Annotated in this window: 51 protein-coding genes and 2 pseudogenes (2 of these 53 only partly in view); 15 read left to right on the top strand and 38 right to left on the bottom strand. The window is 35.8% G+C overall.

All coding sequences use genetic code 11. The features are described from left to right. Nucleotides 1-1,004, bottom strand: partial view of a (R,R)-butanediol dehydrogenase gene (gene bdhA, locus ACQKNI_RS22290; protein ID WP_088232556.1) — the 5' portion only. Its footprint begins 49 nt before the window's first position; only the first 1,004 of its 1,053 coding nucleotides appear in the window; it begins with the start codon at nt 1,002-1,004; its stop codon lies beyond the left edge, outside the window. 225 nt (nt 1,005-1,229) lie between these two features. On the opposite strand from bdhA, the gene ACQKNI_RS22285 reads away from it, so the two are divergent. Then, on the top strand, nt 1,230-2,384 hold the full coding sequence (locus tag ACQKNI_RS22285; protein WP_088232555.1) for an MFS transporter: 1,155 nt from the start codon (nt 1,230-1,232) through the stop codon (nt 2,382-2,384). A gap of 276 nt (nt 2,385-2,660) precedes the next feature. Here the strand turns inward: ACQKNI_RS22285 and inhA2 are convergent, their stop codons facing one another. From inhA2 to ACQKNI_RS22235, 10 genes are all read right to left on the bottom strand, one after another. Then, nucleotides 2,661-5,060, bottom strand: coding sequence for a M6 family metalloprotease immune inhibitor InhA2 (gene inhA2 / locus ACQKNI_RS22280; protein ID WP_088232554.1), 2,400 nt, complete (start codon nt 5,058-5,060; stop codon nt 2,661-2,663). Between the two features lie 316 nt (nt 5,061-5,376). Beyond that, entirely contained in the window at nt 5,377-6,024 is a 648-nt protein-coding gene (gene fsa, locus ACQKNI_RS22275; RefSeq protein WP_088232553.1) for a fructose-6-phosphate aldolase, read from the bottom strand. A gap of 34 nt (nt 6,025-6,058) precedes the next feature. Continuing rightward, complete coding sequence (gene rbsB, locus ACQKNI_RS22270; RefSeq protein ID WP_088232552.1) at nt 6,059-6,985, bottom strand: ribose ABC transporter substrate-binding protein RbsB; 927 nt, start codon at nt 6,983-6,985, stop codon at nt 6,059-6,061. 14 nt (nt 6,986-6,999) lie between these two features. Continuing rightward, nucleotides 7,000-7,935 carry an ABC transporter permease subunit gene (locus ACQKNI_RS22265; protein ID WP_071717581.1) on the bottom strand — a complete coding sequence of 312 codons (936 nt, stop codon included), beginning with the start codon at nt 7,933-7,935 and terminating at the stop codon, nt 7,000-7,002. Between the two features lie 2 nt (nt 7,936-7,937). Next, nucleotides 7,938-9,422 (bottom strand): ribose ABC transporter ATP-binding protein RbsA, encoded by a 1,485-nt coding sequence (rbsA, locus tag ACQKNI_RS22260; RefSeq protein ID WP_098253307.1) that lies wholly within the window; start codon nt 9,420-9,422, stop codon nt 7,938-7,940. 18 nt (nt 9,423-9,440) lie between these two features. Then, nucleotides 9,441-9,836 carry a D-ribose pyranase gene (rbsD, locus tag ACQKNI_RS22255; RefSeq protein ID WP_088232550.1) on the bottom strand — a complete coding sequence of 132 codons (396 nt, stop codon included), beginning with the start codon at nt 9,834-9,836 and terminating at the stop codon, nt 9,441-9,443. Beyond that, nucleotides 9,833-10,729 (bottom strand): ribokinase, encoded by an 897-nt coding sequence (gene rbsK / locus ACQKNI_RS22250; RefSeq protein WP_088232549.1) that lies wholly within the window; start codon nt 10,727-10,729, stop codon nt 9,833-9,835. Before rbsK ends, rbsD begins: the two co-directional genes overlap by 4 nt. Before the next feature lie 13 nt (nt 10,730-10,742). Further along, nucleotides 10,743-11,714 (bottom strand): ribose operon transcriptional repressor RbsR, encoded by a 972-nt coding sequence (gene rbsR, locus ACQKNI_RS22245; protein ID WP_088232548.1) that lies wholly within the window; start codon nt 11,712-11,714, stop codon nt 10,743-10,745. A gap of 137 nt (nt 11,715-11,851) precedes the next feature. Then, complete coding sequence (locus tag ACQKNI_RS22240; protein WP_088232547.1) at nt 11,852-13,465, bottom strand: MDR family MFS transporter; 1,614 nt, start codon at nt 13,463-13,465, stop codon at nt 11,852-11,854. Nucleotides 13,466-13,484: 19 nt separating this feature from the next. Beyond that, nucleotides 13,485-13,943 (bottom strand): MarR family winged helix-turn-helix transcriptional regulator, encoded by a 459-nt coding sequence (locus tag ACQKNI_RS22235; RefSeq protein ID WP_088232546.1) that lies wholly within the window; start codon nt 13,941-13,943, stop codon nt 13,485-13,487. Nucleotides 13,944-14,215: 272 nt separating this feature from the next. Between ACQKNI_RS22235 and glpT the strand changes: the two are divergent. After that, a pseudogene (gene glpT / locus ACQKNI_RS22230) lies at nt 14,216-14,386 on the top strand (glycerol-3-phosphate transporter); the annotation flags it as partial. Nucleotides 14,387-14,552: 166 nt separating this feature from the next. Here glpT and ACQKNI_RS22225 read toward each other — a convergent pair. The 4 genes from ACQKNI_RS22225 to ACQKNI_RS22210 all read right to left on the bottom strand — a co-directional run bounded on the left by ACQKNI_RS22225 (nt 14,553) and on the right by ACQKNI_RS22210 (nt 18,281). Next, nucleotides 14,553-14,669: a DUF4027 family protein gene (locus tag ACQKNI_RS22225; protein WP_088232594.1), complete on the bottom strand. Its 117-nt coding sequence runs from the start codon at nt 14,667-14,669 to the stop codon at nt 14,553-14,555. Between the two features lie 217 nt (nt 14,670-14,886). Then, nucleotides 14,887-15,309 (bottom strand): universal stress protein, encoded by a 423-nt coding sequence (locus tag ACQKNI_RS22220; RefSeq protein ID WP_088232544.1) that lies wholly within the window; start codon nt 15,307-15,309, stop codon nt 14,887-14,889. Nucleotides 15,310-15,422: 113 nt separating this feature from the next. Further along, nucleotides 15,423-16,874: a SulP family inorganic anion transporter gene (locus ACQKNI_RS22215; protein ID WP_098357167.1), complete on the bottom strand. Its 1,452-nt coding sequence runs from the start codon at nt 16,872-16,874 to the stop codon at nt 15,423-15,425. Nucleotides 16,875-17,030: 156 nt separating this feature from the next. After that, nucleotides 17,031-18,281, bottom strand: coding sequence for an ArsR family transcriptional regulator (locus tag ACQKNI_RS22210; RefSeq protein ID WP_088232542.1), 1,251 nt, complete (start codon nt 18,279-18,281; stop codon nt 17,031-17,033). Nucleotides 18,282-18,451: 170 nt separating this feature from the next. Between ACQKNI_RS22210 and ACQKNI_RS22205 the strand changes: the two genes are divergently transcribed. Beyond that, entirely contained in the window at nt 18,452-19,144 is a 693-nt protein-coding gene (locus ACQKNI_RS22205) for a response regulator transcription factor (RefSeq protein WP_088232541.1), read from the top strand. Then, nucleotides 19,141-20,511: an ATP-binding protein gene (locus ACQKNI_RS22200; protein WP_427282694.1), complete on the top strand. Its 1,371-nt coding sequence runs from the start codon at nt 19,141-19,143 to the stop codon at nt 20,509-20,511. Before ACQKNI_RS22205 ends, ACQKNI_RS22200 begins: the two co-directional genes overlap by 4 nt. A 32-nt stretch (nt 20,512-20,543) precedes the next feature. On the opposite strand, the gene ACQKNI_RS22195 is transcribed toward ACQKNI_RS22200, so the two are convergent. After that, nucleotides 20,544-21,065, bottom strand: coding sequence for a dihydrofolate reductase family protein (locus tag ACQKNI_RS22195; RefSeq protein WP_088232539.1), 522 nt, complete (start codon nt 21,063-21,065; stop codon nt 20,544-20,546). A 109-nt stretch (nt 21,066-21,174) separates the two neighbouring features. On the opposite strand from ACQKNI_RS22195, the gene ACQKNI_RS22190 reads away from it, so the two are divergent. Continuing rightward, nucleotides 21,175-22,128 carry a helix-turn-helix transcriptional regulator gene (locus tag ACQKNI_RS22190; protein ID WP_427282693.1) on the top strand — a complete coding sequence of 318 codons (954 nt, stop codon included), beginning with the start codon at nt 21,175-21,177 and terminating at the stop codon, nt 22,126-22,128. Nucleotides 22,129-22,169: 41 nt separating this feature from the next. On the opposite strand, the gene ACQKNI_RS22185 is transcribed toward ACQKNI_RS22190, so the two are convergent. From ACQKNI_RS22185 to ACQKNI_RS22135, 11 genes and pseudogenes are all read right to left on the bottom strand, one after another. Next, entirely contained in the window at nt 22,170-23,594 is a 1,425-nt protein-coding gene (locus tag ACQKNI_RS22185; RefSeq protein ID WP_088232537.1) for an anti-sigma factor, read from the bottom strand. Then, nucleotides 23,560-24,117, bottom strand: coding sequence for an RNA polymerase sigma factor (locus ACQKNI_RS22180; RefSeq protein WP_088232536.1), 558 nt, complete (start codon nt 24,115-24,117; stop codon nt 23,560-23,562). Before ACQKNI_RS22180 ends, ACQKNI_RS22185 begins: the two co-directional genes overlap by 35 nt. A 179-nt stretch (nt 24,118-24,296) precedes the next feature. Next, a complete protein-coding gene (locus tag ACQKNI_RS22175) occupies nt 24,297-24,731 on the bottom strand; it encodes an HIT family protein (RefSeq protein ID WP_088232535.1) in 435 nt (144 codons plus the stop codon). Nucleotides 24,732-24,793: 62 nt separating this feature from the next. Then, complete coding sequence (locus ACQKNI_RS22170) at nt 24,794-25,171, bottom strand: OsmC family protein (protein ID WP_088232534.1); 378 nt, start codon at nt 25,169-25,171, stop codon at nt 24,794-24,796. Beyond that, nucleotides 25,146-26,573: an amino acid permease gene (locus ACQKNI_RS22165; RefSeq protein ID WP_088232533.1), complete on the bottom strand. Its 1,428-nt coding sequence runs from the start codon at nt 26,571-26,573 to the stop codon at nt 25,146-25,148. Before ACQKNI_RS22165 ends, ACQKNI_RS22170 begins: the two co-directional genes overlap by 26 nt. Nucleotides 26,574-26,776: 203 nt before the next feature. Next, the gene (locus tag ACQKNI_RS22160) at nt 26,777-27,421 is read right to left on the bottom strand and encodes an amino acid ABC transporter permease (protein ID WP_098253300.1); all 645 of its coding nucleotides are present in this window, start codon (nt 27,419-27,421) and stop codon (nt 26,777-26,779) included. After that, the gene (locus ACQKNI_RS22155) at nt 27,422-28,078 is read right to left on the bottom strand and encodes an amino acid ABC transporter permease (RefSeq protein ID WP_098253299.1); all 657 of its coding nucleotides are present in this window, start codon (nt 28,076-28,078) and stop codon (nt 27,422-27,424) included. 83 nt (nt 28,079-28,161) lie between these two features. Then, nucleotides 28,162-28,992: a glutamine ABC transporter substrate-binding protein GlnH gene (gene glnH / locus ACQKNI_RS22150; RefSeq protein ID WP_427282692.1), complete on the bottom strand. Its 831-nt coding sequence runs from the start codon at nt 28,990-28,992 to the stop codon at nt 28,162-28,164. A 12-nt stretch (nt 28,993-29,004) separates the two neighbouring features. Further along, nucleotides 29,005-29,824: pseudogene (locus ACQKNI_RS22145) on the bottom strand (amino acid ABC transporter ATP-binding protein). Between the two features lie 41 nt (nt 29,825-29,865). Further along, a complete protein-coding gene (locus tag ACQKNI_RS22140; protein WP_088232527.1) occupies nt 29,866-31,326 on the bottom strand; it encodes an alanine/glycine:cation symporter family protein in 1,461 nt (486 codons plus the stop codon). 159 nt (nt 31,327-31,485) lie between these two features. Further along, complete coding sequence (locus tag ACQKNI_RS22135) at nt 31,486-32,457, bottom strand: phosphotransferase enzyme family protein (protein ID WP_427282691.1); 972 nt, start codon at nt 32,455-32,457, stop codon at nt 31,486-31,488. A 140-nt stretch (nt 32,458-32,597) separates the two neighbouring features. Here ACQKNI_RS22135 and gerKA point away from each other — a divergent pair, with 140 nt between their 5' ends. From gerKA to ACQKNI_RS22120, 3 genes are read left to right on the top strand one after another with little or no spacing between them, the layout of a single operon-like run. Then, nucleotides 32,598-34,100, top strand: coding sequence for a spore germination protein GerKA (gene gerKA, locus ACQKNI_RS22130; protein ID WP_427282690.1), 1,503 nt, complete (start codon nt 32,598-32,600; stop codon nt 34,098-34,100). After that, complete coding sequence (locus ACQKNI_RS22125) at nt 34,081-35,187, top strand: GerAB/ArcD/ProY family transporter (protein WP_088232524.1); 1,107 nt, start codon at nt 34,081-34,083, stop codon at nt 35,185-35,187. The genes gerKA and ACQKNI_RS22125 overlap by 20 nt, the downstream gene beginning before the upstream one ends. Further along, the gene (locus tag ACQKNI_RS22120; protein WP_088232523.1) at nt 35,168-36,292 is read left to right on the top strand and encodes a Ger(x)C family spore germination protein; all 1,125 of its coding nucleotides are present in this window, start codon (nt 35,168-35,170) and stop codon (nt 36,290-36,292) included. The genes ACQKNI_RS22125 and ACQKNI_RS22120 overlap by 20 nt, the downstream gene beginning before the upstream one ends. A gap of 31 nt (nt 36,293-36,323) precedes the next feature. On the opposite strand, the gene treC is transcribed toward ACQKNI_RS22120, so the two are convergent. From treC to treR, 3 genes are all read right to left on the bottom strand, one after another. Beyond that, nucleotides 36,324-37,985, bottom strand: coding sequence for an alpha,alpha-phosphotrehalase (gene treC, locus ACQKNI_RS22115; protein ID WP_088232522.1), 1,662 nt, complete (start codon nt 37,983-37,985; stop codon nt 36,324-36,326). 13 nt (nt 37,986-37,998) lie between these two features. Then, on the bottom strand, nt 37,999-39,426 hold the full coding sequence (gene treP / locus ACQKNI_RS22110; RefSeq protein WP_088232521.1) for a PTS system trehalose-specific EIIBC component: 1,428 nt from the start codon (nt 39,424-39,426) through the stop codon (nt 37,999-38,001). Nucleotides 39,427-39,669: 243 nt separating this feature from the next. Further along, on the bottom strand, nt 39,670-40,380 hold the full coding sequence (gene treR, locus ACQKNI_RS22105; protein WP_088232520.1) for a trehalose operon repressor: 711 nt from the start codon (nt 40,378-40,380) through the stop codon (nt 39,670-39,672). Nucleotides 40,381-40,831: 451 nt separating this feature from the next. On the opposite strand from treR, the gene ACQKNI_RS22100 reads away from it, so the two are divergent. After that, nucleotides 40,832-42,229 carry an amino acid permease gene (locus ACQKNI_RS22100; RefSeq protein WP_088232519.1) on the top strand — a complete coding sequence of 466 codons (1,398 nt, stop codon included), beginning with the start codon at nt 40,832-40,834 and terminating at the stop codon, nt 42,227-42,229. A 31-nt stretch (nt 42,230-42,260) separates the two neighbouring features. On the opposite strand, the gene ACQKNI_RS22095 is transcribed toward ACQKNI_RS22100, so the two are convergent. After that, nucleotides 42,261-43,964, bottom strand: coding sequence for a putative bifunctional diguanylate cyclase/phosphodiesterase (locus ACQKNI_RS22095; protein ID WP_088232518.1), 1,704 nt, complete (start codon nt 43,962-43,964; stop codon nt 42,261-42,263). Nucleotides 43,965-44,445: 481 nt separating this feature from the next. Then, entirely contained in the window at nt 44,446-44,769 is a 324-nt protein-coding gene (locus ACQKNI_RS22090) for a cobalt transporter (protein ID WP_088232517.1), read from the bottom strand. Nucleotides 44,770-45,102: 333 nt separating this feature from the next. Here ACQKNI_RS22090 and ACQKNI_RS22085 point away from each other — a divergent pair, with 333 nt between their 5' ends. From ACQKNI_RS22085 to ACQKNI_RS22075, 3 genes are all read left to right on the top strand, one after another. Then, nucleotides 45,103-46,632 (top strand): cardiolipin synthase, encoded by a 1,530-nt coding sequence (locus tag ACQKNI_RS22085; RefSeq protein ID WP_088232516.1) that lies wholly within the window; start codon nt 45,103-45,105, stop codon nt 46,630-46,632. Between the two features lie 126 nt (nt 46,633-46,758). After that, nucleotides 46,759-47,652: an ATP-binding protein gene (locus tag ACQKNI_RS22080; RefSeq protein ID WP_088232515.1), complete on the top strand. Its 894-nt coding sequence runs from the start codon at nt 46,759-46,761 to the stop codon at nt 47,650-47,652. Between the two features lie 3 nt (nt 47,653-47,655). Beyond that, nucleotides 47,656-49,539 (top strand): vWA domain-containing protein, encoded by a 1,884-nt coding sequence (locus ACQKNI_RS22075; protein ID WP_088232514.1) that lies wholly within the window; start codon nt 47,656-47,658, stop codon nt 49,537-49,539. Between the two features lie 39 nt (nt 49,540-49,578). Here ACQKNI_RS22075 and ACQKNI_RS22070 read toward each other — a convergent pair whose 3' ends face one another. Genes ACQKNI_RS22070 through ACQKNI_RS22060 form a run of 3 tightly spaced genes read right to left on the bottom strand, consistent with a single transcriptional unit; the run spans nt 49,579 to nt 52,262 of the window. Next, on the bottom strand, nt 49,579-50,001 hold the full coding sequence (locus tag ACQKNI_RS22070; RefSeq protein WP_088232513.1) for an NUDIX hydrolase: 423 nt from the start codon (nt 49,999-50,001) through the stop codon (nt 49,579-49,581). A 60-nt stretch (nt 50,002-50,061) separates the two neighbouring features. Beyond that, nucleotides 50,062-51,027, bottom strand: coding sequence for an L-threonine 3-dehydrogenase (locus ACQKNI_RS22065; protein WP_088232512.1), 966 nt, complete (start codon nt 51,025-51,027; stop codon nt 50,062-50,064). 44 nt (nt 51,028-51,071) lie between these two features. Next, a complete protein-coding gene (locus ACQKNI_RS22060; RefSeq protein ID WP_088232511.1) occupies nt 51,072-52,262 on the bottom strand; it encodes a glycine C-acetyltransferase in 1,191 nt (396 codons plus the stop codon). 212 nt (nt 52,263-52,474) lie between these two features. Between ACQKNI_RS22060 and ACQKNI_RS22055 the strand changes: the two genes are divergently transcribed. Beyond that, nucleotides 52,475-53,206 carry a class I SAM-dependent DNA methyltransferase gene (locus ACQKNI_RS22055; RefSeq protein ID WP_088232510.1) on the top strand — a complete coding sequence of 244 codons (732 nt, stop codon included), beginning with the start codon at nt 52,475-52,477 and terminating at the stop codon, nt 53,204-53,206. Nucleotides 53,207-53,233: 27 nt separating this feature from the next. Here ACQKNI_RS22055 and ACQKNI_RS22050 read toward each other — a convergent pair whose 3' ends face one another. From ACQKNI_RS22050 to ACQKNI_RS22040, 3 genes are read right to left on the bottom strand one after another with little or no spacing between them, the layout of a single operon-like run. Beyond that, the gene (locus ACQKNI_RS22050; RefSeq protein WP_088232509.1) at nt 53,234-54,055 is read right to left on the bottom strand and encodes an ABC transporter ATP-binding protein; all 822 of its coding nucleotides are present in this window, start codon (nt 54,053-54,055) and stop codon (nt 53,234-53,236) included. A 12-nt stretch (nt 54,056-54,067) separates the two neighbouring features. Further along, on the bottom strand, nt 54,068-55,126 hold the full coding sequence (locus tag ACQKNI_RS22045) for a FecCD family ABC transporter permease (protein WP_088232508.1): 1,059 nt from the start codon (nt 55,124-55,126) through the stop codon (nt 54,068-54,070). Beyond that, nucleotides 55,123-56,127, bottom strand: coding sequence for a FecCD family ABC transporter permease (locus ACQKNI_RS22040; protein WP_088232507.1), 1,005 nt, complete (start codon nt 56,125-56,127; stop codon nt 55,123-55,125). Before ACQKNI_RS22040 ends, ACQKNI_RS22045 begins: the two co-directional genes overlap by 4 nt. A 161-nt stretch (nt 56,128-56,288) precedes the next feature. Here ACQKNI_RS22040 and ACQKNI_RS22035 point away from each other — a divergent pair, with 161 nt between their 5' ends. Then, nucleotides 56,289-57,254 (top strand): ABC transporter substrate-binding protein, encoded by a 966-nt coding sequence (locus tag ACQKNI_RS22035; RefSeq protein WP_088232506.1) that lies wholly within the window; start codon nt 56,289-56,291, stop codon nt 57,252-57,254. Between the two features lie 380 nt (nt 57,255-57,634). Beyond that, a protein-coding gene (locus ACQKNI_RS22030; protein WP_088232505.1) for a peptide MFS transporter crosses the window boundary here: on the top strand, nt 57,635-57,671 show its 5' portion. It continues 1,313 nt past the right edge of the window; the window shows 37 of its 1,350 coding nt (coding positions 1-37); it begins with the start codon at nt 57,635-57,637; its stop codon lies off the right edge, out of view.

Here is a 57,671-nt window from a genome sequence, read left to right as displayed (position 1 = left end):
GCTTCAAATCCTTCTTCAACAACTTGATCCACTGTAATTTTTTTCGTAATTAATTTCTCTGCTTGAATTTGACCAGAGCTAATTAATTTAATAACAGCTGGGAAGATGTGACGGTATCCAAGAATACCGATAACCTCTTTTTCTTTTAATACAAGGTTATTCGGAGTAATTGTTGCATCTTTTTCCCATACACTAACAATTACAGTTTGTCCTTCAAAGCTTGTGCTTTCAATTGCTTGACGTAGCACAACTTCAACACCTGTTACTTCAAAGCTAACATTTACACCTAAACCATTTGTTAAGTTACGAATTTCTGCTAATACATCTTGAGTAGCTGGATTTAATACGTAATCCGCACCTGCTAATTTCGCTAATTCTTGACGTTCTTTAGAAAGTTCAACTGCAATAACAGGAGTTGCGCCCGCTGCTTTAGCTGCTTGAATGACAAGAAGTCCAATTGGGCCACAACCAAATACTGCTACTGCTTCCCCTTCTTTTAATTTACTTTGACGTACTGCATGGACTGCTACTGCTGCTGGTTCTACAAGAGCGCCTTGTTCATACGTCATTTCATCTGGAATATGATGAACCATATTTTCTGGTACTACTGTATATTCAGAGAAACCACCGCCATCTCCACCAAGACCATGGAAAACAAGTTGTTCACATACATTGTAATGTCCATGTTTACAAGCTTCACATTTACCACAAGAATAAATTGGTTCTACAACGACGCGGTCTCCCACTTTATGAGATGTAACGCCTTCACCGATTTCAACTACCTCACCACTAAACTCATGACCTAAAATAACTGGTGCTTTTACATGTGTTAATGGATGCTCTTCTGTCGGAATAAAAATTGGTCCTGCTAAATATTCATGCAAGTCTGTTCCGCAAATACCACACCATTTAACTTTAATCTTAACTGCTCCTGGTCTTACAGTTGGTTCTGGTACTTCTTCTACTCGTACATCACGTTGATTATGCCAAAGTAATGCTTTCATTTTAAACATCCCTCTCTATGTATATACTTAACCTGGTGAAGTTTACAATTCTATTATAATACCTCCATCCATATATTTCAAAAAAACAATCTCAATTCTGCTAATATTTAACAAATAATGTTCAATATTTTGTCACTTTGTACTTTTTTCCACATCTGTTAATTCAATTTCATTGCAGTTGAAATTGGCATTATGCCATAATAGCATAGGAGAGGTGAGTATCACTTGAAATATTTTATTTACTTTATTGTTATCGTAGCGTTTTTAGATACATTTTCACAATTACCTATTATGAGTACGTTCGCCCAAAGTCTTGGAGGAACCCCTCTTATTATTGGTCTAGTTGTCGGTATGTACTCATTTGCTAATATGATTGGTAATATTATTGCTGGCGCTGCCGTCGATAAATTTGGTGCAAAAAAAATACTTTATATAAGCATGGGATTTACGAGTTTCATAGTCTTGTTATACACCGTTGTTCAAAGTGGTGAACAACTATTAGTTGTGCGCTTTATGCACGGTTTTAGTGACGGATTTTTAATTCCAGCTGCCTTTACGTTTTTATCAAAACAAACACATTCAGCAAGGCAAGGTAAAGCAATGGCTCTATCTGGTGCTGCTGTTGGAACAGCGGCAATTGTAGGACCGGCTTTCAGTGGTATTATGAAAGCAACCGCTGGCATAGAGTGGGTTTTCATTACCATCTCTATATTAATGGTTCTTGGTACAATCGTATCTCTATTCTTCTTACCAAATAACGTATCAAGAAAAGATACATCAAGAACGCAAATGATGAACAAAGAAGATATGATTGAACTGTTAAAGTCAGAACCGTTATTACAAGCATACATCGGCGCTTTCACATTAATGTTTTCACAAGGAATTGTCACATATATGTTACCAGTAAAAGTTGAAGCGTTGGCACTGAAAGCATCTACAACTGGTATGATGTTAAGTGTATTCGGCATTACCGCTATCCTCTTCTTCTTGCTACCAACAAATCGTATTTACGATCGATTTAATCGTTCAAAACTAATGTTGGTTGGCATTGCAGTTATGGCATTAGCGTTATCTTTACTCGGATTATTTACAACAAAAGGCATGCTCTTTATCGTTATGATGATTTATGGAATTGGATTCGCTATCCTCTTCCCGTCAATCAATGCTTTACTTGTTGAAAATACGACAGACAGTAACCGCGGGAAAGCATTCGGATTGTTTTATGCATTCTTCTCGTTAGGAGTTGTGGCTGGATCCTTTACAGTCGGAGCAATCGGAGCATCGCCTAGCATCAGCTTCGTTATCGGAACTGCCTTCTTAGTAACATTTGCTGGGATGATTTATGTAAGAAGCAAAGTAAAAAAGACAATGATGGGATAATTCCATCATTGTCTTTTTTCACTAATTTTCCGTATATAACCAAGTAATACCTGTAAATAAGCTTATGTATAAAAGCAATACTACCTTCTTCCTTTAAAAAAGCAACTGAATAAATACCGATGATACTTCGACAATTTCCTCGGAAATATTTCCTTTCCCCACATAATTTGATACATTACACATGAACTAATAGTTGTAGTACATGTGCTAAAATCATAACTTACTGTACAAATTTAAAAAGCACATTCTTCATATGAAGAATGTGCTTTTATATTATTAACGCTTAATCCAAACAGCTCCAGCTGACTTATCCTCTGCTTGTCCAACAACTTGGAATTTAAGTCCAAGGTTTGGAACTTTTCGTCCTGCATCCGCAATTTGTTTATTGCTGTATACTTTTGAATCATCAAAAGTTGTCACACCTTGTAATCCAGAATAATTAAACTGCCCGCGTGTTAACGAATTTACACTCCATGCTGGCGTTTGATCAAATGAAAATGCAGCATCCGCAATTTGCATGCCTGTATTACCGTACGTTGGTTTTCCGTTCAAATTACCAACAAACGCTTCTGGATGAGAGTCCACAACACCAAGGAACCCTTCACCTGGATGCACTCCAACCCAGTTATCTTTGAAACTATCATCTGCATACCAAACAACAAGACCTGTATTATATACTGGACCTTTTCCTGCTTTTAATCCATTATCCGACCCAGCATAGTTTCTCCATTCTAAATAATAATAATGAGGTTTCTTCTCTGTCCCATCAGAAACAACGAATCCATTTACCTTCATTTTAGCTTGCCCTTCTACATCATCAGAAAATACTACTTGTCCATCAACCGTTACATTTACATTATCCATTGCGAAACCTTTATATGTTAAAGCTGGATCTGTAATATAATCGAATTGCAATTTCACTTTCTTCCCTTTAAATTGACTTAAATCATATGACTTATCAATCCATTTTCCATCTGTTGTATCTTTATCATCTTGTACTATCTGTTCTCCTAATCTATCAATCAATGTTTTCGTTCCATCTTCTGTTATAGCATGTACCTCGATGAAATCGCACTCTGCTTCCAATTCATAATTTGCTTTATAATCAAATTTTGCATTTGTTCCTTTTGTTAAATCAAAGTACGGTGTCTCTAATGTTGTATGCATATCATCGCCTCTTGTACTATAATATGCATGCTTTCCAAATTCCGGTTTAATCGTTTCAACACTCTTACTTGGTAAGTTAACACGTACAACACCTGGACGATTTGATTTCGTAACACTTTGATCAATATATGTAGGAACTCCTACACCACGCTTAATTTTATCGTAATCTACTTCTAAAATCTTTGCCCAGTTGCCACCCATATTCTTTTGTAAGAAGTCTTTATTTTGTGGTGAAAAGCTAGTCGGCTCTGTTCCTGCAATTTTTCCGGTCCAACTACCTCCACTCATTAACGACCAAGCTTCAACAGGTGATCCAGCTCCAGTATATTTCGTGTCATATTCATCCGGTAAACCAAGATCATGTCCAAATTCATGTGCAAACACACCTACAGCTCCATCTTCTGGTTCAATTGTATAGTCATGTGCTGCTACTTTTCCACCAAAGTAATCTACCTTTGATTTTGTCCCTTCAATCGCTACTGGATCTATTGCTAATTTTGAACGATGTGACCAAATTGCATCATCACCTAATTTACCGCCACCAGCTTCTTGACCAACACCAGCATGGATTACCATTAAATGATCAACTACACCGTCAGGTTCATTTTGATTTCCATCTCCGTTTGTGTCATATCTATCGAATTGATCAAATTGAGATAAATCTAACCCTTTCTCAGCAGCTGCATGTAAAGCTTCTTTCACTAAATCACGTGCACCTTTTGGACCTTTATTATCATGACCACTGCTACCATCAGCTCCATAATCAGATGCTTTTCCCGGAACAGTTAGCCACTCCGTTACATATCCGTCTGTTGTATAACTACCGCCAGACTGCTCTTCGTAATATTGTTTAAACGTTTTTACTTTCGAACCATCAAATAATGTGTATGGTTCATTACCAAATAACATCTTTTGATAATGCTCTCTACTAAAGTCTTTCGAATACATATAACCTGGTGTTTGATCAATATTATTATGTTTATAATCACTAAATTCAACGAGTAACACTAGTACTTTATCAGTTCGAACAGATCCCTTATATGGAGCTTGCTTTGCCCTAGAAGTTGGAACTTGCCCATTCAATTTTTTTGTATTTGGCTCCGGCCTTTGCTCGGGGCTAATATTTTTTTCAGTTTTCTTTACTTTCTCCTTTTCTTCCATTTTTTTCTCTTTTACTTTTTTCACGAAATCAGATGCTTCTTTAGCAGTATCCGCTGGAAGAATTTCTTTATTTGCCTGATCCCCTTGTTTCCTTTCAATATATTTTTCTACAGCTTTTTTCGTCTCTTCTTTAGAAGATGCTGGATTAATTGTTCCTCTTTCTTTCAACGCTTCCGCTAAACGATCTTCTTGAATTAAATTGTAATCAATTGGTGTTGTGGATACATTGTCTTTCTCTTTCGCCGGCGTTTCCGCATATACGAACGGAGCACTCATTACAGATGTACATCCGATAATTGCCGTAATTGCTAACGTTGATAATACTTTAAATGGAGCTTTTCTTTTCATCCTCTGTCTCTCCTTTTATAAAACTTAAAATTCAGATAAATAAGTGCATTTTAGTCGAAATCTCTATTTACTATCCTCCCTATATAAAAAGGCATAATTCTATAAACGTTAAGCTTTCTGTTCTAGAATCATGCCCTCCAGTTTTCTGGTCAGACTCCTACCTTTTTATGTCGAAATATGAAAAATAAAAAGTGATTTGATATATATTAAATAGCTTATATAACAAATTTAAAAGACAATATGCAAAATTGCATGAAAATTCTTTTAAATAAAAAAAAGAACCCTAGTCAATTAAACTAGGATTCTCGATTTCATATTATTTCTCTTGTGTTTTTTCCCAATCAGCTAAGAACTTCTCAATTCCTTGATCTGTTAATGGGTGCTTCACTAATGAAGCAATTACGTTTGCCGGGATTGTTGCAATATGTGCACCGTTTAATGCTGCGTCAGTTACGTGAACGCTGTGACGTACAGATGCTGCAATGATTTCTGTTTCAATGCCGTGAATTGCAAAGATTTCTGCGATTTGGCGAATTAAGTCCATACCGTTATGACCGATATCATCTAGGCGACCTAAGAATGGTGAAACATATGTCGCACCAGCGCGAGCTGCAAGTAATGCTTGAACCGCTGAGAATACTAGTGTAACGTTTGTACGAATTCCTAAATCAGAGAATGCTTTTACTGCTTTTAAACCTTCTGTTGTCATTGGAACTTTTACAACAACGTTTGGAGCGATTTTCGCTAGTTCTTTTCCTTCTTCGATCATTTTATCAGCTTCTAAGCTAATTACTTCTGCACTTACAGGGCCTTCTACAACGCTGCAAATTTCACGAATACGCGCATGGAAATCTACGCCTTCTTTTGCTACAAGTGATGGATTTGTCGTTACTCCAGCTAATACACCTAATGCATTTGCCTCTTTAATTTCGTTAATGTTTGCTGTATCAATAAAGAATTTCATTTGTTATTCGTCCTTCCTAATTTCCATTTTATATTTATTTATTTTTCTTAATAAGCTCTAATTCAATCGGAATAGATTTGTCCACTTTTTTACCTTGCGTTATCTCTTTTGCTGTTTGCATCGCCTTCTCTCCGATTAATTCCGGTTTTTGAGCAACTGTTGCAGCCATACGCCCATCTTTAACCGCTTTTACAGCATCTTCTGTTGCATCAAATCCAACAACGACTACATCTGTTTTTCCAGCAGACTTCAATGCTTCAAGCGCGCCTAGTGCCATCTCATCGTTATGCGCAAACACGGCTTTAATATCACCATTTGCTTGCAAAATGTTTTCCATAACAGATAATCCTTTTGCTCTATCAAAATCAGCTGCTTGTTTGGCAACTACTTTTAAAGACTTATCAGCTACGTTATGGAATCCTTTCCCACGCTCACGAGCAGCAGAAGAGCCAGGGATTCCTTCTAACTCAGCAACGTTTGCTCCCTCGCCGACTAATTCACGAATGTAATCACTAGCCATTTGACCACCTTCGATATTATTAGATGCAATGTGAGAAACAACTTTACCTGCATTTGCAACGCGGTCTACTGTAATAACAGGAACATTCGCTGCATTTGCCGCACTAACTGCTGAAGCAACAGCATCTGAATCGGTCGGATTAATAACAACTACATCGACACCTTTTTGAATTAAATCTTCAACATCATTTGTTTGCTTTGCTGCATCATTTTGCGCATCAACAGCAATCAATTCGATGCCGCTTTCTTTCGCTTTCTTTTCTGCACCCTTTTTCAAAGTTACGAAGAAGGGATTATTTAAAGTTGAAACAGAGAATCCAACTTTAATAGTTTTATTTCGACCTTTATCGCTAGAATCCTTTGCCCATTCTGGTGGTTCCATTGAACAACCAGCAGTAATGACCATAATACATGCAACGAGTATAAGTAACCATTTCTTCATGAACTGTCCCTCCATTACGCTTCTTTTCGACGATCAATTAATACAGCTAGTAAGATTACAAGCCCTTTTACAACTTGCTGGAAGAAAGAAGATACACCTAATAAATTTAAACCGTTATTTAGTACACCGATAATAAGTACACCGATGAATGTACCAACAATCCATCCTCTTCCTCCTGAAAGGCTTGTTCCACCTAATACAACTGCTGCAATTGCATCTAATTCGTAAGAAGTACCTGCAGTCGGCTGTGCAGAATCTAGTCGTGATGTTAAGACAATACCTGCAAGCGCTGCCAAAATTCCGGAAAGACCGTAAATCATTACTTTAATTCTCGTAACATTAATACCTGATAATGCTGCTGCTTCTTCATTTCCACCAATTGCAAATGTACGACGACCAAATGTCGTTTTCTTCAAAATGAAGTACAGTACTGCGAAAGCGATCATCATAGTAACAGCTGGTACCGGAATACCAAGAAAATAACCGCGGCCAAACATTTGGAACATTAAATGATCACCAAGACCAGTGATCGGACGTCCGTCCATATAAACAAGCGTCAACCCACGAAAAATAGTCATTGTTGCTAAAGTTGCAATAAATGGAGCTACTTTTCCCTTTGCTATGATGATACCGTTTATAATTCCCATTACAAGACCTGCTAACAATCCAACTGCCATTGCAAGGAACGGATCCATGCCACTTGCCATCATTCCAGCAACAAGTGCACTTGATAATGCTAAAATAGAACCTACTGATAAGTCAATACCCCCTGTTAAAATTACGAAGGTCATTCCGAATGCAATAAGCGCATTAATCGATACTTGACGCAGTATATTAAATAAATTTGGAATTTCAATAAATGCTGGATTTAAAGCTGTAATTACTACAATAATTAGTACTAGTCCAATTAAAGAACCAAGTTGTTGTAATACATTCCCCTTCTTAGCCATCCTTACTCTCCCCCTGTAGCTAGTGCCATAATAGACTCTTGTGATGCCTCATCTTTCTCTAAAATACCGCCGATTTTCCCTTCATGAATAACGAGAACGCGATCACTCATTCCTAAAACTTCTGGAAGCTCAGATGATACCATAATAACGGCATCTCCTTGCTCGGTAAGCTTATTCATAATAGAGTAAATTTCTTTTTTCGCTCCAACATCGACACCTCTCGTTGGCTCATCTAAAATGAGTAGTTGCGGATGAATACCTAGCCATTTTGCAATTACAACCTTTTGCTGGTTTCCACCAGAAAGAGATTTCACTGCTTGCTCTCCACTAGATGCTTTCACATTAAGCAGTTTCATCATGTCCCCTGTAAATTGTTGTTCTAGTTCGTTACTAAGGACACTTCCCTTTGAAAGACTTTCTAAATTTGGTAAAGCTAAATTTTCACGAATTGAGAAATCTAACACTAACCCTTCAGATTTTCTATCTTCTGTAATGAAAGCAATTCTTTGCCTAATTGCATCTATCGGACTATCAATCCTTACTTCTTGCCCATTTATAAATATTTGTCCAGAATCTAACGGTTCATATCCAAATATCGCTTTCATAATATCTGTACGACCAGCTCCCATCAAACCAGCTACACCAAGGATTTCACCTTTTCTCACTTGAAACGAAACATTTTCAAATTTCCCCTTTTTCGTTCCATTACGCATTTCAAAAATCACTTCGCCAATTTGACTATTACGCTCTGGGTAACGTTCACCAATGCTGCGCCCCACCATCATACTCACTACTTCATCAAATGACGTTTCTGGAATTAACCTCTTTCCTACGTATTCTCCATCACGTAAAATCGTAATGGCATCACATATTGAAAAAATCTCTTCCATACGGTGTGAAATATAAACGAATGAAACACCTTCTTTACGCAACTTATTTATAACTGTAAAGAGCGTTTCGATTTCACGATCTGTCAGTGCCGCAGTAGGTTCATCCATAATAATAACGCTCGCGTTTGTCATTAAGGCTTTCGCAATTTCGATAATTTGCTGTTGTCCAACCGATAACTCTCCCGCTAACATAGCGCCTCTTACATTCAATCCTAGCTCTGCCAATTGTTGCTGGGCCATTGCATTCATTTGGCGTGTGCGTAAAATACCTGTTTTACCGTACATTAACTCTTTACCAAGAAACATATTTTCAGCTACTGTTAAATTCGGCAATATGTTCAGTTCTTGATGTATAAATGCAATACCATAGGCTTCTGCTTCTTTCGCATTTTTAAAAGTACGTTCTTGTCCATCAATTGTGACTGTTCCACCATCTTTTGTATATACACCTGTCAAAATCTTCATAAGCGTTGATTTACCCGCTCCATTTTCCCCCATCAATGCATGGACTTCTCCTGTTTCAATCATAAACTGTGCATTCTTTAAAACAGGATTGCCATTGAACGCCTTTGAAATGTTTTTCATTTCAATACGCATTCTCATCACTTCCCTTTATTAAAAAATCACGCCTGCATGTAAAATTACATTGGCATAAGGTGTAGCCTCACCTGTACGAATAATTGCCTTCGCATTCTTCGTATACTCTTTAAATTGTTCATGAGATACATATTCAAATGCTGGATCCATTAATTTCATTTCGATTCCTTTATTTACTTCCGCATTATTTATAATAATTTCTTCAGCTAACGTCACTTTTTCAATTGCCATATCATCAGCTACAACTTGTAATACGTCTAAAAAACTTGGTTTTCCGATTTCAACCGCTAAATCAATTCGTTTTACTCCATCAGGAATAGGTAACCCGCAGTCTGCAATTACAAGCGTATCTGTATGCCCGAGTGAAGCAAGGACTGCTGCAATCTCACTGTTTAATACACCGTGCTTCTTCATCCAACAATCACCTGCACTTCACGTACCCTGTCTCTCGTTGGCATACCGCCTTGTGCCCCAAGCTTTGTTACAGAAAGACCTCCAGCAATGTTCGCAAAACGAATTGCTTTTTGAAGTGCTTCTCCTTCAGAAAGTGCAACTGCTAGCGCACCATTAAATGTATCACCAGCTCCAGTCGTATCTACTACATCGACAGCAATGCTAGGAACATGTACAATCTCCGTTCCATTATGGAAACGAACACCGTTAGAACCTTCTGTCATCAATAGTTTATTTGGATATTTCGCCAGTAAATCTTCAATTGGTGATGTGAAATCATCTAATACGATGCGGCACTCATGTTCATTTGGCGTAATATAAGTTGCCTTTTCTAAAATATCTTCTGATAACACTTGTGCTGGCGCTGGATTTAACATAACTGGAATATTATGCTCCTCACAAATAGCCAATACATATTTTACTGTTTCCAGCGGGATCTCTAGTTGGAGAACAACCATATCTGCTTTTACAAGAAGATCTTTTGAACGATCTACAACCGACTCATTTACAAGAGCATTTGCCCCTTGTACGACAACAATACTATTATCCTCTTCTGCTAAAACGATATGAGCGATTCCTGTCGTTCCATCTGTAACCGGTACCACATAGTCGATAAAAACGCGTTCGTTTTCTAAATTTCTTCTAACAACTGTTCCGTAATCATCATTTCCTACCGCACCAACCATCGCTACATTGGCTCCTAATCTTGCTGCTGCAACTGCTTGATTCGCTCCTTTTCCCCCTGGAATTGTATGAAACGCTTCACCAATTACTGTTTCTCCTGCTTTCGGCCGTTTTTTTGAAACAGCCACTAAATCCATTGAAATGCTGCCTACTACTGCAATATTTGGCATCTGTTTCATCTCCCTACTTCGTTGTATTTCGTTCTATAATTTCAATCGGTAAACGATAGTGTTTCTCTTCTAGCGGACTACCTTCCATCTGCTTTAACAGTAATTCTGTCGCAATTTTCCCCATCTCATAAATGGGTTGTGCAACCGTTGTAATAGATGGATACATCATTTCTGTTAAAGAAATTCCATCAAATCCGATAATTTGTAAATCATCTGGGATAGAAATTCTTTTTTGCATTGCTGCTTTGACGATACCAATTGCAATTAAGTCGTTCCCAGCAACAATTCCATCAATATGCGGGTATTCTTCTAATAATTCCATCGCTACACGCTCACTATTAGCTGGATCAAATGTACTTTCTGCGATCATATATGAAAGATTATTTTGCGTAATAACATCTACAAAACCTTCAAAACGTTCATTCGCTGTACTTACATCACGAGGTCCACGAATATGTGCAATATGTTTGCACCCCTTATCTAACAATAACTTTGTAGCGGCCTGACTTCCCGCATAGTTATCTGCATACACAGTAGGTATACGTTCATTAAACATACGGTCAATTGCAACAACTGGAACTGGCAAATTCATGTAATTAATACTGTTTTGTGGATTCGTTGCTACAATAAATCCATCCACATTATTTTGCCTAAGTACATCAATATATTGCTTTTCTTTTTCTAAACTCTCATCAGAGTTACAAAGTACAACTGTGTATCCTTGCTTATGTGCTACATCTTCTACGGCACGTGCAACTTCTGGAAAGAATGGATTCACGATATTCGGAACAACTAAACCTATTAAACGAGATTTTTTATTATACAGTGAACGCGCTACTGTACTGGGCTTATAATCTAACATCTCAATTGCACGCTCTACTTTTTTTAACGTATCTTCGTGAACATATCCATTTTTATTTAACACCCTGGAAACGGTCGCAACAGATACTCCCGCTAATTTTGCAACGTCTTTAATCGTACTCATTTTCTTCCCTCTCCATTTCATGTAACCGTTTACAGAAAATAATATAACGTATTTCTAAAAATACGTCAATCATTTCTCACTAAAAAGCTTTTAAGGTTATACTCAAAAAAGCATCGCCATATGGCGATGCTTTTTCATTATGAAGATGATGCAGTTCGTTCTTTCTCTTCTATAACAGGCTCTTCAACACCTTTTTTACGATCAGACAGTTTAATCTTTTGTAAGAAAATCGTAAAGATGGCACCTACTATGATAAATACTAATCCTGTTAAGAATACAGTATGAAGTGAGTCTACTAAAGAATTTTTTAAAATTGGCACGATGCTATTAGAGAATGCTTCTGGCATTTGCTTTAATGCCTCCGGATTAAATAGCATCGAATATAAACCTTGTGGATCTGTATGAATCATATCTTTCAATTTTGTTACCATTTCTCCCGCTTCTTTCGGGAACGTATCTAATACAGGCACTAATTTATTTGTTAATGTTGTACCTGAAGTGTTATTCATAATTGATCCTAAAATTGTAATACCAAATGTTCCACCGATTTGACGGAAAAATTGACTTGATGATGTTACGACACCAAGATCTTTTTTCGGGAAGCTTTCTTGTAGCGCTAATGTTAATGTCGGCATTACAAGACCCATTCCTAAACCGATAACCATCATGTAAGAAGTAGCAGTTAGCTTCGTTGTGTGCATATCCATCGTTGTTAATAACCAGAATCCACCAGCCATAATAAGCATACCTGTAATAATTTGTGGTTTCACACCAACTTTTAATACAAGTTGACCACCAAGAATACTCATCACAATCATTGTAATCATCATCGGCGTCATAATCGTCCCTGATTCAGCAGCACTTACTCCTACAATACCTTGCATGAAGAATGGTACGAACATAATCGCACCGAACATTCCGATACTCATAAAGAATCCAATCGCATTTAATAATGTAAATGTGCGATTTTTAAAGAAATGCATCGGTAAGATTGGCTCTTCCGCTTTCTTTTCCACAATAATAAAGCTAACGATACCAATTACAGATAGTGCAAATAACCCGATAATTTGCCAAGAATCCCACGCGTAATCTTTTCCGCCAAACGTTAACGCAAGTAATAAACTTACAACACCGAGAATCATCGTAAAGATTCCAGCGATGTCAATTTTAATTGGTCCCGTTTGTTTATGTGATTTTAATCCCATTGCGATAAAGATCGTCGCTAAAATACCAACTGGTAAGTTAATGTAGAATACCCATCTCCAATTCACTGCATCTACAATCCAACCACCAACTTGTGGTCCAATTACAGAAGCAAGACCGTATAACGCACCAAAAATACCTTGCCATTTCGCACGTTCTTTTCCTGTAAACATATCCCCGATAATAATCATAGCCATTGGCATCATAATACCGCCACCAAGACCTTGAATACCACGGAAAATAATTAATTCTGTCATACCATTTGCCATACCACATAACGCTGAGCCAACCATAAAGATAATTAGCCCTGTTATATATACGTTACGACGACCAAGTAAATCCGCTAATTTACCTGCGATTGGTACGACTGTCGTTGATGTTAACATATAAGCAGTTGTTAACCATGTCATTAAGCTTAATCCACCTAGTTCACCAACGATACGTGGCATTGCTGTACCTACGATTGTTCCATCTAACGCAGCAAATAGCATCGCGATTACTAAACCGATTAACAACAACTTTCTATTTATATTGTCTTGTTGCTCCATGTAATCTCCTCAATTCCTCTTAGTTATTCTCTTTTTTCTCTTGTGTCCCGCAAATAATTGTTTCTAACTTCTCAAAGAGACGTAACAAATCTTCTCTTTCTTGTAATTCTAAGTGTGAGAAGTATTTTGCAATATGCTCATTACGAGCAGTCATTGCCTCTTCCACCCTAGCTTTCCCCTTTTTCGTCAACTCAATGACGACAACGCGACGATCATCTTTATCATGATAGCGCTCTACAAGTTCTTGATCGATTAGACGATCAATCATCACCGTAATTGCGCTAGGCTTCACATACATCTTCTTTGCTAATGTTGTCGCTCTTGAAGCCCCATAATGATCTAAAATCTTTAAAATATAAAACTGCGGTGGTGTAAGTCCTGTTGCTTGCATTTGTTCTAATAACTCTGTCTGCATCTTCTTTCCAATTGAAAAGGCGAGAGCTTGAATTTTATCGATATGCGTCATATCATTTGGCATGTTATCCACCTCTTATTTAAGCAATAAAATATTTAATGTATTTAAATATTAATACCACGAACAAAATCCGTCAACACTTTTTATTCATAAAAACGTTTACATTCTTGACACAAAGTTGTATAATTTTCGTCGAAGTTAATATTGACAGTCACGGAGAATCGGAGTATACGGCTATGAATCATAAAAAAGGGAACTTTTTTATATTTCATGGCCTTTTTGTATTCTCTCTGACGTACGACACTTCGAATTAATTAGGGGAGGATTTTCATTTTATGTTTTTCACACAATTCTTTAAACCTGCGCCCCACGCGGAACGCTTACCAGCTGATCGCGTTGATAGTGAATACCGTAAATTACGTTTACAAGTATTCTTAGGTATCTTCATCGGCTATGCAGGTTATTACTTTGTTCGAAAAAACTTTTCACTTGCAATGTTCTTCCTTGCTCTTACTTTAAACACAGGATCGACAAAAGCGAAACAAGCTTAAACAAAATATAATATGTAAATAAAGAATAGCTCTTAGCGTTTATATACATGCTAAGAGCTATTCTTTATTTACAGCACTTTTCTTACTATTTATAACAACCAAATCCTTCCCTACTATAAAATTAAAACATTTGCTGAAACGTCTTTATTAAAACTGCTAACGTAACAGATGCAGCAAATCCCCCTAAACAAATTAAGCTTACCCCTTGACTATATGATAAATTTTGAAATGATTTCATTTCTTCCATCCTCCCTATCTCCCCTTTAATACTCTTATTTTACCAACGGGGAAAATTTCATAACATCGATTTCTCTGACAACTAACTTACAAATTTGTAAGTTAACATTTTTTAAAACTTATATATTTAGTATGCCCATACACTCTCCCTTTATACGTCAAAAAAGACCTCGAATTATATCCAGGTCTTGCTTTCGCTAATACATATTTCACTCAATTTATTTTACAATCATCACCGGGCATTTCACACGCTTTGCTATTTTATGACTAACACTACCAAGTACCATTTCTTGCAATGTATTTAATCCTCTACTTCCAGCAACAACAAGATCTATATCCCCTGTATTTACATACTGAACGATCGTATCTCCAGGATCACCGTGTAGAATCGTAATTTTGTAGGAAATGTTCTCTTTCTTTAATAAACCCTCAATCTCTTTTAATTTATCTTTTCGACTAGCTGATATTGTTTCTAAATCTGTTTGTCCTTGTATAATATCTGATTTTGCCGTTCTATTATCTACTACGTACACAACTTCAATATTTGTTTCTTCGTTAAATTTCGCAATATATGTTGCATGCTCTGCTGCTCGAACTGCATGTTCAGAACCATCGCATGCTAATATAATTTGTTTGTACATATGCTGAATCCCCTTTTCGTTATCCTACTCGTATTATAATACAAAAGCCCCCTTTTTTGTCTTTCAAAAAAGAGGGCTTACACATGAATATAAAATTTAAAAATTGTAGTTCTTTAACCAGCAATTCTTTTATTATAAGTAGCTAAATTTGTAACGAGTTTCGAGCTACGTTCATTTAATCCCGTTATACTTACTTTCACATCACTTTGTTCATACTTCATAATAACTTTATCAATTGCGGCTACCGCTGAATCATCCCATACATGGGCGTGAGTAAAGTTCAACTCAATTTCTTTCACATTTTCATCGTAAGAAACGTTTTTTATAAAATCGGCCGTAGACGCAAAGAAAAGTTGACCATGAATTTCATATATTTTCTTATTTTCAATATATAAATGTTTCACGTGGATCTTTGCCATATTGAATGCAAATAAAACCGCACTAATTACTGTTCCGATAATTACACCTAACGCTAAATTATGTGTGATTAGAACAACGACAACCGTTACGATCATAACAAAAGCATTCCCTTTCGGCACCTTATGAATCGTTGCTACAGAGTTCCAATCAAATGTTCCGATTGAAACCATAATCATAACGGCAACTAAAGCTGCCATCGGAATATGAACAACATAATCTCCTAAAACGAATAGTAATACGATTAAAAAACCACCCGCTACAAATGTTGATAAACGACCTCGTCCACCTGATTTAATGTTAATAACAGATTGCCCAATCATTGCACATCCCGCCATTCCTCCGAAGAAACCAGCCACAATGTTTGCAATCCCTTGTCCACGTGCCTCTTTGTGCTTATTACTTTCTGTATGTGTCATATCATCTAAAACCGAAGCCGTTAATAATGACTCTAATAATCCAATAATTGCAAGCATAACTGCGTACGGTAAAATAATCCCTAATGTCTCAAGTGTAAAAGGCACGTCAGGAATACTAAAAAACGGTAATTCTTTCGGTAAGTTTCCCATATTCCCTACTGTTTTTAACTGTAATCCGCTCATAAGTGCAATGCTTGTCACTATAATAATTGAAATAAGTGTAGACGGGACAGCCGTCGTAATACGTGGAAATACATATATAATTGCAAGTCCTAATGCGACAAGTGCATACATTTGCCAAGTTGCATTTTTAAAATGTGGCAATTGCGCTGTAAAAACTAAAATGCCAAGTGAATTTAAAAAACCACTCATAACTGATTTCGGAATAAACCTCATAAATGAGCTCAGTTTGAACAAACCAAAAATAATTTGGACAATACCGGTTAATATAGTCGCGGCAAATAAATATTGCAAACCGTGATCTTTAACGAGCGTTACCATTAATAATGCCATTGCACCTGTTGCAGCTGAAATCATCCCAGTCCTTCCGCCAACAAATGAAATAGTAACCGCAATACAAAAAGCTGCGTATAATCCAACGGTCGGATCCACGCCCGCAATAACGGAGAACGCGATTGCTTCAGGAATTAATGCTAAAGCAACAACAATCCCTGATAGTACGTCCCCTTTCACGTTGGAGAACCAATCATTTTTTATCGTTTGAAACAAACTACCACTCCTCTACTCTTTTATCATTTGATTTTCTCCATAAGAAAATCTAGCCGACTGCACGAAGGCTATTATATAACGAGTAAAGGATTTTGCGCTATGTAAAAGTTTCCTAAAGAAAAAGACACCACTTTAGCAGCGTCTTTTCTCATTTCATTAATGTCCACCGTGTCCTTGACCACTTTCTTGCACAATCTCTAACCTCTCATCTAGTATACCTTGTGTTTCAAATGAAATATCACTCGTACTTCCTAATAAGAAGCCGTGATTATACGGTCCAAGTGTTGGATCATCTTTAAACTTCGGTTGGATAGTAGCAAGGAAGTCATACACTGGTTGCGAAGCTTTTCCTTCCTCCAGTAAGACAACAGGTGCATGTTTACCCATATGTGAAAACGGAGCTCCTGCAACCGCTAAATCTGGTGTTGTACTCGAAACAAACGACAAACCATGACCTGGTTTTGTAAATCCCCAGCCGAATTTCGTTTTTTCATCTTTAAATTTTGCAAACGCAATTGAATTTTCTGTCGGTGTTTCGCCACTAATACGCGTTACTTTTCCATATTTGCTTAACTCTTTTTCTACTTCTTTTGAAACAATTTTTTCTGGGCCTAATACATATATATTGGCTTTCTCTTTTCTCATCTTTAATGCCTCTATCGTAGAATCTGGTACTTTATTTTTCTCTACATACAGCAGCGGCTCTGGCATATGAGAAATCCAGTTTACAGCTGGTGTTGTGTATAAACGTCCTTCTTCTTCGGATGAACCGATAATAACGCTATTCGGATAACTTCCTGTTATATCGGCATACTCTTTATCAACACCTTTTGCAAATGTAGCGGGGTCCGTTTCTTTTATTTGTTTTACTTTATAGGCTTTTAATTGTTCAAGAGCAGCTGTCCCTACATCTCCCATCACCATAATTTGCGTTCCCTCCTTCGTTCCAAGAGGATTTAATCGTTTTATTTCTTTTAACGTCATTTCAGGTACCTTTTCTTTTTCTATAAATAAAATCGGTCCGTTGTTTGGATGATGAATAAGATCTGCACTTGCAATCCCTAATTGCCACTCGTTTACTGGTACTAAAATAACCGCGCCTGGCTGATTCTCTTTATGAGTTGCTGGCCATATCGTTTGTGAAGTTAATACTGCCATTTGCAATGGGTCAGTTGTATTTAATCTCGTCACATTTTTTAAACTTGTCGTTAATAAATCATTCGATGCACCTATATTCATTTCTTTCGGCGCAGTTACCTCCTGATTCATTTTCATTTCCGTTTTCTCTGTTTCCTTCTCTTTTGTAGATTCATGGTTTGTATGATCCATATTATTCGTTTGGCCACATGCAGCAAGACCAAATGCTGTAATTATCGTTACGCCCAAAATGCAGGTTGTTTTTTTCATTATATCGCCTCCGTATTCGTTATTATTGAGCCAATATCCTTACCTAAAGTAGAAGTTCAACTAAACAATAACAAGCAATTCTGAAGAAATTATGCAGATGCATTATAATCTGCACCATTTCTTCATGATTTTGACTTACAATTTAAGTAATACAAATGCGGAGGTACTCTATGATTGACATACTACTCGTAGACGATGAACCGAGAATGCTTGAATTATTAACGCTTTATCTCACTCCAATCGGATATAACTGCATATGTGCAGTATCTGGGGAAGAAGCTATTTCACATATAGAGAATCGAAATTTCAAATTTGTTTTACTCGATATTATGATGCCAAAGATGGACGGATGGGAAACATGTAAAAGAATTCGTTCCTTTAGTAACGTTCCTATCATTATGGTCACTGCTCGTGATCAAACAGTAGATGTCGTCCAAGGATTAAAACTCGGGGCAGATGATTACATAACAAAACCTTTCCATGAAGAAGAGCTTTTCGCGAGAATTGAAGCTGTTTTAAGGCGGACGAATGAACATAAACAAATACAATATCATAGTATTTTATGGGATGAAGCAAAGCATTCCGCCTCTGTCCATAATGAAGAACTTCTCCTCACGCCAATCGAATTCTCTTTACTCGGGTTATTTTTACGCCATGTGAACTACGTATTAAGCCGTGATCAGCTCATTGAACGAGTTTGGGGATTCAATACAAATACAGAAGATCGTACAGTCGATTCACATATTCGTAATTTGCGTGATAAATTACGAAAAGTAAACTTCCCTATCGATCATCATTTGAAAACTGTATACGGAGTTGGTTATCGATGGATTGATACCGAAGATCAAGGAGCGAAACGATGAAACGAATCTCTATTCAATTCGGATTTTATTTTTTAATTGTTACACTTTTAATCGAAAGTGTTCTATTTGTTTTGCTTTATTATAGCCTTGTAAACAATAGAGTAAATGAAGAAATGACTGCTTTATTAAAGCGTGGAAATAGTCACCGAGATGTTCTTGAAAAATATTATGACAAGCAAACAATCTCCCATGTCGCTTTAATGGAATCCGAAGCTGAAACAACTGTCGTTATTACAGATGCGAATAAAGACGTATTAGCAAAATCTAATGAAATAAACACGACTATAAAAAATCATATTAGTGGAATGCAAACTCGAACCGACCATAACGGAGCTATTATAGAAAATCATTGGAAAACGTCTAATTATATTTGTACAGTTAGCCCCATTGTAGTAGGTGGAAAACATGAAGGCTATGTGTACATGTTTCTTGAAACAAAATCCATTGAAGAGATGGTTAATAGGCTAACAAAACAATTCCTTATTGCCGGTATCATCACATTTCTACTAACAGTCATCACCATTTTTCTATTATCCCGTTTATTAACAAAACCATTGTTACACATGAAACAAGCGACCGAAAAAATGAGTAAGGGCGATTTATCAGTTTCGTTAACGACTACTCGAAATGACGAAATTGGGGAATTAGCCTCATCTATCCAAACGCTCGCAAATGATTTACATTATATGAAAACAGAAAGAAGTGAATTTCTAGCAAGTGTTGCTCACGAATTACGAACACCGTTAACATACGTAAGGGGTTATGCGGACATTGCTTTAAAAGAAACCACATCTCCTGAGCAACGTTTGCGATATTTATCTATTATAAAAGATGAGTCTGATTACATTACAAACTTAGTTCAAGATTTATTTTCACTCGCTCAAATGGAACAACATAATTTTTCTATTCAAGTAAAGGAAGTACATTTACATACCTTCTTCACTCGCATAACCGAAAAAGTAAACGCCATATATAAAGAACGATACATTAAAGTTTTTTTCACTTGTCCTCCTACACTGTTAGTAAACTTAGATGAACAGCGATTCGAACAAGTGATAGTGAACATTTTAAATAACGCCTATAGACATTCAAAAGAATATTCTCATATCAATATTTCTGTGACAGAAGAACATAAACGTATTTCCATTACAATTGAAGATGAAGGCGAAGGTATTCCGCCTGAAGAACTCCCTCACATTTTTGACCGTTTTTATCGTGTTGATAAAGCAAGAACACGTGCTACAGGCGGAACCGGTTTAGGACTATCTATCGTGAAGGAAATTGTAGAGCTACACGGCGGGAATATTTCTGTCACAAGTGAAATTGATCATGGGTCTTGCTTTACTATTTCATTGCCATTTATATAAAAACACGACTATCATCAATAGTCGTGTTTTTATTATTTTACTTTATAATATAGATTCACAAACTGTCCAAAACGTTTCGTATCCGTTAAAGTTAAATGAATTTCTGGATTCTTGTCTTGAAATAACGGAACGCCAGAACCTAATATGTGAGGGGTAATCGTGACAACATATTCATCAATTAGATTATTCTTAAAGAACTCTCTCAGTAGGCTTCCTCCACCGACCATCCATATTTTAGATCCTTCCTGCTCTTTTAACTTTTTTACAAACTCCACTATATCTTCATTTACAAACTCTACATGTTCGTTTGAACCTTTTTCTGAATTAGAAAAAACATAACATTTTTCATTAACGTACGGAAAGGTTTCCGTATGCTCTACTACATAATCGTACGTTTTCTTTCCCATAATTATTGTATCAATTGTTTCATACATTTCTGTATAACCGTTATCTCCTTCACCTTCCGTTTCCATTAACCACTCTAAATCATCATTTTCTTTCGCAATATATCCGTCTAAGCTCGCCGCTATAAACAAAACAATCTCACGTGACATATCTATTCCTCCTTGCATCTCATCTTGATAACATTATGATATAAACAATATACTAACAATAAAACACGACAATTTATGTCATGTTTAAAAAAGAAAAAAGGTGATACATTTGTCAAAAGCTAAACGCTTATTAGATATTCTTATATTTGCTTCTGCGAAAAAAACATTTACAGCTCAAGAAATAGCTGATGAATTTAATATTTCCGTCCGTACGGTTCATAGATACATTTTAGATTTAAGTGATATGGGGTTACCTATTTATGCTGAACAAGGTCGTAACGGAGGATATAAAGTATTAACGAATAGAGTAATTCCCCCTATTTTATTTACGGAAGAAGAAGCGGTCTCTATCTTTTTTGCATTTCAATCTTTAAGCTACTACCGAGACTTGCCTTTTAATGCAGAGATTAATTCTGTTACGCATAAACTGTATAGCTCTCTACAACATGATGCGAAAGCGAAAGTTGATAAAATACGTTCTTATATTGCCTTTTGGAATCCGAAAAGAACTATTGATACACCACTTTTAAAAGAAGTATTAACTGCCGCCATTGAAAATAAAAATTTACACTTTCAATACGAATCTAAATCAGGAATAAAAACAAAACATGTTCATCCTATCGGTGTATATGCTCATGACGGGCTATGGTACTTACCATCCTATGACTTTAGTAGAAAAAAAGTATTATTGTATCGCGTCGATCGTATTCTCTCTATATTATCCACAGAAGAAAATGAAGATACATTCATGAATTTAGAAGAGTGGTTTACCTCTAACTATAACGTAGTACACAGTCCTACTCAGTTACATGTTTTACTAACAACAGAAGGTGTACGCCAATGTAAAAGCGTTCCTTACCTTGAAGAGTTTGTTGTAGTAAACGAAGATGGAACAGGATATATACATTCAACAATTGATAAAGGTGAAGTCAATTTTATTACCCCTTTATTTTATAGACTTGGAAAAGATGTAAAAGTGTTAGAACCGAAAGAATTGATAGATGGTTTACGTATACGCGCGAAAGAAATTTTACATATGTATGAAGACGAAAAAAGCTGCTAAATATAAGCAGCTTTTTGGTTCAGTTGTTCCTATTGTTTTTACTATTGACGAATATCAAACCACCAACGATGTTTCGCATTCATATTTTCAGTTTCGCCAGTTCCTCTGTAATTGAAAGCATCCAAAAAGATTGAATCTAGTTTATCCTCATCTACAAAATAACCTAAGTTAACTTTTACCGTTTCTCCCGGTCGGATACTGCCAATATTGTAAAAGCTTTTCCCGTCTCCGTGAGGTTCTAAATAATCCACTTCACCCGTCATAATATTTCTTTCTGCAATTCCATCTTTCCCAGCATAATTCCATACATTACCCTTACTTTTGAGTACTTGCATGGATGGATGCATATAGATTTCTTTTGTCGCCTGTTTACCTATATTTTTCACTGTTGTTGTCAGGTAGACAAATTTAGGATGAATTAATTTCGACTCTACTAATTGATCAATTGAATCTTTACCATTTCCAAGTTTATATTCATCTCGTCTATATGGTATCAATTGTCCTACTTGATCCAAAGCTTGATTCTCGCTTAGTCTCCCTAATCCCGTTTCATTAAAGTTTTCATGCTTAAAATCTTTGATTGAATCAAAAACTTCAACTTTTTCTATCACATATTCAATTTTGCTGTTATCCATAGATATCGTTACTGGAACCTTTTGCCCTATATGAAATAGTTGTTTGCTATCTTTTTTCAAAGGAATCACCTTAGTTGTTTTAGGCTTACTTTCTTCGCTAAAATACTTTTTATCATAATCTGTTATATGTGATGCCTTTTCTTTTGACGTAGGCTCAAGTGAAATGTTTCCTAACACATCCAGCATTTGTTCTTCGTTTATATCGTTTCCAATATAACTTTGTAACATAATTCCCTCTTCCTCAAAATAGAGAAAAATCACCCTATTAAACATTAAATCTTTATTTCCAGTGTCTTTATGAACAATCACTGCTTTTTTACCATTTATCTCCTTTTCCTCATAACTTTTCGAATACATAGTTTGAAAATCCGAGTTTTTTCCTATCCTCCAAAGAGCGAATGAAAATCCCCCCTTTGCGTAGTTATCTTTAAATGAATATTTCATAGCACTGTCATCAATCGCTTCCATATTTTCTGGTAATTTACCAACCTTCAACTTATACCACTGATCACTCTTTTTCGAATCCTTATTTGTTACTGAAACATTTACTTCGTAATTTTGTTTTTGAACAATCATATTATAAACTTTCACTGCACCAAAAACGGTTGTCGGCATACCAATCAATAAACAGGCAGCAGCGATTAACATACGATGTCTTTTACGCTTTTTCTGTGGTCGCTCGCCCTTCAGCTTCATTTCTTCCATAAACAATTTCTTTTTGCGCGTATATGTATGTGAAAATTCATGTTGTTCTTCGAGTTTATCAAAATCATCTAAAGCAATTTTTTCAGCAAGGTCATACATTTCTTTGGAGTTCTTTGAATTCGTCATGTTGTATACCTCCTATCATATTTTGAACTCGTTTTCGAGCACGCTCAAACTGCTTACGGACATTAACCTCCGTTATCCCCATGACACTTGAAATTTCTTGATACGTTAAGTTATAGAAGACTTTGTACTTAAATACCTGTCTATTAGATTCATTTAACTCTTTTAGCAATGTATCAATTTGAACCTCAGACATTGTACGTTTTTCCCACTCTTCAATATTTTCATCTACTGCTTCTGTTGATTCTCTTTCATATTCTTCTAAAAATGTTTCATGTCGTTTATTTTTCCGGTAACTATCAATTGCCTTGTTTTTTGCGACCCTCAAAATGTAGCGTTTAAGCTCTTCAGTATTCAAACTATGAAGTTTTTCCAAGTTCTTATAAAGAGTAATAAATGTCTCTTGAACCGCATCTTCAGCCTGTTGAATATTATTTAAAATAGAATACGCTACATAATAAACTTTTTGTTCATACAACTCATATAGCTCTTCCATCTTTTCATAATCGTTGTTTGTAACTTTCATATAATTCCTCCTCTCACTCTATATAACGAATGGACGATATAATTTGTGACACTACAGCATTCTTTAATATATAAAATCGAATAATAGAATAAACAAAAGCCCAATTTCTCTATTTTAACTGAGAAATTGGGCTTTTGTTTATTAGAATTTTCCTGATTGTATCTCTAAGAAAAATCCTCTTACACCTTTTCAATATGCAGTATTTGCTCTATCGCTTCTTTTAACAAATTCTTTGTCTCTTCTAAGTTATGATTTTTCTTGTCTCCCGGTTGTACTGCATAAAACTCGGCAAATGAGCGCTCTTTATACCTTGGTACGACATGCATATGATAGTGCGTTAGTTCGTTAAAGATTCCACCATTTTGACAAATTGTAATTCCATCTAGTTTATATAGTACCTTAATTGCTTTTGCAATAATCTTAGACGCATCCATAATCGATTTTGCTACAATATCATCTAATTCATCTACCTCTAAAACATGTTGCTTTGGCACAATTAAAGTATGTCCTGGATAGAAAGGTTCATGATCTAAAAAGCAAGTCACATAGTCATCTTCATATACTTTATATATCATTTCTTCTTCGTTTGCTAATTTACAACCTAAACATTTCATGATACTTCCCCCTCTGTTAAAAACAGAAAAACGTGAGAGCCGTATTCTCACGTTTTTCTATTTCACTTTATTAGTTCAATTGTTTCCGTAACCTTTATACTATCTTTTACAGATTGAACAATCGTGCAATTTTTCACCGCAAGTTGCAGCGCCTTGTCCAACTGCTCTTCTGTAATGTTTTCCGCTTTAATTTTATAATGCAAATGAATACTTTCAACTGGCTTTGATAAAGCTTCACTTCTACCAATTTCAGTCTCAATTGTAAACGTATCGTATGCAATGCGTTTCTTTTCTAAAATTGTGCGAAAGACAATTGCACTGCATCCCGCGATGGAAGAAACGAGTAATTGTAACGGTGAATACCCGTTTTCTTTTCCAATCGCTAATGGACCATATGATAAATCTGCCTCTATATCATCGTGTTTGATTGTTAGTTTCATGTGTATTTTCCATCTCCACTTTCATCGGCTTCTTCCGTTTCTTACTTATATAATAATATATGTAGCAGAAAATGATAAATGGAATACCACAATATAACGCCATTCTTTGTTCTGGAATAAATGCTAAGCTAATAACAACGATGCTATTTGTAATTAAAGCTAAAATTGGAACAATCGGATATAAAGGCGTTTTATACTTTAAATCCTCTAATTTCCCTCCGCCTTTGATATACTGACTTCTAAAGCGTAGTTGTGATAAAGCAATAATGATCCAACTTGAAACAGCCGATAAACCAGCTATAGATAATAAGTACATATATACTGTATCTTCTGCAAGGAAGCTTGTTAATAAGGATAATGCTGCAACAGCAATCGTTACGACTAGTGCTGTAATTGGAATACCTCGTTTATTTACTTTCTTGAAAGAAGTTGGTGCCATTCCTTCATTTGCAAGTGACCATAGTATACGCGTTGCTGCATATAATCCTGAGTTCGCTACAGATAATAAAGCAGTAATAATAACGAAGTTCATAATATCAGCTGCATATGGAATACCGATTTTATCAAATACAACTACGAATGGACTTTCAATTACTCCAGCTTCTTTCCAAGAAATTAATCCTACTAAAATTGTCATTGTTAAGATGAAGAATATCATAATACGCCATACTGTATTACGAATTGCACGTGGAATTGTTTTTTCAGGCTCCTGACTCTCTCCTGCTGCAATCCCGATTAACTCTGTTCCTTGGAACGAGAAGTTAACTGTAATCATCGTAAGTAATACCGCTGCCAGTCCATTCGGGAATAGCCCGCCATCACTTACAAAGTTAGAGAAAAGAGGTGCTGCTTCTTTTCCGTCATATGGTATAAATCCTAATAATGCACTACCACCAAGAACGATAAATGCAAGAATTGTAACTACTTTAATACTAGAGAACCAAAACTCTAATTCAGCATAACTTTTTGCTGATATCGCATTGGAAGCATATAAAATAACCCCGAATACAAGACACCATACCCAAACATCAACATTCGGAAACCATCTTTTCATCATTAAACCAATCGACGTTAATTCTAATCCTACTGTTACTGCCCATCCAATCCAGTATAGCCAGCCGATCATAAACCCTGTTCCCGGTCCAATAAACTTCGTTGCATACTTTTGGAAAGAACCTGAAACTGGCATCGCTACCGTTAGCTCTCCAAGACAAAGCATTGTTAAATACATAATAAATCCGCCCACTAAATAAGAGAGAATTGCTCCCCCTGGTCCAGCCTGATTAATAGTATAACCTGACCCTAGAAAAAAGCCCGTCCCGATTACACCACCAAGTGCGATCATAAATAAATGTCTACTCTTCATCGTACGATGTAATTTCTCATTCGTTGTTTGCTGCATCTTAATCCTCCCCTGCAAATACCCCTGTCTCTTTTTAAAATTTTCTGATAATAAAAATATACACGAAAGCGATTACAATTTCTATATAAAATTAAAACTTTTCTGATAAAACAATACAAAAAATCGAATCATTGTAAGATTAAGATTCTATTTAGAGGAAAATAAGGATAAACAAGGAAAAACCCTCACATATATTGTAAGGGTTAACGGAGTTCTAATCTTCTCGATAAAATTGATAAACTGTAATTTACGATAAAGTACATACAAGCTACTACTATAAAAGTCGGAATCATATAATTTACATTCTGTCCGCTAATAATTTGAGCGTTATGCATAAGTTCTGGTAATGATATAACAACTGCGAGCGATGTATCTTTCAGTAATGAAATAAACTGACTAACAAGCGGCGGGACCATTCTTCTTAATGCTTGTGGCAAAATAATATGCCACAGCGCTTGAACATACGTTAATCCGGAAGACCTCGCTGCTTCGATTTGCCCTTTTTCGATAGATAATAGACCACTTCGAACAATTTCAGATATCATTGCAGCTTCAAATATTGTTAAAGCGACAATTGTGGCTGTTATAATTTCTAATTTCAAGCCCGCTTCAGGCAGTGCAAAATACGTAAAAAATATAATTAAAAGTAACGGTAAATTCCGAATTACTTCAACGATACAACCTAGTATTTGTGAGACGACGGGTATTTTTGTATACCGCATAATCCCTATTACACTACCAATAATAAAGCTAAGTACAATTGCTACGAGCGCTACCTCTAATGTTATAAGCAATCCTTTTAATAAAAATAGAATATGATCACCTGTTATTGCTCCCTTAAAATCCATTTACACCGCCTCCTTTGCCAAGCGTTTTTCTAAATAACGCACTAGCATACTGAGCGGAATTGTTAATATTAAATAAAACATCCCAACAAATATATATACATCAAACGTAACAAACGTCTTCGTTGAAATTAAGTCTCCTTGATACATTAAATCTGTCCCAGCAATAATTCCGAGTATAGAAGAATTTTTAACTAAATTGAGAAATTGATTTCCTAGAGGAGGGATTACGATTTTCACCGCTTGGGGTAAGACAATATAATACATTCCCTGCACATACGTTAATCCTGAAGAGCGCGCCGCTTCCATTTGACCTTTCGCAACTGATAAAATACCAGCGCGAATTACTTCTGCAATAAATGCTGCCGTATATATCGTAAGCGTAACTGTCCCCGCTACAAAACCATTTAACGTAATTCCTATTACAGGTAACGCGAAATAAAATATAAATGCAATTAATACGAGCGGAATATTTCTTACAAACTCTACAAAAACAGATCCCATCCAATTTAAAATACGAATAGGTGCAATACGCATTACCGCCAAAATTACTCCTAAAATAAAACTTCCTATTAATGCAATTACACTAGACATCACTGTATACTTAAATCCTTCTAAATACATATCAATGTTATTCGTTAATATAGAAAAATCAGGCACATATTCTCCCCTCTTTCTTTACAAGAAGAGGATGAGTATCTCTCATCCTCTCATCCTTATTATTTATTCCAATTAGTTTCACTTTATTTTTCTTGTTTTTGACCGATCCATTTTTCATATAATTTATCGTATTCTCCATTAGCTTTCATATCTTTTAATAAACTATTAATCTCTTTCGTTAAATCATCCGCACCTTTTTGCACGGCAATGCCGTACGGTTCATCCGTAAAAATTTTCCCTACAACTTCATAATTAGAATCTTGTTTTGCCATTCCATAAAGAATTGCATTATCTGTCGTTAAAACATCACCTTTACCTGCTTTTAACGCTGTAAATGCTTCACTGTAATTTTCAAATTCTAATACAGTTGATTCTGGTGATTTTTGACGTATATTATTTGTAGACGTTGAACCTTTTACAGCTAATACCTTCACACCTTTTTTCACATCATCAATACTTTTAATATTGCTTCCTTTTTTCACAAGTAACGATTGCCCTGCTTTAAAATATACATCTGAAAAATCAACCTCTTTTTTACGTTCTTCTGTAATTGTCATTGTCGCGATAATTGCATCAATATCACCATTTTTTAACATTGGAATACGTGTTTTAGACGTTACTTCTTTCAGCTCTAGCTTCTTTTCATCACCAAGAATTTTTTTCGCAAGCGCCTTCGCGATATCAACATCGAACCCTTCTACCTGCCCTGTTGAAGGATTTTTCAGCCCAAATAAATTCGTATCATTCTTCACCCCAACTACTAATTTCCCACGCTTCTTAATTTGCTCAACGACTCCACCTTGCTTCGTATTCGTTTCTTTCGCCTCATCTTTTTTACTTCCACATCCAGCAATGATAAGCACGAATAAACATGAAAATACGATTAAGGTAAACAACTTTTTCATTTTAAGCATGAAATTCCTCCTTTAATGATTTAACACTCGGCTTAAAAATAAACGAGCTCTTTCTTGTTCAGGATTTGCAAAAAATTGTGCCGGTGTTGTATCCTCGATAATTTGGCCGTCATCCATAAATAAAATTCGATCCGCGACCTCACGTGCAAATCCCATTTCATGTGTGACGACAACCATCGTCATCCCTTCTTTAGCCAGCATTTTCATAACATCAAGTACTTCCCCAATCATCTCTGGATCAAGGGCAGACGTAGGCTCATCAAATAGCATAATTTTTGGCTGCATCGTAAGTCCCCTAGCAATCGCTACCCTTTGCTGTTGACCTCCTGATAATTGATGCGGGTATACACCAGCCTTCTCCGGGATTCCTACTTTCTCTAGATAAAACATCGCTGTTTTCTCTGCTTCTTCTTTTGAAACTTTATTTACTTTAATCGGTGCTAGTGTAATATTTTGAAGAACTGTTTTATGTGGGTATAAATAAAAATGCTGAAAAACCATCCCAATATTTCGGCGTAATTCATTCATATTTATTTTTTTATTGTGCACTTCTGTATTTTGTACAATTAATTCTCCATCTGTAATGGTCTCCAATTGGTTTATACACCGAAGTAGTGTGCTTTTTCCTGATCCTGAAGGACCAACTACTACCACCACTTCACCCTTTTTCACTTGCACATTAATATTTTTCAAAACTTGCAAGTTACCGTAATATTTATTTACGTTACGAAACTCTATCAACATACTCCCCCCTTTCCCTAAACAAAGCATGTACATTCTTTTTATATTCAAAAATAGGCAAAAAAATAACTTTCAGCTTCATTTTGTCCATAAAAAAAGCAAAGGGATTTTCCCTTTGCTTTTTCATTTCTATTAAGATACTTCTTCTTTCTTATCTTTTCCGTATTCATGCTCCCAAAAATCAGCATTTTTAATTCCTAATGGCCCTGGATCGAATACTGGATCTTTGCCTTCTTTTTTCTGTTTTTCATAATCCTTTAATGCAACTAATGCTGGCTTTTGTAATAATAAAATCGCTATAATATTAACCCAAGCCATAATACCTACACCGATATCGCCTAAAGCCCAAGCTGTTGCTGCTGTTTTTATACACCCATAGAATACTGCTCCTAAAAATACAAACTTTAGTATCATGGACAGCCAAGGACGATCTTTATCACGATTTAAGTACGCGATATTCGTTTCTGCAATGTAGTAATACGCCATTATCGTTGTAAACGCGAAGAATAATAGCGAGATTGCGACGAAACCGTTTCCAAAACCAGGGAATACAGATTCTACCGCTGCCTGTGTATATCCAGGTCCTGGCTGCGCACCGTTTAGTTTATTAACGATAAAGTTTTTTCCGCTTGCATCAAATACGTTATACATGCCTGTAATAATCATCATAAATGCTGTTGCTGAACAAACAAATAATGTATCAATGTAAACGGAAAATGCTTGCACTAAACCTTGTTTAGCTGGATGTGATACTTCAGCCGCTGCTGCTGCGTGTGGTCCAGTTCCTTGCCCTGCTTCATTAGAATAAATACCACGTTTTACTCCCCAAGAAATTGCTAAACCGATAATACCACCAAAAGCTGCTTCTAATGCAAAAGCACTTCTTATAATTAACATAAATGCTTCTGGTAATTTTTCAATATTCATAGCGACAATAACGCAAGCTACTAAAATATAACCAACTGCCATAAACGGTACGACAACTTGCGCTACGTTAACAATTCTCTTTACTCCACCGAAAATGATAAGAGCTAATACAACTACTAATAACGCTCCTGATACTGTAGTGTTAATTCCAAAAGCTGTTTCTAAACTTACAGCAATACTATTCGCTTGAACACCCGGTAATAAAAGTCCTGTTGCAAGAATTGTTGCTGCAACGAATACTAAAGCATACCATTTAACCCCTAAACCTTTTTCAATGTAATAAGCAGGACCACCTCGGAACTGCCCTTGATGTTTCGTCTTGTATATTTGTGCTAATGTCGATTCTACATAAGCAGAACCTGCTCCTAAAAAGGCTACTGCCCACATCCAAAATACAGCCCCTGGCCCACCGAATGCAACCGCTGTTGCTACCCCAGCAATATTCCCTGTCCCAACACGTCCTGATAACGAAAGTGCTAACGCCTGGAATGAAGAAACACCAGCCTCTGATTTTTCTCCCTGAAATGTAAGCTTCACCATTTCTCCTACATGCCTTACTTGTAAAAACCTCGTCCGAATAGAAAAATATAAACCTACTCCTAAACATAAATAAACAAGTGCGGGACTCCAAACAATATTATTTAACCAATTTACGAAAGCTTCCACCATTCCCCCTCCTTCTTTATAAAGAATATTCAGAATATATATAAAATTATAAGTGCATAACGAATCTATAACAATATTATTTTAATAAAACAAACATATTTTTGCATAAAAAAACAAAGTATATATTTGTTTTATATACTTTGTTTTGAAAGAAATGTATTATATATTCACAATCGCTTCATTTTTTATAATTCTTCCATATAGCTCTTCTGATAATTTCCGGAGATTATCTGGCATATCTTTCCCTTTAAACTTCTTCTGGAGCGTCCCGTATAAACCTATATCACGTAAACGTAAAAATAACGGCAACGATTCATACCAACTATCCGCCAGCCTATGCTCATATTCGTATCCCGTTCTTAACACTTGTAACTGTTTACGCGCAAATTCCGTTTTCTCCTCCGCTGTCCACGGTGTAAAAAGAACCGAGTAATAAAGAACCATTGCCAAATCATGAATGAAGTAATTATAAGATGCATCATCAAAATCAAAGATTGTTAGCTCTTTTCCATTATAATGAAAATTACCTGGATGAATATCACCGTGCATAAGACCGAACGTTTCCTTTTCGATTGGCAACAGCTTGATTTCATCCATTAACACCGTAGCAGTCTCTTTCACTTTCTCATCTTCTAATTCATTAACAATGCTACTTTCATCCTCTTCCCACGTATCACGGTAAACTGTTTTAGGGTAATTCATTGTAAGACGATGCAGTTGTCCAATTGCTTTTCCCCATGCTTTAAAGTAAGAATACCCCCAATACGGCGATTCCTCTCCTTTTACTTGCTCACCTTTTGCATATGTAAATAAAGATGCGAAAAAGAAAGTCCCATCCTCTGCTATAAGTTCTTCTACAAGATTTTGAGATGCTGAATAGAGAGGTCCTGCTACCTTTGCACCGTTCTCCGCAACATACCGTAAAAAATCTAGTTCAGCCTCTACCTCTTTTTTAGATCGATGAGAAGAATGTGTTAAACGTAATACGTAATCTTCATTATTTTTATCCTTCGCCTTAAAAATATAATTTTCAAAATCACCAAGTGGCTTGTCTTCCACTGTTACATGAAATGCCTTTGTTGCTCTTGCTAAAATTTCTTGTGAAAAAACTCGTTCTACAGTTATTTCCATATATATCCCTCCTATATCCCTTATCTAATTCAATAGTAACAAGAAAAAGTACTGCTTTAATATTAAATAATCCAAGCATAAATTTCTCACAAAAAACAAAAATTAACAGAAGTGACTTTATTCTAAAAGAGGTGGAAATTATGACAGATTATAAAAAACAACAAGAGAGTAAGAGTCAAAAGCATATGTTTCCATCACTTCCGGAGAACATTAATTACATTGAAAACAAACTTTCCCATTCAGATGATATAAAAAAATTAGATGTTCCTTTTCAAAATGGAAAAGGAACAATCTTATATATCGAATCTTTAGCAGACCCAAATTTAATTCATCAGCTCGCTCTTGAGCCCCTATTAACTAGATCAGAGCTGTCTTTGGATAAAGTTTTTTCCACATTAAATATGAAAAAAGAAACAAATTTAAATTATGGTGTGCAGCTTTTATTACAAGGTAAATCATTATATTTTCATGAACAAGTGGAATTCTTTTGTATTTTCGAAACGGCTCTATCTTTAAAAAGAGATATAACAGAACCTGATAATGAAGGCATTGTACGTGGACCGCATACTGGTTTTGTAGAGGATTTAGCAACGAATTTAGCTTCTATTCGTAAACTCATTAAAAGTCAGAATTTAGTTGTTAAGTATTTTACACTCGGTGAAGAAATGCACACGAAAGTGGCTATCGCTTATATTCAAAATATAGCGAATGATGATCTCGTTACAGAAGTAAAAAGAAGATTACAAACGATTAAAACGGATGCATTAATGCCACCAGGCTACATACAAGAGTTTATAGAAGATACGTCTTTCTCGCCCTTTCCGCAGCAATTAAATACAGAGCGTCCAGATAGAACTGCCGCTAATTTAATGGAGGGGCGAGTTGCTATTTTATCTGACGGAGATCCAACAGCTCTTATCGTTCCTGTTACGTTATTTGCTTTCTATCAATCACCAGATGATTATAATAACCGCTGGATTGTCGGTTCTTTCATCCGAATGATTCGCTTAGTGAGTTTTTTAATTGCCTTTCTCTTACCGGCTATATATATCGCAACAGTTGCTTTTCATCCTGATGTGTTGCCACTCGAACTCGTTTATACAATTAAAGCTTCATTAGAAAAAGTACCACTCCCTCCGATTTTTGAAGCTCTCTTAATGGAGTTGATTTTCGAATTATTGCGGGAAGCTGGTATTCGTCTGCCAAGCCGAGTTGGACAAACAATCGGTATTGTAGGTGGTTTAGTAATTGGTGATGCGATTGTAAAAGCCGGACTCGTTTCTTATACGATGACCATCGTTGTAGCCTTAACTGCTATTGCTTCTTTTCTTGTTCCATCAAATGATATGAGTTCAGCAGTGCGAATTCTTCGTTTTCCATTAATGATTCTTGCTGCTATATTCGGCTATGTAGGAATATCCTTCGGTCTAATTATAACTTTCGTTCACTTATGTCAGCTTCACTCGTTTCATACACCATATCTTTCTCCCATTGCTCCAATGCGAATAAAAGATATGAAAGATTCTTTTGTAAGACTTCCAATTTGGTCGTTTTGGGAACGACCTCATGATCCAAAACCGAAAAAAATGCAGCGCCAACATGTAACGAGAGAGGATGAGAACGGTGACAAACAAACAAAATAAAATTTCGCTAGTTCAATTTACCTTTTTCGTTATTCAATGCCAAATTGGTGTCGGTATACTTGCTCTACCAAACCGTCTTCACCCTATTGCAAAAGGTGGTGGATGGATTTCCACCCTCATCGCTGGATTTGTTATTCAACTGATTATTTTACTTATGTGGCTTTTCTTAAAACGATTTCCTGATGCTGATATGTATGAAAGTATTTGTATGCTATTTGGTAATAAGTTAGGAAAACTATTAGGTTTTGCTTATGTTTTTTATGCTACCCTTATCGGTATGACGGTTATGTTAAATGCTTGTAATGTCATTAAAGTATGGATTTTGCAGGCAACTCCTTGGTATGCCATTCTCATACTATTTACAATAGCCTGTTGTCACATAGCCTATAACACATTTAAAGTTATTGTGCGATTTTATGTCATGGCTTCTATTCTCATTTTCCCAATGGCGCTTTTAATTGCACTAGGACTTACACGCGCTGATTTTTCTTATATTTTTCCACTTACAGAAGCCGGATGGTGGAATATTATTCAAGCATCAAAAGAAACAATTACAGCCATGTATGGTTTTGAAATTATTCTTATCGCTTTCCCAAAAGTAAATGGGAGTTCTGTGGCAAAACTAAAGGCAATTTCTATCGCTAATGGATTTGTAACTCTTTTTTATACTTTTACTGTTTGGATTTGCTTTATCGTATTTAGTCCAAAACAAATCGAGCTTATTCCAGAACCAGTTGCCTACTTATTACGCTCTCTTCATATTGGGATTATAGACCGAACGGACCTAATTTTCATTCCAATTTGGATGATAACTGTTGTAGCTTCTATTGCTAGTTATTACTGCGCTGCGTCAATCGGAATTGGACATATATTCAATCTTGCTGATCATAAAAAAGCTGTTCCAATTGTTGGCCTTATTTCTTTTAGTGTCGCTTTATTTATAGATACACCTGAGCAATTAAAAGTAATTGCAAATTTCACTGATAAATTCACCTATATTTTCATTGTGGTCCTCCCTCTTTTATTTCTACTCTATTCAGTAATAAGAAATAAGAAAGGAGAACAGTATGTTCCAAAAAAGAGTTAAATTGCTTTTTATACTATGTGCTAGTTCATTCCTTTCTGGCTGTTGGGATCAAGAACCATTAAGAGAGGCCCGATTAGCCTATAGCCTTGGATACGATATAACGGAAGAAAATAAACTTCAGCAAACGATTGAACTCGTAAAAAGTTCTAGCGGCGAGCAGTCTTCATTTGAGAACGAAATACACTCTGCAACTGGCTATAACATACTTGACACAAGTGACTCATTGAAAAAAAATGTAACTGGTAACATTCGATACTTTAAATATGGTGTAAAGCTATTAGGAACGAAAATACAAAAAAAGGGGATACTGCCTTATCTAGACGTTGCTTTTCGTGATCCAACAAATCCAACCGCACTAGTAAAACTTATTGCAGTTGACGGTGAAACCTCTACAATACTTGAGAAAAAAAAGGTAGGAAACTTATTAATTGGAGATTTTTTAAAGAAAAAAATCAAAAGCTTAGAAGATATGAGCGTTTTCCCAAAGGAAACTCTAGAAACAGTGGTAACAAAAATGTTAGACCCTGGTAAAGACTTCACCCTTCCTTCAATAAAACTAAAAGGAAAAGAAGTAGTAATAAATGGAATCGCCTTATTTAATAACGATAAATTAACAGGCCTTTTACCTGCTCAGCAATCCGTACTCTTCGTATTGTTAACAGGAAATATGGGGGACAGCGCACATATTACACAAAAACTTACTGGAAGTGATTCGTCTAACACATCCGATTATTTAACGTTTGAAATTAGCCATCAAAAACTAAAAAGAGAATTAAAAATAACAACTGATAAAAAAGGTACTGTTTTCGCTCATCTAAAATTGAAACTACAAGTAATAGCTCTTGAAGCTCCAAGAGATAACCTTTACAAAATAGGAGAAAGAAAAAAATTAAATAAAACCTTGTCTAAACGGCTCACGAAAGAAGCGAAAAAAATAACCAACAAACTCCAAACAGCAAATTGTGATGCTTTCGGAATCGGCAGACATCTCATCGCTTATCATCCTGACTTATGGAAGAAAAAAAATTGGAATAAAGATTACGCAAAAGTAAAATTCAAACCTGAAGTAGAGGTAAACATTTTGTATAGTGGTGTCTTAAAATAAAAGGTTGTATGCAACTTGGCATACAACCCTTTTATTTCGTATATCGATATACAATTGATTCATACGGTCTTAACGTAAGCTTTGTAATATCCTTACTGGAATCTTTATAATTTGATACTACTACTTCTTGTTTCATACCATCTAATTGAACATGAACTGGTACGGAATACGTGATTTCTTCTCCATAGAAGTTATTTACAACAAGTAATGCTTCATCATTTACAGTACGTGTATACGCCCAAATCTTAGGATGATTCTCATCTAAAATAGCATATTCTCCTTCTGTAATAACATCATATATTTTTCTTAGTTCAATTAGTTTTTTATAATAATAAAATACAGACTCTTTATCTTCTAATGCCTTCTCTACATTTATCTCTTTAAAGTTTTCAGCTACAGAAATCCAAGGTGTACTTGTTGTAAATCCACTATTCACCTCGTCATTCCACTGCATCGGAGTACGGGAATTGTCACGAGATTTTTGTTTTAAAATACTCGTAATCTCTTCTTTTGATAGCCCTTCTTCTAGCTTTATATCATATATATTTAACGATTCTACATCACGATATTGCTCGATAGATTCGAAATTAGGATTCGTCATACCGATTTCTTCGCCTTGATAAATGTAAGGCGTTCCTTGCAGCATATGCATAGCCGTTGCTAACATTTTTGCAGATTCGTTTCGGTACTTTCCATCATCACCAAAGCGTGACACGATGCGAGGCTGATCATGATTACACCAAAATAACGCATTCCATCCCCCGCCCTTTTGCATTTCAATTTGCCAATTAGACATAATTTCTTTTAATTTAATGAAATCAAATTCAGCCTTCGTCCACTTATCACCATCCGGATAATCTACTTTTAAATGATGGAAACTAAACGTCATACTTAGTTCATTGCGCTCAGGGTTTGAATATTTAATACAATTATCAATTGTCGTAGATGACATTTCTCCAACTGTAATTACCTCTTTCCCTTCAAACACATTTCGGTTCATCTCTTGTAAATATTCATGGACACGCGGACCATCTGTATAATACTTACGACCATCACTTGTCGCAGAACTTCCTTCATCATTCAAGAAACGTTGATTTTTTGAAATTAAATTAATAACATCAAGGCGGAATCCTGTTACCCCTTTATCCAGCCAAAAGCGCATCATATCATATACTTCTTCACGAAGCTTTTCATTTTCCCAATTTAAATCAGCTTGTGTTTCATCAAATAGATGTAAAAAGTATTGCTCTGTCTTCTCATCGTATTTCCAAGCAGATCCGCCAAACTTAGACTGCCAATTATTTTTTTCATCACGCCAAATATAATAATTACGATATGGATTATTTTTATCTTCCTTCGCTTCCTTAAACCACTTATGCTCCGTCGAACTGTGGTTTACAACGATATCGAGCATGATTTCAATGTTACGTGCTTTCGCTTCTTCTAAAAGCTCTTCAAACTCTTCCATCGTTCCGTAAGATGGATCAATACTGTAGTAATCACTTACATCATATCCATTATCATTTTGTGGTGATTCGTATATCGGTGTTAACCAAATATAATCCACTCCAAGTTCTTTTAAATAATCTAGCTTCTCTGTAACTCCTTTTATATCACCAGTTTCTTTATTGTAATAGCTATTAAAGCTCTTCGGATAAATTTGATAGACCACACTTTTATGCCAATCTTTCATACTTAACTTCCTCCTACTTCTGTTTTACTCTTTTTGCAAATAACCATGTTAACGTAAATGGGATTACAACCGCGATTATCATTCCTACAATAAACATTGGAATCGATTTCGGAATGATAGAAATAAATGCTGGTAATCCTCCAATTCCGATAGCAGGTGCTAATACACCATTTAACGTAATAAATATCGCTGCCACAGCCGATCCTATAATCGCTGCATAGAACGGGAATTTTTTTCGTAAGTTCACACCAAACATCGCTGGCTCTGTAATACCGAAGTACGCTGAGATTGCTGATGTCGATGCCATACTTTTATCATTTTGATTTTTAGAAATCCAGAACATCGCTAGTGCCGCACTACCTTGCGCAATGTTAGAAAGAGCGATCATTGGCCAAATAAATGTACCACCATGTTGTGCGATTAATTGCAAGTCGATTGCAATAAACATATGATGCATACCTGTAATTACAAGCGGTGCATATAATGCTCCAAACAATACTGCTCCAACTACTGGTACTGTTTCATATACACCTACTAATCCAGCTGTTAATAAATCTCCAATATGACGTGTAACTGGACCAATAATTCCTAATGCTAACACACCTGTTACAACAATCGTTGTAATTGGTACAACTAATAATTGAATTGCATTTGGTACATGTTTCTTTAAAAAGATTTCTACTTTACTTAATACAAATGCTGCTACTAAGACCGGCAAGATTTGCCCTTGATACCCTACCTTTTCAATTTGAAATAATCCTAAAATATCGAAGTACTCAATCTTCTGTCCCTCTAAACCAGTTGCTGCTTTTCCATAATCCCACGCGTTTAATAAAGCCGGATGCACAAGCATTAAGCCCATAACAATCCCTAGTATTGGACTACCACCAAAACGCTTCGTTGCTGACCAACCGACAAGCGCTGGTAAGAATACGAATGCTGTATTCGCCATCATATTAATTAAATCCCAAAGCCCACTTAAGTTTGGATATACATCTAATAAATTTTTACCTTCAAAGAATAAGTCCTTCGCCCCTAATAGATTGTTAATTCCCATTAGTAAACCAGCTGTTACGATTGCTGGTAATATCGGCATAAATACATCTGAAAACACTTTTACAAACTTTTGAGCTGGGTTTAACTTTTGATTTCCAGAATCTTTTACGTCAGCTACTGTCGCTTCCTTCATACCTGCAAGCGTTATCAATTCAGCGTAAACACGATCTACATCCCCTGGACCGATTACAATTTGAAATACCCCAGCGTTATGAAACGCTCCCTTTACTAAGGAAACAGACTGTAATTTATCATTATCTATTTTACTTTCATCCTTTAAAGCGATACGGAGCCTCGTTACACAGTGCGCAGCTTGTTCAATATTGTCTTTTCCACCAATATACTGCAACACTTCCTCTGCTGTTTTACGATAGTCTTTCCCCATATTCCCGTCCCTCTTTTCTTTTTTTGATACCGTTTACACTTACATATTAACTCGTATATATAAGTTAGTCAACACTCGTATATACGAGTTAGCGTTTTTTTATAAAGTGAAACTTTAATCATCCCTCACCAATCGGGTGTTTACAGGTAGCTTGATCCACCTAACTTCTTTTCTCCTGCCAAATTTTAAGGTGGGAATAGCGGGATAAAAAAAAGAGATGAAACAATATTTTGTTTCATCTCTTTACTTTCTCCGCGCCACATCTGAAAAGTGAAAAATATCTAAGCGGTGGCGTGATTCTGTATATTCGAACTGACTACCATCGTACAAGTGTGTAAAGTTTTTCACAACGACAACATAGTCTGTTCCATTTAAATCTAAATACTTTCTGTCATCCTCTGTACACGGCTGTACTTCGATTACCCTCTGTGAATAGCTAATATGTAACCCTAGTTCTTTCTCAATGTATTTATAAATTGATGCAGTTGCGATTTCTCTCGTTAACCCTGGGATAAATTCAGATACAAAATGATTGATATCTAAAATTACTTTTTCTCCATCAATATTTCGTACACGTTTAATATGATCGATTTCTGTTTTTTCTTTCACATTTAACAGTTTTGCAACTTCTTTTGTCGCTTCTTCTTTCTCCATTTCCACAACTTCTGTAATACAATGACGTCCTAAACGCTCATTTTCTTCTTGAAAACTTACAATGCCACCGAAGTTAAACTCAATATTTTTTCGCTTTAAAACAAAAACACCTTTTCCATGTATTTTTTGAACATATCCACGCTCTTGCAATAAATCAACTGCTTTTCTTACAGTACCTCGGCTTGCCTCATACTGCTTCATTAATTCAGTTTCTGATGGGATTTTGCATCCCTCTTTTAATTGCTTATTATCAATAGACTTGCTGATTTCTGTATAAATTTGTTCATACTTACTCATCATCTACAATAGCCCCTTGTCACCTTCTAATTCTATATGTATTATACCACGCTACACTCTTCTGCCAATCTCTCACTTATTTTCCAGTATAGGAAAAATAAAGGTAAATATTTAATCTCTAAAACGTATTTTTATAAAAAGTTTTATATTTTTCTTTTCATTCAAAAAAGCATGTAGTATACTAATTTCAAAATCAGAGGAGAAAGGGAGCAAAGAACTATGCTTACTTATACAACAATTGTAGTTACATTTGCACAAAAACATCATCATCATACGTAACCCTTGAAACCTAGCGGAAAAATTACGCGTAGGTACAAGGGTTATTCCCATTGTACCTACGCTTTGGCAAAGAGCCATGTAGGTATTTTTTATCTACATGGCTCTTTTTTTATTACCCAAAAAGCTAGTAAAAAATGATGTTTAAGCAAACCTTACTACAAAGGAGTTAACAAAAATGGAAACGAAAAAATGGGGATTATGGATTTTAACAGCTTTTGTTATCGGAAATATGGTTGGCGGTGGCGTGTTTATGCTCCCAGCAAATTTAGCACAAGTATCAGGTCCGATGGGTTCTACACTTGCATGGAGTATTACAGGACTTGGCGTATTTATGATTGCACTCGTATTTGGAAATTTAGCAATCCGTAAACCAGAATTAAAAGCAGGACCACAAAGTTACGCTCAAGCAATGTTCCCTTCAAAAAAAGCAGGTAAAGTTGCAGGATATAGTATGGCATGGGGATATTGGGCTGCGAACTGGGCTGCAACAGCATCTGTTATTATTTCCTTTGCTGGATATTTATCAACATTCTTTCCAGTTTTACAAAGTAAGCAAATCCTTTTTTCAACGAACGGATTTTCACTAGAACTCGGAAAAGCTTTAACTTTCCTCGTATGTAGCCTTATGTTATGGGGAATTCAATATATTCTTTCTCAAAATATTGACCAGGCTGGTAACATGAACCTTCTTGCTACTATCGCAAAAATTATTGGATTTACAATGTTTATTGTGATTACATTATTCATTTTCAATGCCTCTAATTTTGGAGACGGTCAAACATTTATGAATGAAGCTGGACAATCTATTTCGTTAGGTGGGCAAATTAATTCAGCTGCTATCGCAACACTTTGGGCATTTATCGGTATTGAGTCTGCTGTAATGCTTTCAAACCGTGCAAAATCTCAGCGCGATGTAAAGAAGGCTACGATTTTCGGCTTAATTATCGCTCTTCTTATTTACATGTCAATTACTTTACTTACAATGGGAGCTCTTCCGCAAGATGCTTTAAAGGAATCTCAAAAACCATTAGTAGACGCATTAAATTTAGCAATTGGCAATAAAGGTGCCTACATCATGGCTTTACTTGCACTTGTATCTTTGTTTGGATCTACTGTTGGTTGGATTGTTGTGAGTTCAGAAGTACCTTACCAGGCAGCAAAAAATGGACTTTTCCCTAAGTTTTTCGGCAAAACAAATAAAAAAGGAAGTCCTTCAAAATCATTACTCATTACAAATGTAATGACACAAATTTTCTTATTTTCAACGATTTCTGGTTCTGTTTCAGAAGCATATAATTTCGCTATCATCGTAGCAACATTAGCATATTTAATTCCATACCTTGTTTCTACCTTGTACCAATTAAAATTAGTTATTACAGGAGAAACGTATGATGTAATGCCAGGCTCTCGAGTAAAAGATGGAATCATTACTATATTGGCATTGGTATACTCCATTTGGGTTATCAAAACGGGAACAGCTGATTTAAAAACATTCTTCTTAGGAATTGGATTGTTTATATTAGGTCTGATTCTTTACCCAATACTAATGAGAGACTCACAAAAAACAAATTAAAAAAAGAGAAGCTTCTGGCTTCTCTTTTTTATTAGAAATCTGTAATTAACTTTCCTTTTAACTCTCCTACAGATAAAGGTTTCGCATAATAAAATCCTTGTACGTAATCACAACCCATGGATTGTAGTAAACTTTCTTGTTCTACGTTTTCTACCCCTTCAGCAACTACTGCTAAATTTAAACTATGGGCAATTTCAATAACAGATTTTACAATTGTTCGCTCTGGTTGCGCGTGTTCATAATGGAATTCACGAATAAAATTACGATCAATTTTTACGATATCAAGTGGTAGTTGTTTTAAATAATATAAAGAAGAATAGCCCGTTCCAAAATCATCTAAAGCAATTAAAACGCCCATACTTCTGATTTCTTGTAATGTAGCGATAATATAATCGAAATGGCGAACAGCAATACTTTCCGTTATTTCTAAAATTAAACGATTCGGAGGAAAACCTGTTCTCCTTAAAATACTACGTACAGACAAAATAAAACGCTTTTGCATTAATTGTTGTATCGATAAATTCACTGATAATTTTAATCCTTCTTCATACTCTGGTAATGTTTTAAACAATCGGCATGATTTTTCTAATACCCAGTCCCCTAGTTTTATAATAAGTCCACACTCTTCAGCTACAGGGATAAATTCACTTGGTGAAATAGGACCTTCTGCTGTCGTACAGCGTACTAATGCCTCAACACCAGTATATTTCTTCGTTTTCAAATCAATGATAGGTTGTAATGCCACATCTAATTCTTCATCACGAATTGCCTTTTGCAAGGCGAACTCAATCTTCATTCTACGATTTATTTTGGCACGTAACTCATCTGTAAAGAAACACGCCGCGTTCCTGCCTTGTTCTTTCGCACTGTACATAGCTAAATCCGAATTTTTCAATAGTGTTTCCACATCTTGTCCATCTTGTGGATATGAACAAAGCCCTAGACTAGCTGAAATGTATACTTCATGACCTTCCAGCATAAATGGTGCCTGAAAACATGACAATACAGATGTCGCTAGCTGCCTCATCTCATCTTGTGTATGTTTTTTTGTTAACAGTACAAATTCATCTCCACCAAGCCTAGCCAGAACATCTTTCTCTCCTAACACATAATGCAATCGTGAAGCGACTTCACTTAAAAGTAAATCTCCTATCATATGACCTAACGTATCATTTACTAATTTAAAACGATCTAAATCAAAGTAAATCATACCAAATTCTATTTTCTCTACAATCATCTTATTTACAGTCGTAATTAACTGTAAACGATTTGGTAAACTCGTTAACGCATCATGGTATGCAAGTTCTCTATATCGACTTTCGCTTAACCGTAATCTTTGTTCTGCTTCTTTTCTACTACTAATATCATTTCGGATCGCAATAAACTGATATGGCTCTCCTTTTTCATTTAAAAATGGAACAATTGTTGTTTTAACCCAATAATATGTACCATCTTTTGCTTTATTTCGAATTTCTCCTGTCCAAACTTTTCCATTCAAAATACGCTTCCATAGTATTTGAAAAAATGCTTTCGGATGATATCCTGAATTTAAAATACGATGATCTTTTCCCATTAGCTCTTCTCTTGTATATTTAGAGATTTCACAAAACTTATCATTTACATATGTAATAAGACCTTTTCGATCTGTAATTGCAACAATTGAAGACTCATCTAATGCCATCTTTAAATCTCGCAATGAAGAGTCATATAATGCATGACCTCTTTGTTCTAGCATGCGCATCTCTCCTTGCTTCCTATCTGACTAAAACACAACTCGTTTCTCTTCATAGAAATAGAGATATTTCATTTCCTCATAATAGACCTTTACATAAACAATAGTTTTAAATAGGCCGATTAAAATAACATAATATTATTTGTAGTAAAAAGCAATATAATACCGTTTCAATTATAAGTAGTAGCTTCTCATCTCTCTGATTGTCTTTCCTTATTATACTGCATTCATTCTCTTACGTTCCTTTAACTAGCTCTATTCAACTAATTCCTCTTATATTTAACTTCTATTCCTTACATATCAGAATAGAAGTTAAAACATACTATACAATTATTCGCGAATAATAATATAAAAATCTAAATAGGTATATATGTTTTTGAATTACAATAACAAAATATTAACATATTTCCACCTTTATTTTGGAAGTATTTTATAAATAATTACAGTATTAAACTAAAAAAAGAGGATCACCTCTTTTTTTAGTCTAATACTGGTATGGTATTTGCTGATAACTTGGGTATGGAACTGGATATGGTGCTGGATATGTTACCGGGTACGGTGCTGGATAATAGCCTCCACTTGTTGCACCTGTTAATGCACCTGCTGTAAGCCCGCCTAACATGCCTCCTGCAAAACTTCCAGGGGAAAATCCGCCACCCCAAGAGCCACCTCCCCAGCCCCATCCACCACCGTGATGATGATGATGATCATAATGATTGTGTCCACCATGATGATTATGTCCGCCGTGATTATGGTACCCTCCATGATGATTACGATAATACAAACCGTTATGTTCTATATAGTTCATTTTTCCTCTCTCCTTTTCAAGTTCCTCGCCTTAATAAGTGTTGTATGAATAATATGGATCTTGTTGATAACCTGTATAATAAGAATAATCCTGGTAATATGGATAACTATATCCCCCATGACCAAATCCTCCAATTGGACGACCATACATTTTATTCATCCCCCTTTTCTATATCAAGACGTAATAATATACTGTATGTAGGACAAATGCGGAAAGTATAGGGAAATACCTATATTTTGTAAAAAACAAAAAACACTTTATAATAAAAATGTCACATTATATCTCCTATTTAAAAAGTCTATATTCAAGAAAGATTAGAGGAATTATATAAAAATGAAGAAACCTATCGTTCAATTATTATTAGTATTTACAATTGTATCTATCGTTCTTTTACTTTTAGATATATCAGCTATCTCGCTATATACATTCGTGGGTGCGCTATGGTCTATAACAATCGTAGGGATTTCATTCGTTATTTTTATCGAAAATAGGTCTCCCCAAAGCACATTAGCTTGGTTTTTAGTATTGGCGCTTCTACCTATTATCGGGGTACTTTTATACTCTATTTTCGGTCGTAGCCGTTGGAGAAGAAAAAAACATCTCCATCGTTCAGAAGAACAAAGAAAATTATTCCGTGAAATATTAGAAGGAAGAAGATTAGAATTATCACTCACCGTTCCGTTACATGAACGTTCCGTACATTTAACAGAAGTCGTGCAAAAATTTGGAGGCGGTCCTGCCGCAGATAGAACAACGACAAAACTTTTAACAAACGGGGATCAAACATTCTCAGAAATTTTGCAAGCTATCGAGCAGGCAAAACATCACATACATATTCAATACTATATTTATAAATCTGATGAAATTGGTACAAAAGTACGAGATGCGTTAATAAAAAAAGCAAAAGCTGGTGTTATTGTACGCTTCCTTTTTGATGGACTCGGAAGTAATACGTTAAGAAGGCGATTTTTACAGCCTATGAAAGAAGCTGGTATTGAAATTGTAGAATTTGACCCTATTTTTTCAGCTTGGTTACTTGAAACAGTCAATTATCGTAACCATCGTAAAATCGTCATTGTAGATGGAGAAATTGGTTTTACCGGCGGGCTCAACGTCGGCGATGAATATCTTGGCCGTTCAAAAAAATTCCCAGTTTGGCGTGATAGTCATTTAAAAATAGAAGGAAAAGCATTGTATAAATTACAAGCAATCTTTTTAGAAGACTGGCTCTATGCCTCTAGCGGGTTGAATACTTATTCTTGGGAGCAATTTATGAATAGACAGTACTTCCCAGGGAAAGAAATTTCAAGTGCAGAAGGTGCTGTGCAAATTGTAGCGAGTGGACCAAGCTCTGATGATAAAAGCATTCGCAATACATTATTAGCAGTTATGGGCTCTGCAAAAAAATCAATTTGGATCGCTACACCATACTTTATTCCAGATCAAGAAACGTTAACATTATTACGCTTAAGTGCGATTTCTGGAATAGATGTACGCATTTTATATCCAGGTAAAAGTGACAGTATTATTAGCGATCAAGCATCTCAATCCTATTTCACTCCACTTCTAAAAGCCGGTGCTTCCATTTACAGTTATAAAGATGGTTTTATGCACGCCAAAATTGTACTCGTTGATGATAAAATTGCAACAATCGGTACCGCAAATATGGATGTACGCAGTTTTGAATTGAATTATGAAATTATAAGTGTACTTTATGAATCAGAAACTGTGCATGATATTAAGCGAGATTTTGAAGAAGACTTTAAGCATTCTACTGAAATTAAATGGAACTCGTTCCAAAAAAGAAGTATAAAAAAACGAATATTGGAGTCTTTTATGAGGCTCATTTCTCCATTACTATAAGCAATCAATGTATTATTGATTGCTTTTTCTTTTATATTTGTCCTTCTCCTTTTCTTTGCATACCATATTAAAACAAGTTATCATAAGATGTATTGCTTTATGAAAATAATGTTAGGTGGGAAATACATGTTAGAAAAATTTCATATACATGCTGATTTAAAACAGCAGCTTTCTACAATTCATGAAAAGAATAAGCAAGAAGCTGGTGAAAATGCACATTTAATCGGTACAAAAATATATAAAGCGTCTGATAACAGCATTATCGAAGATGCTATTACAGCACTTCTTCTTGGCAAAAACATTCTATTAAAAGGGCCGACTGGTAGTGGTAAAACAGTACTAGCAGAAACTCTTTCTTCTTTATTCCAAAAACCAATGCATAGCATTAACTGCTCTGTCGACTTAGATGTAGAAGGTATTTTAGGATACAACACATTGCAAACGAAAGATGGTGCATCTGAAGTAACATTCGTTAACGGTCCTCTTATGAAAGCAATGAAGAACGGTCATTTCCTATATATTGATGAAATCAATATGGCAAAACCTGAAACGTTACCACTTCTTCACGGTGCATTAGATTACCGTAAAATGATTACAAACCCGTTTACACAAGAAGTTGTATACGGCGATGACGAATATCGTGTAATCGCTGCGATTAATGAAGGTTACGTTGGGACAAGCGAACTAAACGAAGCATTAAAAAATCGTTTCGTTATTATTGAAGTTCCTTACATCCAAGGTGATACATTAAAAGAACTATTATTAGCAGAATCAAAATTAAAAGATACTGCAACAATTGAAAAATTCGTTGCATTTGCAAGCGACCTTATGCCTTTAGCTCACGATGGACGTGTAAGTGAAGAAGCTGCCAGTATTCGTGGCATTATCGACGCATGTGATTTAGGTGTATATATTCCTGTTATGCGTGCAATTGAACGAAGCATTATTGCAAAATTAAATGATGAAACAGAACAAATGACTGTCCGTGAATTAGCAGAAAGTTATTTCTTTGAGGGATAATTCATGAGACAAATTTTTAGTGACAAAAAAATTGATGCGTCGCTGTTTCTACAAATGGAAAACTTAATGTATGCCCTTCTAAAGGAAGACGATGCCTACCTTGAATATGGCTATAAAGCATACTACGACGAGCTTGAAAAGAAAGTTGTCATTAGTCACTTTTGGGATGATCGAAAAGAAGAAGATACAGTAATCGGATTAAAAAGCGAAGTGTTCTTAAAAGCACTTGGCAATAAACATTACTCGGACATGACTTTAATTCGTTCTTATGCGATTGAATTGCAAGAATCGCCCCTAAAAAAGTTTTTAACCCAATTATTTGTTCTATTAGAAGATTTACGCGTTGAGGAAATCGTAAAAAGCTTACGCCCTGGCACAAAGCATATTTTTAGACGCCGAAAAGAAATGTATCGCAATTACTTCGGCTCACAAAATGAAATAAACCGTGTTCGTAACTATCATGGCGATCGTCTATTTTGTCTCTGTTACCTTTCATTAACGAGCGACAAATATGAAATGTTTAATAATGAATATTTCGAGCAAATTGAAGCTATTCTGCATGAAACATTCCAAGCTCGTAATACGGAAGATATTATGTATATCGTTGAGAAAATTCGCTATCGCTTAGAGGAGCTTCTTGAAAGTGATATGCTTAACAACTATTTCGGGCATGCACCGCTTTATTTATCTGTCATTGCAGACGAAAAAAACTGTCGCGTCGAAGATTTAGCAAATGATGATACGCAGCTCATAGATGACGATGAAAATAAAAACAAAATGGATGAAAGCTTCTCAACATGGCACCGTGAAAATAAAAACAATGAAAACGAGAATTTCTTACGCTTTGAATTAGAAAGCGGAACAAAGACAAATATGATGGGTGATACTGCTCGTGAATCGGAAGATGGCGATCAGGCACTAGGTTCCGTACAAGGTACTTCTCAAAAAAGTACACAATCTAACTTTGATGGTGCTAACACAGAAGAAGCACGAGCTTCACACGCTTCTAGCCAAAACGACGGTGCATACGGTAAGTATAACACTGGCGCTTCTCATACATTTAAAGAAGCACGTAAACCAAATCCTGACGAGAAAAAAGATTACCAAGCTATCAAATCAGTCGTTAATAAAGATGTAAAAGAATTAAAGAAAATTATCGAAAAAACGATTGAAAATAAAACAAACGCAAACAGTGATAAATATTACGGAAGACTTCGTAAGAAATTCCTTCGTATTTATACTGAAAAGCAGCCTCGCATGTTTTATAAAAAAGGGCAAGAATCACAAGAGCTCGACGTTGCATTCCAACTACTAGTGGACTGCTCTGGTTCTATGTATAACAAAATGGAAGAAACGAAAAAGAGTGTGGTCCTATTCCATGAAGCGTTGAAATCTTTAAAAATCCCGCACGCTATTAGCGGATTTTGGGAAGATGCTTCTAGTGCTAAACCTGAAGATAAGCCGAACGTTATCCATGAAGTTGTAACGTATAAAAACTCAACGTTACCAAACGTTGGTCCCGAAATTATGCAGCTTCGTGAAGAAGAAGATAATCGCGATGGATATATTATTCGTATCGTTTCTGAAAAGCTTGCAAAAAGACCAGAAAAGCATAAATTCTTACTTGTCTTCACAGACGGTGAGCCTTCTGCACTAGACTACCAACAAGACGGTATTTTAGATACGCATGAAGCTGTCAAACTTGCTCGTAAAAGTGGTATGGAAGTAATCGGAATCTTCATCGAAGAAGGCGAAGCGAAAGAAGCAACTTATCAATTAATGAAGAACATTTATAACCATCACTTCTTAGTTGCAAATCACGCTGAAGATTTACGATTGAAGATTAAACCGCTATTGAAAAAGTTATTACTGAAGACGATTGAATAGAAAAACAGGAGCGTTGTCGCTCCTGTTTTTTTCTTTCAATCACTTTGTTTCTGGTTGAAACTTGTATGGAATGGCTATTTCTAATAATGATTCAAATCCCCCGTCATAGTATGGGAATCGCTCATTTGCGATTGTTCGATCCACCCACTCTATTGCAGAAATTTCCTCTTCATCTTCTGCCATAAGTTCACCTTTTACTACATTTGCTCGGAATGTAAAAAATAGCGCATGATTCCCTGACTCTTTAAAGAATTTTTCATTGATCGCAACAAGTCCACCTAACGTAGCAGTTAAACCTGTCTCTTCTTTCACTTCTCTTATTAGTGCTTCCTCTAATATTTCACCTTTTTCCACAGCCCCGCCTGGCAATGACCAAACGTTTTGTTCTACATTATGTACCATTAATATTTTATCTTTTTCTTCATCATGTATGAGTGCATATACGACATCAACTCTTTGCATGTTGCTTTTCTTCCTTCCTAAAATAATGAAGAGCCAATTCCTAAGAATTGGCTCTTCCTATTAATTCATTACTAACTCAGCTATGTGCTTTTTTTTTAACTTAGCCAACATGTCCGTTGTCATTTTGTCTAAATCGTATTCTGCTTTAAAGCCCCACTCTTGCATTGCCGCAGTTGCGTCAATAGAGTTTGGCCAGCTATCAGCGATTGTTTGACGAGCAGAGTCTACTGCGTAATCCATTGTAAACGTCGGAATGTGTTTACGAATTGACGCTGCGATTTGCTCTGGCTCGAAGCTCATTGCTGTAATGTTAAACGCATTTCTATGCACTAATTTATTTGGATCAGCTTCCATTAATGAAATGATTGCTTGTAAAGCATCAGGCATATACATCATATCCATGTATGTTCCCTCTGCAATGTATGAGGTGTATGTGCCTTTTTTAATTGCCTCATAATAAATTTCAACTGCATAATCAGTTGTTCCGCCTCCTGGAGGAGCTACGTAAGAAATTAAACCTGGGAAACGTACACCGCGCGTATCAACGCCAAACTTTTGATGGTAGTAATCACATAGTAATTCTCCTGCTACTTTGTTTACCCCATACATCGTAGTAGGACGTTGGATTGTGTCTTGTGGCGTATTATCTTTCGGCGTTGATGGCCCGAATGCACCGATAGAGCTTGGCGTGAAGAACTTACAGTTTAATTCACGAGCTGCTTCTAGAGCATTTACCAGTCCGCCCATATTTAAATTCCAAGCAAATAACGGATTTTTTTCCGCTGTTGCTGAAAGTAACGCTGCTAAATGAATAATTGTATCTACTTCATTACGCTTTGCAATATCATGTAACTTTTGTCCATCTGTTACATCTAACGTTTCAAATGGACCAGACGTTACTACTTCGCTATCTGTTTCACGAATATCTGTTGCAATAACGTTCGATGCACCGTATACATCACGAAGTTTCATTACAAGTTCAGAACCAATTTGCCCTAAAGAACCGGTTACTAGAATTTTTTTCATTTTTCCCACTCCTCATTTGCAAGCTATTCAAAAGATGTCGTTATTTAAATGATACCCATTTCTTTCCCTACTTTTTCATACTTACGAATTGCTTCATCTAACATTTCTTTCGTATGAGCTGCTGTAGGCATATTACGAACGCGGCCCGTTCCTTTTGCCACAGTTGGGAATACAATAGATTTTGCGTATACGCCTTCTTCATTTAGACGTTTACTAAATTCTTGTGTTAATACTTCATCACCAATAATACAAGGTGTAATTGGTGTTTCGCTTTCTCCAATGTTAAAGCCAAGTTCTTTTAGCCCTTGTTTTAAATAGCGACCATTTTCCCATAGACGATCATGCAGTTCTGTGCTTTCCATTAAGATTTCAATTGATCTCATGCAAGCTGCTGCATCAGCTGGTGTTAACGCTGTAGAGAATAAGAATGGGCGTGAACGAACTTTTAACCAATCAATTAAGTTTTGTTTCCCAGCTACATATCCACCAATTACCCCAATTGCTTTTGATAATGTACCAATTTGGAAATCAACTTTATCAGACAGACCGAAGTGCTTTACAGTTCCTGCACCTTTGCCAAGTACACCTGAACCATGTGCATCATCTACGTATGTCATTAAATCTAATTCTTCTGCAATCTCAACAATTTCTGGTAGTTTTGCAACATCTCCATCCATTGAAAAGACACCATCTGTAATTACCATTAATTTATTGTAAAGACCTGATTCTTTCGCCGCAATGGCTTTTTGGCGTAAATCTTCCATATCAGAATGCTTATATACAATAATTTTTGCTTTTGATAGACGACTACCATCAATAATAGATGCATGATTTAATTCATCTGAAAGAATCGCATCATTTTTATCCATAACAGCTGAAATCGCTGCCATATTACAGTTGAACCCTGATTGATAAGCAATCGCTGCTTCTGTATGTTTAAACTTTGCAATTGTTTCTTCCAATTTAATATGCAAATCTAAAGTACCGTTAATTGTACGAACAGCTCCTGCTCCAACGCCGTACTTATGAATGGCACCAATTGCTGCTTCTTGCAAACGGCTATCTGTCGCTAATCCAAGATAGTTGTTTGAAGATAAGTTAATATATTCTTTTCCGGCAATTGTAATAATCGGTCCATTTGAACTCTCAAGCGGATCAATTACGTTATAAAGCCCCTTTGATTTTAAATCCTCTAAATTCTCTTCTAAAAATTTCGCAAGTGTTTTACTAGACATCGTGAAGCCTCCCATCGTTCATGTAAGCGAATTATTGTCTTAATAGTTCTAATAATTCCTCTACTAGCTTAACACGTTTTCAGAATTTATTATAGAAAAATAGTTTAAAGTAACCGCTTACAACTTTAAATTATAAATGATTCATTACAAGAAATCTATCTTTTACTTTTCATATTTGATAGAATAAAAAAAATATTTAGGAGGGCTCAGAAATGGCATTTATAGAATCTGACGTATATAATAACGAAGCATTTTTTGAACAATATATGAAACGAAGATATCGAGAAAATAGCCCAAATGAGTCAATCGAAAAGCCAGCATTCTTCCAGATCATTGGTGATGTAAAAGGAAAACAAATTCTCGATTTAGGTTGTGGTGACGCTAAGTTTGGCGAGGAATTATTAGCAAATGGCTGCCACTCTTACACTGGCATTGAAGGCTCTCAGCTTATGTATGAAAAAGCTAAAAAACAACTAGAAAATAAAAATGGATCTGTTCATTTTATAAACCTCAAAGATTATACATACCCTCCTTCTACCTTCGATTTAGTTACATCTAGACTCGCCTTACATTATATTGAACATCTTGATACTATTTTTCAAAATGTATACAAAACTTTAAAACCAAACGGTGTTTTTACCTTTAGTGTTCAACATCCCGTTATTACCTCTTCATTTGAAAGCTTACAAACAAGCGGCAAGAGAACAAGTTGGCTCGTTGATGATTACTTCAAAATAGGAAAACGTGTTGAGCCATGGATTGATCAAGAAGTTATTAAATATCATCGTACAACAGAAGAATATTTTACATTATTACAACAAGCTGGTTTTACCATTACAAACCTAAAAGAAGCTACACCAAATAAAGCCTATTTCAAAAATGAAGAAGAGTATGAACGGCGTTTACGAATTCCTCTCTTCCTCTTATTTTCTTGTAAAAAATAAAAAGGAGATGAGTCATCATCTCCTTTTTTATCTCATTGCTTGAGCAACTTTTTTAACCAATCGTCTTCCTCTTCCGTGCGGGATACAAAGTGGTGTTCCAAATAACGGATCTGTACTGATTTGACACTCCATTCGGAATACATCACGTACTAGTTTTTCGTCTACCACTTCTTCAGGCTTACCTTGTGCATATATTTGTTTATCTTGAATTGCTACAATATTATCTGCATAGCGACATGCTAAATTTAAATCGTGTAATACCATAACAATTGTTCGTTGTTCTGTTTCATTTAATTCGAATAATAAATCTAGCACTTCAATTTGGTGAGTCATATCTAAATATGTAGTCGGCTCATCCAGTAAAATAATATCTGTATCTTGTGCAAGCGTCATTGCGATCCAAGCACGTTGACGTTGTCCACCTGAAAGAGCATGCACATCGCGCTCAGCAAATTCTGTCATACCCGTTGCTGCAAGTGCCTTCTGTACCATTTCCTCGTCTTTTTCCGACCATTGCTTCAGCCAAGTTTGATATGGATAACGCCCTTGTTTTACAAGTTGCAATACTGTAAGACCTTCTGGTGCTTGAGGCCCTTGTGGTAATATCGCCATTTGACGAGCAATTTGCTTCGTTTGCATACTTTGAATTGCTTGATTATCTAACAAAATGTCCCCAGTTGTTGGCTTTAACAATCTAGCTAGTGAACGTAATAAAGTTGATTTTCCGCAACCGTTAGAACCGATAAAGATTGTAATTTCACCTTTTGGAATTTCTAAATTCAACTCATCAATAATAATTGTTTCACCATAAGACAGCGTCAAACGTTTCGTCTCCAATGCTTTTTGCATATTCATCTCCCTTTATGAATTCCGACTTTTATAAAGTAAATAAATAAAATAAGGTGCACCAATCGCTGATGTAAATACCCCTGCTGGAATTTCAAGTGGCGCGAAAACTGTACGCCCAATTAAATCTGCAGCAAGTACTAGAATTGCACCGATAATTGCCGCAACTGGGAGCAATGCACCATAGAAAGAGCCAACTAATCTTCTTGAAATATGAGGTGCCATTAAACCGACAAATCCAATTCCTCCTGCGAAAGCGACTGCTCCACCAATTAAAGCTGTACTAAGTAGTAACATGAATATACGCGACTTCGTTAAAGGAACACCAAGCCCTACTGCTATATCATCTCCTAGCTCTTGTGCATTTAAATGTCTAGCAGCGATAAATGATACGATCGTTAAAATGAGAACCCAAGGCGCAAGTACCATAACATTTTCCCATGAAGAACCATAAACCGTGCCTGTAATCCATACATTCGCTTGACTCGCTTGATAAATTGGGGCTAACAACATAAATAAAGTCGTTGCCGCTTTTGTTAATGCCCAAAATCCAACACCAATTAAAACAAGACTACTTGGTGATAACCCGTCATTTCTCCATGCAAATAAATATACAAAAAACGCAACAATCGTCGCACCAACAAAAGCTGCGAGCGGCATATAATGAATGCTTACTGTTAGCGCATTATTTTTATCACTAAATATCGCTAAAAAGAGTACTACTGCTACGCTTGCACCACCTGTTATTCCAATGATATCCGGAGAAGCAAGTGGATTTCGAACGAGCCCTTGTAAAATACACCCAGCTACAGCAAGCGCGATTCCTACAAGAATGGCAATTAAAATACGTGGCATACGAAACTTATTTACAACCATATTTGACATCGCATCGCCATTTCCAGTAATCGCTTGCCATACATCATAAGGAGGAATTTTCATATCGCCCATTCCTGCACTGGCAAAAAATAATCCTATTAAAATAGCTAATAAACTGAATAAGACTAGGATAGCTCGTTTATACATTAAAAATGAGAACCTATCTTTTCCTATACGAAACGGAATATACTTCTTCATTTGCTAAGCCCTCTCTTACGTGCAATATAAATAAAGAATGGGGCCCCAATAAATGCTGTCATAACCCCTACTGGTACTTCTTGTGGCATAATGACATATCTTGCTGCTATATCAGCTAAGAGTAATAGGATTGCACCTAACAAGCCGCTATACGGTACTCTCCACCTATGATCTACTCCAACAAGAGCTCTTGCAAAATACGGAGTAATAATACCAATAAATCCAATTGGACCAGCGACCGCAACTGAACCACCCGACAACAGTACAATAATAAGGAGTACGAGTGATTTCATTAAAATTGTTCGTTGCCCAAGTCCTTTTGCAACGTCTTCCCCCATCATTAATGTATTTACTTTCCCCGCCATCATAAGAGATGCAATCCAACCTACTAATAGGTACGGGAATACAGATTGTAATATTTCTAACTTTCTTCCTTGTACAGATCCAGCAAGCCAAAATAATACCTCTTCCATCGCCTTTTCATTTAAAACAAGTAACCCTTGTGTTAATGATGAGAATAAAGCACTTATCGCGACACCTGCTAATGTTAACTTAAGAGGGGTTGTCCCTTCTTTCCCTAAAGAACTAGAAGCAAATACAAGTACTGCTGCAACTGCCGCTCCTAAAAAGGCAATCCAAGTGAAAGCTGATAAAGACGTAACAGAAAAAAGTACAATTGCTACAACTATAAAGAAAGCAGCACCTGAATTTAATCCAATAAAATCTGGAGAAGCAAGTGGGTTCTTAGTTAAAGTTTGCATCAAACAACCCGCGATGGCTAAACTAGCACCAACACTGGCCGCAATTAGTGCCCTTGGTAGACGTACATTTTGAATAATAATATGCTCATTTGAACCATTAAAATGGAAAAATGCATCTAGCGCTAATTTCCAGCTCGTATTTGTATATCCAAAAATAATACTTCCCCAAATACAAATAACGACTACAATGATTCCAACAAGTAACCCAATCCATTTTGCTTGATTTGTTTTTAATAACATGCAGCGTTTCCCCTTCAATGTATAATGATACGTTGTTAGTGTATTTCAACTTAATTCTCATTGTCAACGATAATGAGAATTATTTTCATTGACAATTGGACCATGAAGTATTAATATCATGCTTGCTATTAAAAAAATTCTCAATATGTAGGGGGTACATAATGAATTTCATGAGAAAGAAATCGTTTACATTATTTGTATTTTTACTAGCATTTTCACTTCTTTTGAGTGCTTGTGGAAATACAGATAGCAAAGAAGAAGCAACGAAAGATACTAAAAAGGAAATGATCACTGTAGAGCATGCGATGGGTAAAACAGAAGTCCCTGCTAACCCAAAACGCATCGTTGTCTTAACAAATGAAGGAACAGAAGCTTTACTTGCCCTTGGTGTAACACCAGTAGGTGCTGCTGAAGCACCTACTGGGAACCCATGGTATCCACATACAAAAGATAAACTGAAAAATGTAAAAACTGTCGGTACGGAACTTCAAGTAAATGTGGAAACAATCGCTTCTCTAAAACCAGACTTAATCATTGGTAACAAACTTCGCCACGAAAAAGTATATGAGCAATTAAAAGGTATTGCTCCTACTGTTTTTTCAGAAACACTACGCGGAGAATGGAAAGATAATTTCAAACTTTATGCAAAAACTGTAAATAAAGAAAAAGAAGGGCAAAAGGTTTTAGCTAATTACGACAAACGTATAAAAGACTTACAAGGCAAACTTGGAGATCAAGTAAATCAGGAAATCTCTATGGTCCGCTTCATGCCTGGTGATGTTCGTATTTATCATGGCGATACATTCTCTGGCGTTATTCTAAAAGAGCTTGGTTTCAAACGTCCTGGTGATCAAAATAAAAATGACTTTGCAGAACGTAATGTGTCTAAAGAGCGTATCCCTGCAATGGATGGAGATATCATTTTCTACTTCACATACGATAAAGGTAATGAGAAAAAAGGTTCTGAATTAGAGAAAGATTATATAAACGATCCTCTATTCAAAAATTTAAATGCTTCTAAAAACAATAAAGTGTATAAAGTTGATGATGTAATTTGGAATACAGCTGGTGGTGTACTAGCTGCGAACTTAATGCTAGACGACATTGAAAAACGCTTTATTAAATAATAAAAAATAACCAACTCCCTTTTCTATGGAGTTGGTTATTTTTATTTCAGTGAACTGTCACATTATTTCATTTTGTATTTTTATTCCCAATATGTTATATTATAAAAGTAAATAAAATATATTTTCTTTATACCAGAATAGATTCTCTAATCTAAATTTTCTGATTAATCACTATTTTATTTTCTTTTAGAATTCAATTATTACATTTGAAAACGCTTATTATATCGTTTTCAGGGAAAAATACAATAACGGTTGAAGAAAAATAGAATTTTTTTAGAAATTTTCTTTCTATTTCCATATAATTCTATTGACTTCTAAATATTTTGTGAATTAAAATAATTACATAAATATCCGTTATACAGGATTAGGGGGAAACAAAAATGGATGCAGCTTTAAAATTAGAAAAAGCTGGAGAAC

Origin of the sequence: Bacillus sp. NPDC094064 (assembly GCF_050279585.1) — a bacterium.
In the GTDB taxonomy this organism is placed as follows: domain Bacteria; phylum Bacillota; class Bacilli; order Bacillales; family Bacillaceae_G; genus Bacillus_A.
Note: the sequence above shows the minus strand (reverse complement) of the source record. Positions and strands in the feature narration are given on the sequence as shown.

Bases quoted from the DNA above. Each gene is read 5' to 3' on its own strand.
- rbsA (WP_098253307.1), bottom strand. From the start codon at position 9,422: ATGCGTATTGAAATGAAAAACATTTCAAAGGCGTTCAATGGCAATCCT.
- ACQKNI_RS22205 (WP_088232541.1), top strand. From the start codon at position 18,452: ATGATTGACATACTACTCGTAGACGATGAACCGAGAATGCTTGAATTA.
- fsa (WP_088232553.1), bottom strand. From the start codon at position 6,024: ATGAAATTCTTTATTGATACAGCAAACATTAACGAAATTAAAGAGGCA.
- glnH (WP_427282692.1), bottom strand. From the start codon at position 28,992: ATGCTTAAAATGAAAAAGTTGTTTACCTTAATCGTATTTTCATGTTTA.
- ACQKNI_RS22170 (WP_088232534.1), bottom strand. From the start codon at position 25,171: ATGAAACTAACAATCAAACACGATGATATAGAGGCAGATTTATCATAT.
- ACQKNI_RS22200 (WP_427282694.1), top strand. From the start codon at position 19,141: ATGAAACGAATCTCTATTCAATTCGGATTTTATTTTTTAATTGTTACA.
- ACQKNI_RS22045 (WP_088232508.1), bottom strand. From the start codon at position 55,126: ATGAAGAAGTATATTCCGTTTCGTATAGGAAAAGATAGGTTCTCATTT.
- rbsD (WP_088232550.1), bottom strand. From the start codon at position 9,836: ATGAAGAAGCACGGTGTATTAAACAGTGAGATTGCAGCAGTCCTTGCT.
- ACQKNI_RS22165 (WP_088232533.1), bottom strand. From the start codon at position 26,573: ATGCAGCAAACAACGAATGAGAAATTACATCGTACGATGAAGAGTAGA.
- treP (WP_088232521.1), bottom strand. From the start codon at position 39,426: ATGGGGAAAGACTATCGTAAAACAGCAGAGGAAGTGTTGCAGTATATT.
- ACQKNI_RS22050 (WP_088232509.1), bottom strand. From the start codon at position 54,055: ATGCAAAAAGCATTGGAGACGAAACGTTTGACGCTGTCTTATGGTGAA.
- ACQKNI_RS22220 (WP_088232544.1), bottom strand. From the start codon at position 15,309: ATGTACAAACAAATTATATTAGCATGCGATGGTTCTGAACATGCAGTT.
- ACQKNI_RS22120 (WP_088232523.1), top strand. From the start codon at position 35,168: ATGTTCCAAAAAAGAGTTAAATTGCTTTTTATACTATGTGCTAGTTCA.
- rbsR (WP_088232548.1), bottom strand. From the start codon at position 11,714: ATGAGTACGATTAAAGACGTTGCAAAATTAGCGGGAGTATCTGTTGCG.
- ACQKNI_RS22235 (WP_088232546.1), bottom strand. From the start codon at position 13,943: ATGCCAAATGATATGACGCATATCGATAAAATTCAAGCTCTCGCCTTT.
- ACQKNI_RS22225 (WP_088232594.1), bottom strand. From the start codon at position 14,669: ATGAAATCATTTCAAAATTTATCATATAGTCAAGGGGTAAGCTTAATT.
- ACQKNI_RS22240 (WP_088232547.1), bottom strand. From the start codon at position 13,465: ATGGAGCAACAAGACAATATAAATAGAAAGTTGTTGTTAATCGGTTTA.
- inhA2 (WP_088232554.1), bottom strand. From the start codon at position 5,060: ATGAAAAGAAAAGCTCCATTTAAAGTATTATCAACGTTAGCAATTACG.
- ACQKNI_RS22035 (WP_088232506.1), top strand. From the start codon at position 56,289: ATGAATTTCATGAGAAAGAAATCGTTTACATTATTTGTATTTTTACTA.
- ACQKNI_RS22090 (WP_088232517.1), bottom strand. From the start codon at position 44,769: ATGAACTATATAGAACATAACGGTTTGTATTATCGTAATCATCATGGA.
- ACQKNI_RS22175 (WP_088232535.1), bottom strand. From the start codon at position 24,731: ATGAAATGTTTAGGTTGTAAATTAGCAAACGAAGAAGAAATGATATAT.
- ACQKNI_RS22100 (WP_088232519.1), top strand. From the start codon at position 40,832: ATGGAAACGAAAAAATGGGGATTATGGATTTTAACAGCTTTTGTTATC.
- ACQKNI_RS22160 (WP_098253300.1), bottom strand. From the start codon at position 27,421: ATGGATTTTAAGGGAGCAATAACAGGTGATCATATTCTATTTTTATTA.
- ACQKNI_RS22135 (WP_427282691.1), bottom strand. From the start codon at position 32,457: ATGGAAATAACTGTAGAACGAGTTTTTTCACAAGAAATTTTAGCAAGA.
- rbsK (WP_088232549.1), bottom strand. From the start codon at position 10,729: ATGCCAAATATTGCAGTAGTAGGCAGCATTTCAATGGATTTAGTGGCT.
- ACQKNI_RS22185 (WP_088232537.1), bottom strand. From the start codon at position 23,594: ATGACGAATTCAAAGAACTCCAAAGAAATGTATGACCTTGCTGAAAAA.
- ACQKNI_RS22210 (WP_088232542.1), bottom strand. From the start codon at position 18,281: ATGAAAAAAACAACCTGCATTTTGGGCGTAACGATAATTACAGCATTT.
- ACQKNI_RS22180 (WP_088232536.1), bottom strand. From the start codon at position 24,117: ATGAAAGTTACAAACAACGATTATGAAAAGATGGAAGAGCTATATGAG.
- ACQKNI_RS22265 (WP_071717581.1), bottom strand. From the start codon at position 7,935: ATGGCTAAGAAGGGGAATGTATTACAACAACTTGGTTCTTTAATTGGA.
- ACQKNI_RS22085 (WP_088232516.1), top strand. From the start codon at position 45,103: ATGAAGAAACCTATCGTTCAATTATTATTAGTATTTACAATTGTATCT.
- ACQKNI_RS22095 (WP_088232518.1), bottom strand. From the start codon at position 43,964: ATGCTAGAACAAAGAGGTCATGCATTATATGACTCTTCATTGCGAGAT.
- ACQKNI_RS22040 (WP_088232507.1), bottom strand. From the start codon at position 56,127: ATGTTATTAAAAACAAATCAAGCAAAATGGATTGGGTTACTTGTTGGA.
- ACQKNI_RS22065 (WP_088232512.1), bottom strand. From the start codon at position 51,027: ATGAAAAAAATTCTAGTAACCGGTTCTTTAGGGCAAATTGGTTCTGAA.
- gerKA (WP_427282690.1), top strand. From the start codon at position 32,598: ATGACAGATTATAAAAAACAACAAGAGAGTAAGAGTCAAAAGCATATG.
- ACQKNI_RS22055 (WP_088232510.1), top strand. From the start codon at position 52,475: ATGGCATTTATAGAATCTGACGTATATAATAACGAAGCATTTTTTGAA.
- ACQKNI_RS22075 (WP_088232514.1), top strand. From the start codon at position 47,656: ATGAGACAAATTTTTAGTGACAAAAAAATTGATGCGTCGCTGTTTCTA.
- ACQKNI_RS22060 (WP_088232511.1), bottom strand. From the start codon at position 52,262: ATGTCTAGTAAAACACTTGCGAAATTTTTAGAAGAGAATTTAGAGGAT.
- ACQKNI_RS22080 (WP_088232515.1), top strand. From the start codon at position 46,759: ATGTTAGAAAAATTTCATATACATGCTGATTTAAAACAGCAGCTTTCT.
- rbsB (WP_088232552.1), bottom strand. From the start codon at position 6,985: ATGAAGAAATGGTTACTTATACTCGTTGCATGTATTATGGTCATTACT.
- ACQKNI_RS22070 (WP_088232513.1), bottom strand. From the start codon at position 50,001: ATGCAAAGAGTTGATGTCGTATATGCACTCATACATGATGAAGAAAAA.
- treR (WP_088232520.1), bottom strand. From the start codon at position 40,380: ATGATGAGTAAGTATGAACAAATTTATACAGAAATCAGCAAGTCTATT.
- treC (WP_088232522.1), bottom strand. From the start codon at position 37,985: ATGAAAGATTGGCATAAAAGTGTGGTCTATCAAATTTATCCGAAGAGC.
- ACQKNI_RS22195 (WP_088232539.1), bottom strand. From the start codon at position 21,065: ATGTCACGTGAGATTGTTTTGTTTATAGCGGCGAGCTTAGACGGATAT.